Genomic DNA, 44,189 nt, shown 5'->3' with positions numbered 1-44,189 from the left:
GTATCTCCGATGGCCCTGGTGGGCCTGAGGGCCCTGGTGGGGCTGCGGGCCCTGGGGGCCCCGAGGACGAATGCACCAGCCTGGTCAGCGAGGTCATCACCATCACCAGGTAATGACGAGCCCGGAAGCCTTCCAGCGCCGCGCACGCCTGGAAGGCTTCCGGTGCTGGTCAGCCAGCTGTTGCCGGTACCGCGGATCGCCCAACCCATCAATGATCACCGCGTCTGATCGACGGCTCCTCGGAGCATATTGCTACCAAGGAGTCTTTCCCCGTAGAAGTTTTGGCTGTGACCATCAAGCCCTGACCGGTCCCATACCGGGCGGGGCTTTTTGGTGCCGGGTCCCCTGAGCTGGATGTCGAAGACCTGGTGGGAGACCAGACAACCGAGGCATAGGGGTGTCAGCCCAACAAAACAACGGATGAGCCCTCCCGGGCAACAAAAAACCGCCGGACCAGGTCTTTCGTCCTGTGTTCCAGCGGTTCGTTGTGGAGCTAAGGGGATTCGAACCCCTGACCCCCTGCATGCCATGCAGGTGCGCTACCAGCTGCGCCATAGCCCCGTACTTTGTAGCTTCCCGGGGTCTTCACCCCGCCGAAGCAACTTGATCAGTGTAGTAAATTCTGGGAGCTTCGCCAAATCGGCCGCCCGGTGCCCTCAGCCTTCCAGTGGCTCCACCGGCAGCGAGCCCAGACCGACGTTGTGCTCGGTCAGTTGCCAGGAGAAGAGAGCCTCTGCCCTGCCCACCACCTCGTGCACTTCCGACCAGTGGCAGTTCGAGAGGCCGGCGAGGGCACCCCAGCGCTGCGGCGGCAATCCCATGAGGGCCGCCAGGGCCGCCCTGATCGACCCACCGTGGCTGACGACCACGAGGGTCTCCGATGGCTCGATGCGGGCGACGGCGTCGGTCACGGCCGCGAGCATGCGCTCGCCGACCTCGAGCCGGTTCTCGGCACCGCCCGCCCGCACCTCGGGGTCTCCCCCGCGCCAGGCCGCGTTGTCGTCGGCGAACTTCTCGTCGATGTCGGCGAAGGACAGGCCCTGCCACGCACCCGCATCCGTCTCACGGAGCCGTGCGTCGAAGGACACCTCGACGCCGCTGAGGTCACCCAGCGCCGCCGCGGTGTCGGCGGCACGGCGCAGGTCGGAGGAGACGATCATCGACGGCTGCCTCGTGGCCAGCACCTCCGCCGCCCGCCGCGCCTGCTCGCGACCCGTCTCATCGAGGTCGATGTCCTCCTGGCCCTGGAACAGCCCGGAGCGGTTCCACTCCGTGCGGCCGTGGCGCCAGAAGATGATGCGGCGGGCAGCGGGGTCGGCGTGGGGGTACCGCGTCACTCCGCGACGTCGTCGGACGCGGCGGTCCGAGGTGAGGTCTGCAGCGCGCCCTCGAGCTGGAGGTCCACGGACGGGCAGTCCTTCCAGAGTCGATCGAGGGCGTAGAAGACCCGGTCTTCCTCGTGCTGGACGTGGACGATCACTTCGGCGTAGTCGAGGAGGACCCAGCGGCCCTCACTGCGACCTTCGCGCCGCACGGGCTTCAGGCCCTGCTTCGACAGTTCCTCCTCGATGCCGTCGACGATCGCATTGACCTGCCGCTCGCTCGGCGCGGACGCGATCACGAAGATGTCCGTGATGGCGAGGCGGTCACTGACGTCGATGGCAACGATGTCCTGGGCGATCTTGTCCACTGCGGCGTGCGCCGCTGTGCGGGCAATTCCAATGGACTGTTCGGTAGCGCTCACTGATCTCCTTGTGTGGTGCCAGCATTTTCACCCATTGAGGGAGCTGACTGTCATTATTATCCCGGTTGCGAGCGCGGCTGCGCCCACACCGAGCAGCGAATACTGCATATAGCGCAGGCGGCGGAGCCGTCCCAGCCCAGCCGTCATGGCGTCGAGCGGTTCCAGGCCGAACGCATCCCGTGCCCCCAGCGGCGTGCCCTCGCTCTCGGGCGAATCCTGCTGGGCCTGCGGCAGGACGATCGGTATGAGCGAGGTCGACGGCGCCCGCAGCACGGCATACATCGCACCCGGAGGCTTGACGAACTCCGGCGGCGCGACGATCGACAGGTTGTCCGGTGCAGCCGGGTCGTGCGGCGCGGGCTTCCGATGCTGCTTTGACGCGTCCTGTGTCACTTCCTGTGTACGGCGTACGCGGGAGGTGAGGGCAGCAGCCCGCTCGGCCAGCGCCTTCTGCTGCGCCAGCACTGTCGGATCCACCGGAAAGGCACTCGGCGTGCCGTCGGCCTGCCCTCCTGCCTCCCCCACGAGCGCCTTGCGTGCCGCCAGGGCCTCTTCGATGCTCATGTCATCGGCAGCACCACCGTTCGTCGCGGCTATCGCACCCGCGTTCGTCGCGGCTATCGCACCCGCGGCTGGCACTGCTGTAGCGCCCGCGGCTGGCACTGCTGTGGCACCTGCGGGTGGCACCGTAGCCGCTCCGACGGCCGCCAGCTGCGTCGTCAGCTGGCGCCGGCGGTCCCTCCGCCCGCCGGGCAGTGGCTCGCCGAGCGAGCCGGGCGCCGGTGCGGCCGCCCGGCCCTGGGGCTGCTGCAACCGCAACTGGCGGCGGGTAGGGGTCTCCACGCGGACCGCCCCTTCGACCGAACCCGATCCGTCCCGGTCGCCGTGGTCCGAAGGCGCGGGGGTCCGTGCGTTGTCGTCTGCCTTGCCCATTGCTGATTCACCCAGTTGGTTGTTGTACGGAGCTTGGGTTCCCCCCGTGCTCCCCTTCCGTCGACAGGACTTTCCCGTCCTCGACGCGCGAGGACAGGTCGTCCTCCAGCCGCACCCGGTACAGCCGGTGCTTGGCGATGTACTGGACGACCCCGTCCGGTACGAGGTACCAGACGGGCTTGCCCTCGCCGACGCGACGCCGGCAGTCGGTGCTGGAGATGGCCATCGCCGGTACCTCCAGCAGACTGACGTCCCGCCCGCGGCCGTTCAGTTCGTGGCCCGGCCGCGTCACCCCGATGAAGTGCGCCAGGGACCAGAGCTCCTCCGCGTTCTTCCATGTCAGGATCTGCGCCATGGCGTCCGCTCCCGTGATGAAGAACAGCTGGGCGTCGGGCCGCTGCATCTTCAGGTCGCGCAGGGTGTCGATCGTGAACGTGGGGCCCGGGCGCTCGATGTCCACGCGGCTGACCGTGAAGCTCGGGTTCGACGCCGTCGCGATGACGGTCATCAGGTACCGGTGCTCGGCTGCCGTGACGTCCTTGTCCGCCTTCTGCCAGGGCTGGCCCGTCGGGACGAAGACGACCTCGTCGAGATCGAACACCGATGCGACCTCACTCGCGGCCACGAGGTGGCCGTGGTGGATGGGGTCGAAGGTACCGCCCATGACCCCGAGGCGCCAGGGCGACCCGTCACGGTGCCGCAGGCCACCCATCACGTCCCGCTCGATCCTGTCCGCCACCGGGACTGCTAGTGTCGGTTCGCTTCGCCGTGGTCGTGGTTGTTGGCGTGCTGCTTGTGCGGGTCGATGTGCTCTTCGACGGCCTCGTGGCGGTTGCGCACGTTGGAGAACGACAGGGTCACGATCATGAGCAGGAGCAGGGCCCCCATGGCGATGAGCGCGTACGCGATGGCCGGCATGGGCAGCTCGGTGTGTTCCAGGGCTTCGTTCGCCAGGAGCGTGCTGCCGAGGGAGTAGAGCATCGTGGTTCCTCTGTCAGGTCAGGTTCCGCCGGTCCGTCTCGGCCCGGCGCGGGTATTTCTTCCAATGGTACGCGTAAAGGGACGCGCGCTTCCCAGCCTGCCGGCCGGGGTCAGCGGCGGATCTGCCCCTCACCCTGCACGATCCATTTGGTCGTCGTGAGCTCCGCCAACCCCATCGGTCCCCGCGCGTGCATCTTCTGCGTCGAGATCCCGACCTCGGCACCGAGTCCGAGTTCACCGCCGTCGACGAACCGGGTGGAGGCGTTCACCAGGACGGCGGCGGAGTCGACCCCGGCCACGAACTCCTCCGACGACGCCAGGCTGTTCGTGATGATGGCCTCGCTGTGGCCGGTGCTCCACCGGCGGATGTGGCGAAGCGCCTCGTCGACGCTGTCGACGGTCCGCACCGCGAGGTCGAGCTGCATGTACTCACGACCCCAGTCGTCGTCGGTGGCGGGCAGCGCGTCCGCGCCCTCGGGCAGGAGGGCGCGCGACCGGTCGTCGACGTGGAGTGTCACACCGGCCCTCACGAGCGCCTCGAGGACGCCGGGAGCAGCCTGGGAGTCGGCATGGACGAGGAGTGTCTCCACCGTGTTGCAGACGCTCGGCCGCTGGGTCTTCGCGTTGAGGAGGATGTCGATGGCCATGTCCTCGTCGGCGCTCTCGTCGAGGAGGATGTGCACGTTCCCCTCCCCCGTCTCGATCACGGGAACCCGTGCGGTGGTCACGACGGACTGGATGAGGTCACGCCCGCCGCGCGGGATCAGGACGTCGATCCGCCCACGGGCCGCCATGAGTACCTGGGCGCCCTCCCGGCCGAACTCGTCGATGGTGAGGACGGCGTCGTCGGGCAGCCCGTGGGCGTCCAGCGTGTCACGGATGATGCCCACCAGGGCGGCGTTGGTGGCGGCTGCCGCACTGCCGCCCCGGAGGATGACGGCGTTGCCGCTCTTGAGTGCGAGGCCGGCGATGTCGACCGTGACGTTCGGGCGCGCCTCGTAGATCGCCGCGACGACGCCGAGCGGCACACGGACCTGCCGCATCCGGAGTCCGTTGGGGAGGGTCTCGGCACGCACGGCGGTGCCGACGGGATCAGGGAGCGCGGCCAGTTGCGCGAGTGCTTCCGCGAGCCGGTCGACGCGCTCCGAGTCGAGGCTCAGGCGGTCCAGCAGGTAGTCGGAGGTCCCGGCCGCGCGGCCGCGTTCGACGTCGGTCCGGTTGGCGGCGAGGACGACGTCGCGCCGTGCGACCAGTGCGTCGGCGATGGCGAGGAGCAGGCGGTCCTTGCGGGCGCGGTTGGCCCTGCCGAGGACGCGGGACGCTGCACGCGCCCTGTCCGTGATCGCGTGGACGGCCTCCGTGAGCTGCTCCGGGGACAACGGCGGAGCGGCGTCGTCCCGGGCAGCGGTCGTCTCGGTGGTCGTCTCAGCCTTCAGGTCGGTCATCCCAGTATTCTAGCGAGAAGCAGGGCGCCGGGTCTCAGGCGCCGTCCTTTCATGACGCTGCGGCGGCCTGCAGTACCACGAGGTCGTTCACATGCACCACCGAGCGCTCGTACTCGGCCCCGAGTTCCTCCGCGAGGTCATGCGTGGAGCGTCCGAGCATCCGGGGGAGCTCCGCGGAACTGTAGTTGACGAGGCCTCGTGCCACGACGGTTCCGTCACCGCTCACGAGCTGCACCGGATCTCCCGCCTCGAACACGCCCGACAGTCCGACGACTCCCGCCGGCAGCAGGGAACGCCGCCGCTCCCCCACGGCGTGCACGGCGCCGTCGTCGAGCACGAGGGTACCGAGGACCCGGGCGAGGTGCGCCAGCCAGAGCAGGCGGATGGGCTGCCGCTTGCCCGTCGCAGTGAACCAGGTGCCGACATCCTCCCCGCGCAGCGCCGCAGCGGCGTTCGCGGTCGACGTGACGAGGGCCGGGATTCCGGAGGACGCCGCGATGGTGGCGGCCTCGACCTTCGTGACCATGCCGCCCGTGCCGACACCCGCCTTGCCCGCCCGCCCGATGGTGACCCCTTCGAGGTCCGCGGGTGAGGTGACGAGCGGTATCCGGCTCGCACCCGCGCTCGGCGGTCCGTCGTAGAGGGCGTCGACGTCGGACAGGAGCACGAGCGCCTCCGCCTTGACGAGGTGGGCGACGAGGGCGGCGAGCCGGTCGTTGTCGCCGAAGCGGATCTCGTGGCTGGCGACGGTGTCGTTCTCGTTCACGATGGGCACGACGCCGAAGTTCAGGAGCCGTTCCATCGCGCGGTGGGCGTTCGCGTAGTGGGACCGCCGGACGAGGTCCTCCGCGGTGAGCAGGATCTGACTCACGGTGACGCCGTGGGCGGCGAAGGCCTGGGAGTACTGGGCCATGAGCAGGCCCTGTCCCACGCTCGCGGCGGCCTGCTGCGTGGACAGCTGTGCAGGCCGCCGTGCGAGGCCCAGCGGAGCGAGCCCTGCGGCGATCGCCCCCGAGGACACCAGGATCACCTCGGTCCCGGCCATCCGCCGCTCCGCGAGGACATCGGCGAGGCCGACGAGAGCCTCACTCGAGATCCCCCCGGAGACCGACGTCAGCGACGAGGAGCCGACCTTGACGACGATCCTTCCCGCGGCGGCCAGGCCGGCACGGGACGCCAGCGGATGCTGCGACTGTTCCTGGGCCACGCGCGCCTAGTCCTGAGACTCGGCGTCTGCTTCCTGCCGGGCAGGAGCAGTCTGCTTGCGGTTCTGCACGGACTCCGTCCAGATGCCGGCCTTGCGGTCGGCCTCGAGGTCGGCCCGGGCCGCGGCCTTCGCGTCCTTGCGCTCCTGGTACTCCTCGCGCTTCTGCTCGCGCGTGGGCCGGACGTACTCCGCCAGGCGCAGGTCGGAGCCTCGCGGCCCGGCGAGCAGCTCCGCGCCGCCCATCATCGTCGGCTCCCAGTCGAACACGACGCCGTCGCCCTCGCCGATCACGACGGTGTCGCCCGGCTTGGCGCCGACCTTGAAGAGTTCCTCCTCGACGCCGACCTTGGCCAGGCGGTCCGCGAGGTACCCGACGGCCTCGTCGTTCGTGAAGTCGGTCTGCTTGACCCAGCGCTCCGGCTTCTCGCCGAGCACGCGGAAGAGGGGCAGGGCGTCCTTCTCCTCGAGGCGGATCCGGAACGGTGCGGCGTTGACGCCGCGCGGGCGCAGCACCGGCGGAGCGACTTTCGGGGGTGCGCTGGCGACGGCCTTGCGCGCGTTCTCGACAATCTCCGCCATCGCGAAGCCCAGCTGGCGCAGTCCCTCGTGGCTGGAGGCGGACACCTCGAACACCCGGTAGCCGCGCGCTTCGAGTTCGGGACGGACAAACTCCGCCATGTCCCGTCCGTCCGGCACGTCCACCTTGTTGAGGGCGACGAGGCGGGGGCGCTCGTTCAGGGGGACGACGTCGCCGTCGGGCCCGGCGTAGCTCATGTCGACCGAGTACTTCTCGAGCTCACCCTCGATGATGCCGAGGTCCTTCAGCGGATCGCGGTCCGTCTCGAGTGCAGCACAGTCCAGCACGTGCACGAGGGCGGCGCAGCGCTCCACGTGGCGCAGGAAGTGGTGGCCGAGGCCCTTGCCCTCGCTCGCGCCCTCGATGAGGCCCGGAACGTCGGCGATGGTGAAGCGCGTGGCACCCGCCTCGACGACGCCCAGGTTCGGCACGAGGGTGGTGAACGGATAGTCGGCGATCTTCGGGCGGGCAGCCGACATCGCGGCGATGAGGCTGGACTTGCCGGCGGAGGGGAAGCCCACGAGGGCGATGTCCGCGATGGACTTGAGTTCGAGCACGACATCCCGCTCGTCGCCCGGGATGCCGAGCAGGGCGAAGCCCGGGGCCTTGCGCTTCTGGGAGGACAGCGCGGCGTTGCCGAGGCCGCCCTGGCCGCCGGCGGCCGCGACGAACTCGGTTCCCTCGCCGACGAGGTCCGCGAGGACCTCGCCGTCCTTCGTCTTGACGACGGTGCCGTCCGGGACGGGAAGGATCAGGGTCTCCCCGCTCTTGCCGCCGCGCCAGTCACCCATGCCGTTGCCGCCGTTCGTGGCGTGCCGGTGGGGGGCGTGGTGGTAGTCAAGGAGGGTGGTGGTCTGGTGGTCGACGCGGAGGATGACGTCGCCTCCGTCGCCACCGTTGCCGCCGTCGGGCCCGCCGAGGGGCTTGAACTTCTCGCGGTGGACGGAGACGCAGCCATGGCCACCGGTGCCTCCGGATACGTGCAGGACTACGCGGTCAACGAAGCTCGCCACGTTGGTCTCCTTCTACAAATGCTTCACTGTGCCGAGTCTAACCGGCTTAAAAGAAGGTGGGGCGAGCCGTAGAGGCTCACCCCACCCGAATGCTTGTGCATCGTGTGCAGGCAGATTTACTCTGCTGCCGCACCTACGATGTTGACGACCTTGCGTCCGCGACGGGTGCCGAATTCAACGGCTCCTGCCTCGAGTGCGAACAGGGTGTCGTCGCCGCCGCGGCCGACATTGGCGCCCGGGTGGAAGTGGGTGCCGCGCTGGCGGACGATGATCTCGCCGGCCTTGACGACCTGGCCGCCGAAGCGCTTGACGCCGAGGAACTGTGCGTTCGAGTCGCGGCCGTTGCGAGTGGAGCTTGCGCCCTTCTTATGTGCCATGAGTTATGCCTGCCTTCGCTGAAGTGTCTACGTGACCGATCGGTAGCCCGGAAGGACTACGCGATGCCTGTGATTTTGACGCGGGTCAGTTCCGAACGGTGACCCTGGCGCTTCTTGTAGCCGGTCTTGTTCTTGAACTTCTGGATGACAATCTTCGGTCCACGAAGATTCTCGACGATCTCGGCAGTGACGGTGACCTTCGCGAGGTCCTCCGCTGCGGAGGTGATCTTGGCGCCGTCTACCAGAAGGAGGGCGGGAAGCTTGAACGTGCTTCCTGCCTGACCGGTGACGCGGTCAAGGGTAACGAGGTCTCCTACAGAAACCTTTTCTTGGCGGCCGCCTGCGCGGACAATCGCGTACACCACTTGGGAACTCACTTCTCTCGACAATCTTGACTTCTGATGAAAAAACCTGGGTGCGCCTCGGCAGCAAACCTGGAGGTTGCTCTTCGTGCCGGAAATCCCGCACCGTTGCCGCCGGACATGCCGGTTAACAGGCGAGTGCACCGAGGGTCAAGATTACGCCAGGACAGCATCTTCCTGCAAATCAGCGGGCTCGTGCCGCCCAGTGCCGGGGCCGTGGACGCGCGGAGCGTCGAAGAAGTCCCGCTCATACGTGGCGGACCACCTGAACGCCGCGAGCATCGCGTTCCTCTCCGCGGCCGAGGCACGCCGGTGCGCATCGTCCGCGATCTGCTGCGCCCGCGCCGTGGCGGCGGCGAAGCCAGGATCGGCGTAGGTGGCGATCCAGTCCGCATAGGGGTGGGAGCCGGACGGGACACCACTGTCCACCTTCTCCTGCACGTAGTCCCCGACGGCGGCGTAGAGCCAGAAGCACGGCAGCGCGGCGGCCACGAGTTCCGCGTACGAGCCGCGTCCGGCGGCCGCCGCGAGGTGGTCGCAGTACGCCCGCGTGACGGGGCCCGCCGCACCCTCCCCGAAGCGCTCCCCGGCTTCCCTCGCCAGCCAGGTGCGGTGCAGCTCCGCTTCGGTCTGCAGGCAGGACGTCGCCGCCGACAGCCAGAACAGCTGCTCGTCCTCCGAAGGAGCCAAAGCGGCGGCGCGGGCGAGCACGCCGGAGTACTCGCGGAGGTGGAGCGCGTCCTGCTGCAGGTAGTAGGCGAAATCGTGAGCGGGCAGGCTCCCCTCCGTCATGCCGGTGACAAAGGGGAGCGCGAGGATCTCCTCCCGGACCGCCGTGGTGTCCCGCCAGGCCAGGTCGGTGAAGCGCTGGTGCATGCGCGGGTCCACCGCGGAGTGGAAGTGGTGCACGGGTCCGCTGCCTGCTCCCACGTCCAGCAGGTCCGCGGCTTCGAGCGCCCCCTCGAGCCAGAATTTCGCTTCGCGGACGGCTGTGGGCCAGTCGGCGGTGGCGGCGTACCGGCTGGCGATCGCCGAGGACAGCGAGCAGCCCGTGCCGTGCGTGTTCACCGTCGCCACGCGCCGCCCGTCGAGGACCAGCGCGTCCTCGGGACGTCCCGGCGGGGAGATGAGGGCGTCGGGACACCGCTCCCCCGGCAGGTGCCCGCCCTTCACCAGGACACGCGTGCCGAGGTCTCCCGCAAGGACCCGGCCCTGGGCGAGTGCCTCCGACCAGGAGGTCGCCGGGTCGGCTCCGACGAGGACGGCGAGTTCCGCGATGTTGGGGGTGACGAGCGACGTGCGACGGGCGACGTCGATGACGGCGCGTACGGCGTCGTCGTCGAGCAGCCGGGCTCCGCTCGTGGCCACCATGACCGGGTCGAGCACCACGGCGGGCGGACGGACGTCGTCGAGCCATCGGGCGACGCAGTGCGCGATGTCGGCGGAGCCGAGCATCCCGATCTTCACGGCGCTGATGGTCACGTCCTCGGCGACGGCGTCGAGCTGCTGCCGGAGGAACCCGACAGGAGGGGTGTGCACACCGGTGACGCCGCGGGTGTTCTGCGCCGTCAGGGCGGTCACGACGGCCATCGCGTAGCCGCCGTTGGCGCTGATGCTCTTGATGTCCGCCTGGATCCCGGCCCCGCCGCTCGGGTCCGAGCCGGCGATGCTGAGGATATTGGGAATTCCGGACGTGGGTGTGGGAACCGCAGTATGCATGGGTGACATCCCTCCGCTAGGCCTCGGGCGCAAGCGCCCGCTAGATCAGGTTCGACGGGTTTGATCTCAGCCCTGCATCCGGCAGGGCACCCCGTGTCGCGGTCAAGCCTATCGCAGCCGACAGGTCCGGGCAGCGGATCGTTCGCGGGAACGCGGAAGGCCGGAGTCCGCTGGGACTCCGGCCTTCCGCGTTCCGGACGGACCGGTCGCCTGGCTGCTACAGCTCCGAGGCGGGTACCCCTACGCCGAAGATGAGCGGCTCGGACGCCGAAGCCTCCGGCCTCCGTACGGGCGCCTGGGCCCTGGCGACATGCCGTGTGCCGGAGGGCTGCGCGGCGGACTCGGCAGTCTGCGTCTCGATCGTGGTGTCCGCGGCGCCCTGTGCGCTGCGGGCGACGCGACGGCGCGGGCGGGTGCGCCGGGCCGGTGCCTCCGCGACGGGGACTCCGGCGCGGACGGGTGCCTCCGGCGCGCTGTCTGCGCTGCCACCCTCACTGCCTCCGTCAGTGCCGGCCTCACTTCCGGCCTCACTTCCGGCCTCACTTCCGGCCTCACTTCCGGCCTCACTGCCGTTCCGGGGTGCCTGCGATCCGTCGGCTCCCCCGGCTGCAGCATCGTCGCCCGCGGGCCTCCTGTTGAAGGCCTCGCTCAGGCTGTCGAGCGTCAGGCGGGTGACCGGCGCCTCAGGGCTCTCCTGGGCGGCCGGGCGGCGGTTGTCCGCGCGGGGCAACGTCACCGTCTCACCGTTGATCGTCAGGACCGCCTCCGTCACCTGGATGTCGGCGTCCGCGGCCGGGTGCTCCTCCTCGTGATGATGCGTGGCGGCAGCGATGCTCGCGAGGGCTGCCCGAGCGGCCTCCGCCTTCGCTGCGCGGTCAGGGCTATCCATCACAGGAGCCACCGGCTGGACCACGTTCTCGTCCTGCTGCTGGCCGCGGCCCCGGTTCCGCTTGCGCTCGCTCCGGGACACCCTGTCCTGGCGGACCGGCTGCTGGGTATCCGGCACGGCGGTGTGGCTGCGGTGCTCCACGGGCTCCATGTGGGTGACGACGCCGCGGCCCGCACAGTGCTCGCAGTCCTCTCCGAAGACCTCGAGCAGGCCCGTGCCCATGCGCTTGCGGGTCATCTGGACGAGCCCCAGCGAGGTCACCTCGGCGACCTGGTGCTTGGTCCTGTCACGGCCGAGGCATTCCACGAGACGGCGCAGCACGAGGTCGCGGTTCGCCTCGAGCACCATGTCGATGAAGTCGATCACGATGATCCCGCCGATGTCGCGGAGCCGCAGCTGGCGCACGACCTCCTCGGCCGCCTCGAGGTTGTTCTTCGTGACGGTCTCCTCGAGGTTGCCGCCGCTGCCGGTGAACTTGCCCGTGTTGACGTCGACCACGGTCATGGCCTCGGTCCTGTCGATCACGAGCGAGCCGCCCGACGGCAGGAACACCTTGCGCTCCAGGGCCTTCGAGATCTGCTCGTCGATGCGCGAGGCGGCGAAGATGTCCTCGTCGCCCGTCCACTTCTCGAGCCTGCCGACGAGGTCCGGTGCCACGTACATGACGTAGGCCTCGATGGTGTCCCAGGCCTCCTCGCCCGATACGACGAGCTTCGAGAAGTCCTCGTTGAACACGTCACGCACCACCTTGATGGTGAGATCGGGCTCGCCGTACAGCAGCTCCGGTGCAAGCGTCTTCGTGGAGCCGGCCTTGCGCTCGATCTCCTCCCACTGGGCTCGCAGGCGGTTGATGTCGTGCGTCAGCTCTTCCTCGCTGGCGCCTTCGGCCGCGGTCCGGACGATCACGCCGGCGTTCTCCGGGAGCCGGTCCTTGAGGATGCGCTTGAGGCGGTTGCGCTCGACGTCGGGCAGTTTGCGTGAGATGCCGGTCATGGAGCCGCCCGGGACGTACACGAGGTAGCGGCCGGGCAGGGAGATCTGGCTGGTGAGCCGTGCACCCTTGTGGCCCACGGGATCCTTGGTGACCTGGACCAGGACGGGATCGCCGGACTTCAGTGCGAGTTCGATGCGGCGCGGCTGGCCGTCCAGGCCGGCGGCGTCCCAGTTGACCTCGCCCGCGTAGAGGACGGCGTTGCGGCCGCGTCCGATGTCGACGAAGGCGGCTTCCATGCTCGGCAGCACGTTCTGGACCTTGCCGATGTACACGTTGCCGATCAGCGAGTCCTGCTGCGTCCTGGAGACGAAGTGCTCGGCCAGGATGCCGTCCTCGAGCACGCCGATCTGGATCCTGTCGTCGCGCTGTCGCACGATCATCTGGCGGTCCACGGATTCGCGGCGTGCGAGGAACTCGGCCTCGGTGATGACCTGGCGGCGACGGCCCGTGTCGCGGGATTCACGACGGCGCTGCTTCTTGGCCTCGAGTCGCGTGGACCCGCGGACGCTGGTCACGCGGTCGGAGACGGGCTCGCTGGCCTGCCGGGGAGCCCGGACGCGCGTGACGGTGTTGGGCGGATCGTCGTCCTCGCCGCCGGTCAGCTCGAGGTCCTGGTCGCCACGGCGACGACGACGGCGACGGCGCGAGGTGACGCCTGGGCCCTCCTCCGGCCCGGTGGAGCGGTCCTCGGAGTCCTCCGACCCGGCGTCGTCCGTGCCGGCCTCGGCCGGGGCGGCGTCGCTCCGGGTACGGTTCCGGCTGCGGCGGCTGCGGCGGCCGCGGCGGCCGGACTCCTCGGATTCCTCCTCCTCGCTGTCCTCCTCGCTCGGCGGGGTGACCTTGACGGACGGAACGGTGACGGTGCTGAGGTCCGGGGCGTGGAACAGGAGGGACAGCGGTGATTCGGGGATGGCGAAGGGGTCGAAGCGGTTCTCAGCCGGCTCGTCCTCCTGCGCCGAGTCCTCCTGCGCCGAGTCCTCGGGGGCGGCGCCGGGCGATTCCTGGGGCTCCCTGGCGGCAGCCGACGTGGAACCCGCGGCGGGGATCGTCGCTGCTCCGGCGTCCGCTGCTTCCGCGTCGTCCGCCTGCACGGGTTCGTCGACCTGCACGGGCTCGGAGGCCCGGCGGCTGCGGGTCCTGGTCGTACGGCGTGCGCGGGCCGGCTTCTCCTCGGTCGACGTGTCGGCCTCGGTGCCGGCCGCTGTGCCGGCCGCACTGCCGTCCGCTGGTACTGCGAGGGATTCGACGGGGGCCGTCCCGGACACCGCCTCGTCAGCAACGGGGGCGGGAACGGGGACAGGCGCATCGGTGGCGGTGATGTCCGCGGGGGCGGGCTGCTCCACCGGGCGGGCGGGGCCCGCTTCGGCCGTCGCGGCACGACGGCGGGTACGGGGCGCGCGGGCGAATGCGGCCGGCCCGGCGTCGGACACGGCCGGCGCACCGGCTGTGCCGTCCGTCGGCAGGTCGTCGGAACCGGAGGAGGTGGGAGCCTCGGTGACGGTCTCGTCGGTGATGACGACCGGCTTACGGACCCGGGTGGCTCTCTTGCGGACGGGCTCGGCGGCCGCTGCCGCCTCGGGGGACGGCTCCGGCGCCTTGGGTGGCGCTCCGGCCGGTGCGCTGGCGGTACGGCGCTTCCTCGGCGCCTTCACCGGTGCGGCCTGCTCCTGGGCGTCCTGCCCGGCAGCTGCTGCTTCCGGTACGTTCTGTTCGTTCCCCAGCTGTTCTGACTGATCCATAGGTGCCTGCTCCAAGCCCCTGCGGCACCGGCCACATTCCAGCGCCCTCCAGGGCGGTATGTCGGACCGCCGCGGGCCCTTCGCCCGGCGGCTGACCGGAAGTCGTTGTCATGTCGTCCGGGGTCACACCGTCATTGGGGTGCGGAATCACTCGGAGACCAGTGGCGCTTTTCCAACTCAACCGCCCTTGTCGACGGTGGGTCCCGCCAGCGGATTCCGCCTACTTCCGCCGACGGGGCGGACTCGGTAGGACGGAAGCATCGCTCTCGGAACGGAAGCCTGTCACTGGACCGGCGTGGGAATGTGGTTCCCCCGCCAGCCTTCGCCATTGTCTCACACCACCCTTCGAAAGGGGCTCCCGACCCGCGCCGAACCCGCCCGGTGAAGCCCCCTGGGCCGCCTAGACCCGGGCGCCTCCGCCGGGGACGGAGGCTCTGGATCAGGGCTCGGGACCAGGCTCCGGGACCAGGCCTCGGGACGGCGGCTCGGACTAGAGCTTCGGGAGCTGACCGGTCGCGGGCGCTTGGTCGCCGGCGAGGGGCCGTGCGACGGGCACTTTCGTTCCGAGGACCTGCGCAACGACGTCGTGCGTGATCTTCTGGGCGGTCAAGCCGACTCGCTCGAGGACCTGGCTGCGTGAGCCGTGGTCGAGGAACTCGACGGGGAGACCCACCTCGTTGAGGGCGGTGTCGACGCCCGCCGAACGCATCTCCTGCCGGATCCTCGAGCCGACGCCACCGGCGCGCACGCCGTCCTCGATGACGATCACGATGCGGTGCTCGGAGGCCAGGTCGATCACCGAACGGCGGACCGGCAGGAGCCAGCGGGGATCGATGACCGTGGAGCTGATGCCCTGCGCGCCGAGCCGGTTGGACACGTCGAGTGCCAGCTCGCTCATGGCGCCCACGCTGACGATCAGGACGTCGTTGGTGCGTGAGCCGGCGGGCCTTCGCGAGAGGACGTCGACCCCGTCCCGGAGTCGCTCGACGGCTTCGACCTCGGCCCCGACGGAGCCCTTGGAGTAGCGCACGACGCTCGGCGCGTCCGAGATCGCGACGGCTTCCCGCAGTTCCTCCCGCAGCCGGGTGGCGTCGCGCGGGGCAGCGAGGTGCAGCCCCGGGACGGCCTGCAGCATCGCGAGGTCCCACATGCCGTGGTGGCTCGCGCCGTCGGGACCGGTGACCCCCGACCGGTCGAGGACGATCGTCACGCCGGCCTTGTGCAGGGCGACGTCCATCAGGAGCTGGTCGAACGCCCGGTTCAGGAAGGTCGCGTAGAGGGCGATGACGGGGTGCAGCCCGCCGTACGCCATGCCGGCGGCGCTCGTGACGGCGTGCTGCTCGGCGATGCCGACGTCGAACACGCGCTCCGGGTGCCGTGCGGCGAAGCGGTGCAGCCCGACGGGGATCAGCATGGCCCCGGTGATGCCGACGATGTCCGGGCGCTCGTCCGCGATGTCCGCGATCTCGTTGGCGAACACGGAGGTCCAGGACTGCTGGCCCGCGGCGTCCACCGGCTCACCCGTCTCCGGGTCGATGATGCCGACCGCGTGGAACTGGTCGGCCTCGTGTGCACGGGCGGGCGCGTAGCCGTGGCCCTTCTCCGTGATCGCGTGCACGATGACGGGGCCCTCGTAGTTCTTGGCGAGGTGAAGCGCCTGTTCGACGGCGGACTGGTCGTGGCCGTCCACGGGTCCGACGTACTTCATGCCGAGGTCCTCGAAGAGGCCCTGGGGGGCCCACCAGTCCTTGATGCCCTTCTTCATGGCATGGAGGCTCTTGTAGCTGAACTCGCCCACGGGGCCGCCGGTCTGCATGCGCTGCTTGAACCAGTCCAGGGTGCCCTCGTAGACGCGGTGGGTGCGCACGGAGTCGAGGGTCGGACGCAGTGAGGCGAGGTAGTCGGCGACGCCGCCGATGGTCGGGGCATACGAGCGGCCGTTGTCGTTGACGACGATCACGACCCTGCGACGCTTGTCCGCGGCGATGTTGTTCAGCGCTTCCCAGGCCATGCCGCCGGTGAGCGCGCCGTCTCCTACCAGGACGACGGTGTAGCGGTCACCTTCGCCGCCCAGCACGCGGGCCCGGGAGATGCCGTCCGCCCAGGAGAGCGAGGACGAGGCGTGGGAGCTCTCGACGACGTCGTGCACGGACTCCGCCCGCGACGGGTAGCCGGACAGCCCGCCCTGCTGGCGCAGCGTGCTGAAGTCCTGCCGTCCGGTGACGAGCTTGTGCACGTAGGACTGGTGGCCGGTGTCGAAGATGATGCTGTCGCGCGGCGAGTCGAAGACGCGGTGGATGCCGAGGGTCAGCTCGACCACCCCGAGATTGGGGCCCAGGTGCCCGCCGGTGCGCGAGACGTTGCTGACCAAAAAGGCGCGGATCTCCTTCGCGAGTGCTGTCAGCTGCGCATGGCTGAGTTTGCTCAGGTCCTGTGGGCCGTGGATCGTCTCCAAGAGTCCCATCGGCGCCTCCTCGGTTCGTTCGGTGTGGCGGGTCATCGCCGTCGATCTCGTTAACTCTAACGTCGGGGATTCGGAGCGGTGCCATCGACAGCTTGCTTCCGCCGGGTTCGAACCCGCTGCGTGCTCAGGCCGGAGGCGGCAGGATCCGCGCGAAGGACTCCATGTGGTGCGTGTGCGGGTACAGATCGAAGACGCGCAGCGCGTCGAGCGACCACCCGGCGCCGAGGAAGTAGCCGAGGTCGCGCGCGAACGACGCCGGATCGCAGGACACGTAGCCGACGGCGCGGGGACGGGCCTGCACGATCTGCCGTACGACCTTCCTGCCTGCTCCGGCCCGCGGCGGATCGAGCAGGACGGCGTCGAGCGGTTCGGTCCATCGGCCGAGCACGGCATCCACCCTGCCCTGCACGATGGACACGTGGTCCTGCCCATGGAGGTTGCGCCGGGCGTCCCGGCTCGTCCCGGGTGAACCCTCCACCGACAGCACCGCGCCGTCCGGTCCGACGGCGCGTGCGAGCGGCACGGTGAACAGGCCCGCTCCGGCGTAGAGGTCGGCGATGCGCTCCCCCGCCGCGGGCTGCACCCCGTCAAGCACTGCCGTGACGAGGGCCTCCGGCGCGCCCCGGTGGATCTGCCAGAAGCCGGCTCCGGTCACGCGGTAGTCGATGCCGAGGACGCTCTCCTGGAGCCACGTCCGGCCCTTCAGCCGCTGGATCTGACCGGACTCCGCATCGAGCACGCCCACCGAGGCGCCGCCGATGGAGGACGCGACGGACGCGACGCGGCGCGGCGACGTGCCGGCGGCCGGAACGAGCAGCACGAGGGGCTCTCCCCCGCCCGAGGGCACGGCGACGTCGACCCGCTCGATGCCGGTGAGCTCCAGCGTCCACAGTCGGAGATCGTTGATCGCCGCGACGGCCAGGGGCATGTCCCGGACCGGGACGACCGCGTGCGAGCGGTGCAGGTGCATCGCGAGGCGCCCGGCGGCGTCGACGGCAAAGGCAGCCCGGGTACGCCAGCCCAGCCCGTCCACCGCCTCACCGGGCGCCGCTTCGACGGTCACCGTCCGGTCGGTCCTGGCCAGGCGGGACAGCTGCTCCTCGAAGATCTGCGCCTTGAGCCTGCGCTGCTCCGCAAGGTCGATGTGGCCGAACTCGGCCCCACCCACCGCCGAGCGGCCCCTGGCTGCAGCCTTCAGGGCGTCGGCGACGGGCCACGGGTGGGCCACGCGGTGCGGCGAGGCCCGGAGCACCTCGACGGCGTCGGCCCGCCAGAAGCTCGCGTCGTCGTCCGTCTCGGTGAAGCGCACCCGGACCACCTCACCCGGCAGTGCATGCCGGACGAAGACCACACGCCCCTCGTGCCGGGCGACGAAGTGTCCGCCGTGTGCCGGCCGTTCGATGGTCAGCTCGGCCGTGCTGCCGGGGCCGGGTGCTGCAGGCTCCTCCACCCCTGCGGTCGAGGGGGCGGCGGCTGGTACGGCGTCGGTCATGGGTGTCTTCCTACTTCAGGTCCTGGTAGATCTGGGCCGCGTCGGAGGACGCGAGCTGCCATGGCACGCTGGCGACCATCACCCCGGGCACGAAGTGGAGGCGTGTCTTGATGCGGAGGGCGGTCTGGTTGTGGACCAGTTGCTCCCACCATTTTCCCACCACGTACTCGGGGATGTAGACCACGATGAGATCCCGTGGAGCGTCCCTGCGGATCATCCGGATGTATTCGAGGATCGGGGTGATCGTGTCGCGGTAGGGAGAGGCGAGGACGGTGATCGGCACCGGGATCTCGTGCTTCTCCCAGTCGGCGAGCGTCCGGCGGGTCTGCTCGGGGTCGACGTCCACCGTGATGGCGTCCAGGCGCGACGGGCGCGAGGCGCGCGCGAAGGCCAGTGCCCTCAGGACCGGCTTGCGGACGTGTGAGACGAGGATCACGGCGTGCACGCGTGAGGGGAGGGCACGCAGCCGGACGGCGTCATCGATCGCGAGTTCCTCGTCCACGGCGTCGTAGTGCTTCTTGATGCTGCGCATGACGGCGAACAGGATCGCCATCGCGAGCACCGCGATCCAGGCGCCGTGCCCGAACTTCGTGACGAGGATGACGGCGAGGACCGCGGCGGTGAGCCCGAAGCCGAGCGTGTTGATGGCCCGGGACTTGCGGACCTTCCAGCGGTCCTGCTTGCCCACCGTGCTGTGGAGGACCCGGCTCCAGTGCAGGATCAGTCCGAGCTGGCCGCCGGTGAAGGACACGAAGACCCCCACGATGTACAGCTGCACGAGCGCGGTGACGTCCGCGCGGAACACGAGGATGAGCACGACGGCGCCGAGGCCGAGGGCGAGGATCCCGTTGCTGAAGGTCAGCCGGTCCCCCCGGGTGCGGAGCTGGCGCGGCAGGTAGCCGTCGGTCGCGAGGATGGAGGCGAGCACCGGGAAGCCGTTGAAGGCGGCGTGACCGGCGAGCATCAGCACGAGCGCCGTCGCCACGACGACGAGGTAGAAGGCGGGAGATCCGGCGTCGAAGACGGTCCTCGCCAGCTGGCTGACCACGGGCGCCTGGATGTAGTCGTCGGGAACGGGGCGACCGTCGAGCAGCAGCTGCGCGGCGGGGTCCTGCACCACGTGCACGCGGGTCGCGTTCGCGAGGTAGAGAACGCCTGCGAGCATGGCCGAGGAGACGACGCCGAGGATCAGGAGCGTCGTCGCGGCGTTCCGGCCCTGCGGAGCCTCGAAACGCGGGACATTGGACACCGGCCCCTCCAGGCCGGTCAGCGCCGCGGCTCCTGCCGAGAACGCCCGGAGGATGAGGAGTGCGCCGGCCAGACCCACCAGCCCGGCATCGAGTGCCGCATCCGGGACGATCTCGAACTGCGCGCTCGGCGCCGGCGCGAGCGTCCCCGAGAGGGCCTGGACCGTCCCGGTGGCACACAGGGCGAGGATCCCGGCGAGGAAGGCATAGGTGACGACGGCGCGGGCACGGACGCCGCGCGTGATGCCGCGCAGGTTCAGCAGGACGAGCACCGCGACACCCACGACGGCGAGGGCGATGCGCAGGTCCTCCAGTGCCGGGGCGAGCGAGACGAGGTACTGCGCCGCGGCGGAGACCGAGACGGCCACGGTGAGGAGGTAGTCGATCATGAGCGCGGAGGCGACGGTGGTGCCTGCGATCGGGCCGATGTTCCGCTTGGCGATCTCGTAGTCGCCGCCGCCCGATGGGTACGCGCGCACGGCCTGACGGTAGGAGGCGACGACGACGAGGAGCACGGCGATGACGGCGAGTCCCACCCAGGGCGAGATGGCGACGGACGCCACTCCCGCCAGGGCGAGGGTCAGCAGGATCTCGTCCGGGGCGTAGGCCACCGAGGAGAGCGCGCTCGCGGAGAGGACGGGCAGGGCGAGGCGCTTCGGCAGGCTCCTGTTCCTCAGCCTGTCGCTGGCGAAGGGCTTGCCCACCAGCACCCGCTTGACGGCCTCGAGAAAAGTCAGCACAGCCCTCAGACTAGCGCGTCCGCGCGTCCCGCCAGCCACTAGGCTTGATGCTGGTACGGCTCGGGACAGCAGGATCTACAGCAGGATCTACAGCAGGAATCAGGGGTGCCCTCGGTGGCTCATTTTGTGATCATGGGATGCGGCAGGGTGGGGGTCAGCCTCGCGCACACGCTCGACGATTCCGGCCACTCGGTGGCGATCATCGACCAGGACGACCGCGCCTTCCGCCGCCTGCGTTCCTCCTTCGGCGGACGCAAGGTCACCGGTGTGGGCTTCGACCGCGAGACGCTCAAGTACGCGGAGATCGGGAACGCCTACGCCTTCGCCGCCGTCTCGAGCGGGGACAACTCCAATATCCTTGCGACCCGCGTCGCTCGTGAGACCTTCCACGTGCCCCACGTCGTCGCCCGCATCTACGACCCGGGACGCGCCGAGATCTACCAGCGACTCGGCATCCCCACCGTCGCAGCCGTGCGCTGGAGCGCCGACCAGGTGCTGCGCAGGATCCTGCCCGAGCAGGCCATCAACGGCGACTTCCGCGAGACCTCCGGACGGCTCATCCTCGGCGAACTGGCCCTGAGCGATGCGTGGCTCGGCAGGTCCCTCAGGAGCATCGAGGCCGCGAGCGGCGTCCGGATCGCGTACATCACCCGCTTCGGTGAAGGCATCCTGCCGACGGCGGAGACGAGCTACCAGCAGGGGGATATCCTGCACGCCATGATGAAGACGACGGCGACCGACGAGATCGGGCGCATCCTCGCCGCCGCACCGAAAGAGGAAGTCCAATGAGGGTTGTCATCGCCGGCGCCGGGAGCGTGGGCTCCTCCATTGCGCGGGAACTGCTCGGCAACAAGCACGAGATCCTGCTCATCGACGAGAAGCCGGAGGTCATCGGTCGCAGCGGGCTCAAGGGAGCCAAGTGGCTGATCGGCGATGCGTGCGAACTGACGACGCTCAAGGACGCGCGCCTGGACGAGGCCGACGTCGTGGTGTCGGCGACGGGCGACGACAAGGTGAACCTCGTGGTCTCGCTGCTCGCCAAGAGCGAGTTCGGCGTGGGCCGCACCGTCGGTCGCGTGAACAATCCGAAGAACGACTGGATGTTCGACGACTCCTGGGGCGTGGACGTCGCCGTCAACACGCCGCGGCTCATGACGGCCCTCGTGGAGGAAGCCGTGGAGATCGGCGACCTGGTGCGCCTGCTGACGCTGCAGACCGGGGTCTCCTCGATCGTCGAGTTCACCGTGCCCCAGGATTCACCGCTGGTCGGCGGGACGATCGGGGCGATCCGCCTGCCCGAGGACTGCGCGGTGGTGGCCGTGCTCCGGGACGACTCCCCCATCACGCCGAGTCCCGACGACGTCGTCGAAGGCGGCGACGAGATGTTCTTCCTCGCAGCGATCGCGGCCGAGGACGAACTGCGGGTCGCGCTGTCGGCCCGCAACGACGGCACCGAGAGCTAGGAGCCGGAGGCCGGGGAGACGGGCGGGCGCGAGACGACCCACGCGAGCCACATACCGAGCGCGTAGAGCGGCAATCCCATCGCGACGCGCGTCGAGCCGAGGGCCGCGACGTTCTCCATGAGGTAGAGGGGCACCTGCACCACGAGTCGCAGGGCCAGCACCGAGACGATGATCCAGGTGGCGATCGAGTACGCGCGGACGCGGGCGGCGTCCCTGCGCCATTCGATGCCCTCGTTCCGGAGGAAGCCGAAGAGCAGCCCAGCGAAGGGCCAGCGGAGGGCCACCGATGCGGCCATCGCGATGATGTAGCCGCCGTTGATGAAGAACCCGGGGAGGAAGAAGTCCTCCGCGTTGCCCGTCCGCAGCGCGACGAAGGCGCAGAAGGCGACCCCCACGAGCCCGGCGAGGGCCTGGGTGACCGGCGTCCGGGAGACGAGCCGGACGACGGTGAAGACTGCGGACACTGCCAGCGCCGCCACGAGCGACACCGGAAGGTTCGTGGTGATGGTGAAGAGGATCGTGAAGACGAGCCCGGGCGCGATGCTCTCCGCCAGCCCCTGCACGCCGCCGATCGAGGACAGGACGTCGATCTGGCCGGCGTCGTTGCGCCGCACACCGGACTTCGCGGCGTACTGCGTCGCCAGTTCCGCCGCCGTCGGGGCCGCCTTGCCGGCGGCCGGGCCGTCGACGGCGTCGTCCTCGGGCCCGGGGCGGGCGCCGGGGTCGTTCGCCGGATGGCTCATGTCGGGTTCCTCATTAGTACTCCTCGGGACGGCCGATGATCTCGTAGCGGGGGTTGTAGACGGTGGGCGTGCCATCGACCCGGCTCAGCATGCCCTCGAACCGCAGGGAGACCCCGGCTTCGATACCGGGCACGCGGCGCTGGCCCATCCAGACGATGCGCACGTTCTCCTTCGCACCGTTCCAGTCGATCCTCACGAGGGCGGTGAACGACGGCGAGGACGTCACAGGCGCGATGGTGATCCTGTCGATGACGCCGCCTGCCTTGATCCTGCCCCGCTCGGGCAGGGCGGCCGGCAGTCCGGCAGGCGCCGCGGGTACGGGCCGGCCCGCTGGCCCCGAGGGGTCGGCGGAATCTGGTGCGTACTGCCGGGCGGGCATGACGGACTAGCGGGTCTCGGTGATCTCGGGACCGCGCTCCAGCGGGTTCAGGTCCGGACGGATGGGAGCGGGAGCGGAGGGCGTGCCTGCGGTCGCGTCCTTCGGCAACCGGAGCTGCAGCAGTTCCCGCGGCGGGAGGGGGTGGTCGCCGCGGACGACGACGACGCTGCGGAAGAGCTTCTCGACGGCCACCGCAGCCCCCTGCTCCAGGGCGGCCGGGCCACCGAAGACGCCGCGGAGGAACCACCGCGGACCGTTGACCCCCACGAAGCGGGCCACGCGGACCCCTGCCTGACCGTCGGGCGTCTGTGCGGGCAGCTTGGCGAGGAGTTCGGTGCCGAGGCGGCCCGGGCGCTCCTCGACCGTTCCACCCTGCGATCCCACGGAGGCGCCGATCTGCTCCCTGATCTCGTCCCAGAGCCCTTCGGTCTTCGGCGCAGCGAAAGCCTGGAGCTGCAGCGTGGAGCCGCCGAGGTCCAGGGTCACCGCGATGACCCGCTTGCTGCGTTCCTCGACCTCGAGGCGCAGCTGGAGACCCTCGGCAGCGTGGATGCGGAGGGCTCCGAGGTCGATGTAGCCGGTGTCGGTGTCCTTCTCCGACACGTCGAACGGCCCCAGTGCGGCCCGGTCGTAGTCGGCGGTGGACACGTGGCCGGCAGGCACGGCCTGCGCCCGTCCGGCGCTGGCCGCTGCAGGACCACCGCCCACCGCATCGGCGGAAGCCGGCGTCTCCGGGGATTCAGTCTCCGGGGATTCAGCCTCCGAAGATTCAGTCTCCGAGGATTCAGTCTCCGGGGATTGCGTCTCCGGGGATTCGACGGCGACGTCGACCGGGGCTGCCGGTTCCTCCGGTTCCTGCTGCACCGACGCGTCGGCGTCGTCCTGCTTCTTCTTCCTGAGGCGCCCAAAAGCCATGTCGGGTCCCTTTCCTTCTGGCGTATCCGAGGTGTCTGACAATTCTGCGATCCCTGAAGGGGAAAGTCGTGTGGCGCCGTGCAGCGCCGGGCGGGTCAGCCGCCGGCAGCAGTGGCCGCGGGCGTGGCCTTGATCGGGCCGAACCCGCCGGTCGAGCCGAACCCGCCCGTACCCCGTACGCTCTCGGGCAGGTCGTCCACCACGGCGAATGCGGCGCGCTCCACGCGCTGGATGACCAGCTGCGCGATCCTGTCGCCCCGCGCGAACGTGACGGCCTCGTGCCGGTCCGTGTTGAGGAGGCATACCTTGATCTCGCCCCGGTAGCCGGCGTCGACGGTACCCGGCGCATTGACGATCGTCACGCCGTGGCGCGCTGCGAGCCCGGACCGCGGATGGACGAGGCCCACATAGCCGTGCGGAAGGGCCATCGCCACTCCCGTAGGGACGAGTGCCCGTTCGCCGGGCTCGAGGACGAGGTCGACGGCGGTCCGCAGGTCCGCACCGGCGTCACCCTCGGTGACGTAGGCGGGTGGCTCGAGACCGTCGTCGAGCATCAAGATCTGGACCGGGAGGTCCTGCTGTGTACCCATTGACCGCATCTCCCACGCAAGCTATCCGGTTACCAGCCCCCCACTTTAGCGCCTTTGCCCGAGCCCTACCTGACAGTCCCGCCCGGCCTCGACCGGCCCCCTCCGGCCTCCTCCGGGATGAGACGGTCCGCAAATGGTGGAATGCTGGTTCCATGTCCAGCGCTGCAGGGGAAGCCCCCCAGAACACACCCGACCAGGCCGTCCTGTACGAGGAGCGCCTCTGGCCGTCGTTCTGGGTCTGGCTCATCGCGGCGGGATTCTCCTCCGCTGTGATCGTGATGTTCGCGCCGATCTCGATGGCCGTCGGATACGGGGCCGCCGCCGTCGTCGCGGTGATCGTCTTCACGCTGCTGGTCCTGTCCACGCCGCGCATCGCGGTGACCGCGACAACCCTGACCGTGGGCCGCGCGACGATCGAACGGATGTACCTGGGGTCCGTCGAATGGTTCACCGGCGAGGATGCCACGCACCAGCGCGGCCCCGGCCTGAACGGCCTCGCCTACCTCTGCATCCGGGGCTGGATCTCACCCGTGGTCCGCGTCGAGGTCACGGACCCCGAAGACCGCACGCCGTACTGGCTGGTCTCCTCACGGCACCCGGAACGGCTCGCGGCAGCACTCGCGGCCTGACGCCTCCTGGGCGGGGGCACCCGAGCACCGGATCGGGCGGCACCCGGCGTGTCAGCCCTCGCAGTCCACGCAGTACAGCTGCCCGCCCCTGTCGAGGGCGATCTGCGAGCGGTGGCGTACGAGGAAGCACGAGGCGCAGGTGAACTCGTCGGCCTGGGCCGCCAGGATCTCCACCGAGATCTCCTCGCTGGAGAGATCCGCCCCCGGCAGGTCGAACGAGTCGGCTGCTGCCAGTTCGTCCTCGTCGATCAGTGCCGTCCGGAGGACCGGAAGGTGCCCCTTGAACTCGTCGACCTGGGTGTCGCCCTCGTCACCCGCCGTCGTGCGCGGCGCGTCGTAGTCTGTCGCCATACCTGTTCTCTTCCACTCCCTAATCTCCGGCCATCTATTCGGCCACATGTGCGGGCATCCCGCAAGCTGCCTCCACGGCTCCCATAACGCCGGGAGTCCGGAATTTGTGCCCGCTGCCGTGGCGACGGCCGCCACACCTTCCCTCGTAGTAGGAATGGTTGCCATTCAGTGGCAGAGTTTCACCTAGGAATCATTGTCGGCTGGAGGAATAGATGCAGGAGTTACGCCTGGTGGGTGTGGATGGCGAGCATCTGCTGTTGAGCGGCGAGCAGGGCACGTCCTACCGGCTGCCCATCGACGACGAACTGCGGGCAGCGAGCACCCCGGCCGGCCCGGAAGTGCCGGCCCCCGCAATCCCGGAGGAGCCTCGCCGGAAACCTCCGAAACCTCCGGTCCACCTGACGCCCCGGGATATCCAGGCACGCATCCGTTCCGGTGCGACGGCGGACCAGGTCGCCGCCGAATCCGGTCTCGACCTGGCGCACGTGCAGCGCTACGAGGGACCCGTCCGCGCCGAGCGCGACTACGTGGCCTACCTCGCGCAGCGCGTCGAGGTGGCGTCGCCGCTGCCGAGCCACGACGGCTACCGATCCGCCTTCGGTGACAGCCCCGCACTGCTCGGGGACATGGTCGCGTTCCGGGTGCAGAGCTACGGGGTGGATCTCGGGTCCCTCGAGTGGGACTCGTGGCGCCGCCCTGACGGCTCGTGGCACGTCGAGGCGTCCTTCGACCTGCCGGAGGGCTCCAAGGTCGATCTGGGCGAGCAGCCGCCCGCCCAGTGGACCTACAACCCGACCCGCAAGACGGTCACCAACGGCAACCGGTGGGCGCAGGTGCTCAGCGAACTCGAGCCGCTCGACACCCCCCTGCCGTCCCGCCGGCTCAGCGCGGTGGCCGACCGCGTCTTCGATTTCGAGGCGGAGAAGGCGGACGAGGCGCCGGACGGGACTCCTGCCGACCAGGACGGCCTGCTGGACGTCCTCCGGTCGCGGCGCGGGCAGCGCATCGGCGCCGACGAAAAAGGCGACGACGCCCTTGCGGCGCTGTTGTCGCGGGGCGGCATCCCTGCCGCGCATCCCCGGGACGAGGAGACCGCGGGCCAGGACGGATCGGAGGACCAGGACGGCCCGGTCCAGGGCCTGGCGCTCGCCCCTTCGTCGGCAGCCGGCAGGGACGATGGGGACGACGGCGGTAACGACGACGACAGCGACGGCGGGGCCGACGCTGGAGCCGATGGTGACGTACTCGAGGGCGCGGCCGCTGATTCGGCGCACCACGACGACGGCATGCCGAGGCTCTACGACGGCGTCAGCACGGATACGCGCGAGATCAGCATCTTCGCGCAGCCCACCCGCAGGCTGCAGCCCCCCGCGGTAGCGCGGCAAGGAGCCGACGGAGTGGCCGGCGGCGGGGTGTCCGGCGGCGGGAGCCGCCCAGCGGGCAGGAACTCCGGCAAGGACACGGGCGGCGGTTCCAGCAGGGACACGGGCGGCGATGCGGGCACCCAGTCCGGCAAGGGCGCAGAGGCCAGCCCGGAACGCCGCGTCAAGCCGAAGCGGTCCAGCGTCCCGAGCTGGGACGACATCGTCTTCGGTCGCAAGGGCGAGTAGCGGGCGGCAGACCCGTCCGTCAGCCGGCAGAAGTGCCCTGGCGGACGCCGGCCACCTGACGCCGGCGCCACCCTATGTCCGTGCAACCGGACGACCGGCACTACGTGACAACCGAGCCACCTGGTGGGTGCCACCAAGATGAGCGGACGTCAGGAGCGCGCGCCGGGCTCCGCACCCTGCAGCTGGTTTCCCCTGGTCCCGAGCTGCCCGGCCGGACTCTCGTCGAAGGGCAGTGGCGCCTCGTTGGAGAACAGCGACGGCGACGTCCGTGACGTCTGCCGACGCATGTGGTGCCGGCGGCAGAGGGTCTCGTAGCCGACGGTCGGTGCCGGGCCCGCGCCCGCCTGATGTTCGATCGTCGGCCCGGCGTTGATGTCGAGGGACTGGTCGAGGGGCTGGTCGACATCCCCCACGACCATCTGGTCGCCCTCGACCACCATGACGCCGTCGACCGTGCGTGCGTTGTGCGTGGCGCGCTTGCCGCACCAGCACAGCGCCTCGACCTGCAGGACCTGGACGCGGTCCGCGAGCTCGATCAGCCGCTGCGAACCGGGGAAGAGGCGCGTGCGGAAATCCGACGTGATGCCGAAGCTGAAGACATCGATGTCCATCTCGTCGACGACGCGCGCGAGCTGGTCGATCTGGTCCACCGTGTAGAACTGGGCCTCGTCGCAGATCACGTAGTCGATCCGCGCTCCCATGGTCTGCCGCAGGGTCAGCTCGACCCAGAAGTCGGTCTCCGGGAAGACCTCGACCGCGGGCACCTGCAGGCCGAGGCGGCTCGAGATCATCGATTCGCCCGCGCGGTCATGGGAACTGAACAGCACTCCCCGCCGTCCGCGTGCCTTGTGGTTGTGGTCCATCTGGAGCGCGAGCGTCGATTTCCCGCAGTCCATGGTGCCCGAGAAGAACAACAGCTCAGCCACGGCCGGCCCCCTTGCTACTCCCCCGGCGCGAACCGCCGCCGGCGGGTTTCCTCAGTGTCAACAGCGGGATGTCGCGCTCCGCCCGCGTGAGGGAGCCGTGCTGCCCCACCATCTCGAACGCGGCGGGCTGCACGCGCCGCCCGTCGATGAGGGCGATGCCCTCGCGTGCCAGGACGAGGAGGTCCCCGATGCGCGGCACCACGGAGTCCGCCACGGCGCCGAAGTACCCCCCTGCGATCGCCTCGTCCCGGGTCAGGACCCACGCGCGGGACCCGAAAGCCTCGTGCCAGCGCAGTGCCAGCGTGTCGCGCTCGCTGCCGGTGAGCGCCGGATCGAGGTAGAGGTGGAGCATGCGGGCTTCGCCGCCCGTGTGGGCCACACCCTCGACGAGCTCCGGACGCTCGGAATAGTCGATGCGCTGGGACGGCGGGACGTCCACCATTCCATGATCGGCCGTGAGGAGCAGCAGCGTGTCGGGCGGTACCCGGCGGGCGAGGAGCTTCAGCGCAGCGTCCAGGTCCTCCAGCGTCCGCAGCCACTCCCGGGAGTCGACGCCGTGCCGGTGGCCCGCCTTGTCCAGGTCGTTGAGGTAGAAGTACATGAGCGTGCTCGGCGCCTTCGCCAGGTGTTCCGCGGCCGCGTCGATCCGTGCGTGGATGGTGTCGGCACCGACGAACGTCCCGCCCCGCAGTGCCGCCTGCGTCATGGGTGAGTCGGCGAAACGGGACTGGCTGACCGTCACGACCGGCAGGTGGGCCGACACGCGTTCGAAGACGGTGGCGTGGGGTTGCCACGCCCGGGGATCGACGCCGTCGTCCCAGCCCCCGAGCATGTTGACCACCCTCCCCTGCGCGGGGTCGAGCACGTCGTACCCCACCAGTCCGTGCTGCCCCGGCGGCAGGCCCGTGCCCAGGCTGGCGAGCGACGCCGCCGTGGTGGACGGGAACGCGGAGGAGAGCACGCGCGCGGAGTCCAGGCTCTCGCGCAGGAAGGGCGCATGGGCGGCGTACTTCCTGAGCAGCGCCATGCCGAGACCGTCCACCATGATGACGGCGATCCGCTTCGAGGAGGGCATCGCGAGCGCGTTGGAAAAACCGTCGACGCCGAGTGCCGCGGCGGCACTGGTCATGACCTCGGCCAAAGTGGAGGCGCCGTAGGCAGGAGGCGAGGGCAGGGGCTCTCGATGCGGGAGAGGCATCAACCGCTACCGCTGATGGGCCCGGTTGAACCGCCCGCCGAACCCGGGCTGGCGCCGCACGGCGTCGGGCGCCGCGATGTACCCGCCGGCGACGGGGCTCGCCGTGTTGACCTTCCGCAGCGCGCGCGCGAACCCCTTGGCGTTCTGTACCGCCTGGACGCCGTCGGCTTCGGCGCTGACGCGCAGGACGATGTCCTCCTGCGCGACCGTCCCCGTGAACCCGTGGTCGGCGTCGCACTGGGGGTCGCCGCAGCTGGCAGGACCGATGTCGAGGCGCTGCCCGCCCGACCAGGCGATGGCGAGCGTCATCTCGCGGACCTGGTCGCTGGGCTTGTAGTCCTGCGGCTGTGCGTACAGGTAGCTGAGCACGACCGAGCGGATCTGGCTGACGGGAACGGACTCGGTCGAGACCTGCGCCATGACCTGCTCCCCCGCGTCGTCGAGCTGCTGGTCGTCCACGTGCGTGATGACCAGCATGTCCTCGGTGAGGACGAGCACGGTGATGTGCCGGTGCACCTCGGTGCGCTCGAAGTGCGTCTCCAGGTGGGCGACGTGGGACAGCGGCTCACGCCCGTCGAGGGCGTCGTGGACGACGTCGGCGACGAGCCGTGGGTAGAAGCCTGCCCGCTCGAGCGATGCATCGAGGTCACGCCACGGGGCGGAAAGCGATGGGGTCATGTCCCCAGTTTCCCCCACCGGGCCGTGTTGTGCCTAACCCGCGGGCGTCAGTCGCGCATAGCGCGGCGTGCGCTGTCGGTGCGCCGCTGGGGGTTGCCGACGTCGATCGCGGCGCTCAGTACCGAGAGGCCCGACGTCGCGACGAGGACCGGGTTGAGATCGAGCAGGGCAATCTCCGGGTGGTTGTCCTTCATCAGGGCGACGCGCGCCACGAGGTCCTCGATCGCGGCGACGTCGGCGGGCGGCAGTCCCTGGTAACCGAAGAGCTTGCGGGAGGCCCGGGGCGCCCGGACGAGGTCCGCGATGTCCCCCGTGCTGAGCGGGGGCACGGCGTGGGCCCAGTCGTCGAGCAGGTTGACGGCGTCGCCGGCGAGACCGAAGGACACCACCGGACCCATGAGCGGATCCTCGATGGCGCGGAGGCTGCACGCCTGGCCGGAGGGCGCCATCGACTGCACCTCCATGCCGAAACTGCCGAAGGGCGCGAGGGCCTTCTCCATCTGGGTGATGGTGCGCCGCAGGGACTCGGCGTCGTCGATGGCCAGCCGAACCCCTCCGAGGTCGAGTCGATGCCTGAGGTGCTCGTCCATCGTCTTGAGTGCCACCGGCCAGCCGAGGCGGTCCGCTGCCTCCACCGCTTCGTCGGCGGAGGCGAACCGCGCCGACGGCAGCAGCCCGATGCCGTAGGCACCCAGGAGGGCTGCGCACTCGTCCGGGGAGAGGCGCGTGAGTTCGACGTCGGCGACCCGGGCCCGGACGCCGGTCAGGACGCGCGTGGCCTCGTCGACGTCGACGCCGTCCGGGTCGAGGAACTCGCCGTGGTCTCGGGAGCGCCACAGTGAGTACCGCACAACGGCGCCGAGCGCGGCCAGCGCAGCTCCGGGGCTGGGGAAGCACGGCAGTCCGCGCTGCAGGGGCAGCGGAGCGGCCTCCACCGCAGCGGCGGCGCCGGGACCCTGCGCGGGCGCGGATCCTGCGCCGGCCCCCTCGAGGGGTACCCGGACCGGATCGGCTCCGCCGTCCGCGGCCCAGTCCGCAGGTACCCGCAAGGCCGACGGCGGCGCCGCGACCAGCCCGTCGAGCTGCAGGCGCACGTCGAGGATGCCGGTGAAGGAGGCGATGACCGGTTTTCCGGCGTCCTCGGCGCACTGCTGCAGCCGGGCCGCGACGGCCTCCGCGGTGAGGCCACGGGCTGGGAGCGTGGTGACGATCGCCGCATGGACGGACTCGTCGCGCAGGGCGTCGCCCACCGCCGAGGCCAGGGCGGGCAGCGCGACGGACTGCCCGGTGTCGAGCTGCAGCCCGGCCTCCAGCCGTGCGACCGTCATCCCCTGCGACACGACGCCGTCCGCGACCACCTTGCCGAGTGCCGACGAGTTGCTGAAGACGGCCACGCCGGATCCCCGGGGCAGCGGCTGGCTCGCGACGATCTGCGCGATGTCCATCAGCTGTTCCGTCGTCTCGACCCGCATGACGCCGGACTGCCGCAGCATCGAGTCGAGAGCACCCGCCGGGGCCTGGGAGGTCCGCACGGCGTGTCCCGGCGGAAGCTGCAGCCCCGTGACGTCCGATTTCGCCACGATGACGGGCTTGGTCCTCGCGAGTCGGCGGGCGATGCGGGAGAACTTCCTCGGGTTGCCGATCGACTCGAAGTACAGGCCCACGGCGCGCGTGCTCGGATCGTCCTCCCAGAACTGCATGGCGTCGTTGCCGGACACGTCGGCGCGGTTCCCCGCGGAGATCACCGAGGACACCCCGAGCCCCCGCCGCCGCGCGCTGGCGTACAGGAGTACGCCGAGGCCCGCGGACTGGCTGAACAGCGACAGCGCGCCGCGCTGCGGGAGGTCAGGGGCCATCGAGGCGTTGAGCCGGACCTCGGGGTCGGTGTTGACGAGCCCCAGGGAAGCCGGGCCGACCACCCGCATGCCGTGCGCCCTGGCCTTGTGCACGAGGGCACGCTGGCGGGTGAGCCCCTCGTCGTCCTCCGCATAACCGGCCGTGGCCACGAGGAGGCCACGGACCCCGGCGCGGGCACACTCGTCCACGACGGCGTCCACCTGCTCGTGCGGCACGGCGATGACCGCCAGGTCCACGGGCTCCGGCACCTCGGCGACCGTGGCGTGGGAGACCAGGCCGTGCAGCTCGAAGGCCTCGGGATTGACCGCGTAGACCCTTCCGGTGAACCCGCCGTCGATCACGTGTTCGAGCAGGGCATACCCGACAGTGCCCTCCTCGCGGCTCGCGCCGATCACCGCGATCGACGACGGCGTCAGGAGTTCGGCCATACTCCGCGCCTCGGCGCGGTGCTCGCGGGCCTCCATGACGCCCTGCGACTTCCGGGTGGGGTCGATGTCGAAGCTCAGCACGACGACGCCGTCGTCGAAATGCCGCTGTACCTCGTACCCCGCTTCGGCGAACACGGTGATCATCTTGCGGTTCTCGGGGAGGACCTCCGCGGCGAAGCGCCGGATGCCGTTCTCCCGGGCGGCGGCCGCGAGGTGCTCGAGGAGGATGGAACCGACCCCGCGACCCTGGTGGTAGTCCGAGACGTTGAAGGCCACCTCCGCCTCCAGCGGGTCGTCGAGGCGGTCGTAGCGCCCGATGCCGATGATGTCGGCGCCGCGGGTGATGACGAAGGCGACGCGGTCCCGGTGGTCCACCTCGGTGAAGCGCTTGAGCTCCTTGTCGCTCAGCGACGCCTTGTAGGTGAAGAACCGGAGGTAGATCGAATTCCTGGACTGCCGCACGTGGAACGCCTGCACCGCGTCCGCGTCGGACGGCGAGATGGGCCGCAGGTGCGCCGTCCCGCCGTCGCGCAGGACGACATCAGCTTCCCAATATTCCGGGTATTGTCCGTCCGCCACCATAGACTCAGGGTAGTCGGCATCCCCCGGACGTGGGCCGGACCGCTGCCGGACCCGCCCCGCGGACCACGGATGCCTGCCGACCACCGATTTCGCACACCCGAGTTGTTGAGGAACCGCCACGCATATGGCCAGGCGCCAGAGCTCCGCTCCGCCGGAGGATTTCACCGAGAAGATCATCGACATCGATGTCGAAGCCGAGATGGAGGAGTCCTTCCTGGAGTACGCGTACTCCGTGATCTACTCGCGTGCACTGCCCGACGCACGCGACGGACTGAAACCCGTCCAGCGCCGCATCCTGTACATGATGACGGACATGGGCCTGCGCCCCGACCGCGGCCATGTGAAGTCGGCGCGCGTCGTCGGCGAGGTCATGGGCAAGCTGCACCCGCACGGGGACAGCGCCATCTACGACGCCATGGTGCGCATGGCCCAGAACTTCTCGCTGCGGCTCCCCCTGATCGACGGGCACGGCAACTTCGGTTCGCTCGACGACGGACCGGCAGCCGCACGCTACACGGAGGCCCGCCTGGCCGCGGCCGCCCTGACGATGACGAACCACCTCGACGAGGACGTCGTCGACTTCGTCCCGAACTACGACAACCAGCTCACGCAGCCGGAAGTGCTGCCGGCCGCCTTCCCGAACCTGCTCGTCAACGGTGCCAGCGGGATCGCCGTCGGCATGGCGACGAACATGGCCCCGCACAACCTGGGCGAGGTCGTCGCCGCCGCGCGGCATCTGATCGCGAACCCCGATGCGTCGCTCGAGGACCTGATGCGCTTCGTCCCCGGGCCGGACCTTCCCAGCGGCGGCAAGATCGTGGGGCTCGAGGGCGTCCGTGATGCCTACGCCACGGGCCGCGGTTCCTTCAAGACGCGCGCCACCGTGACGGTCGAGCAGCTGTCGGCGCGGCGCACGGGGCTCGTGGTCACCGAACTTCCCTACACCGTGGGGCCCGAGAAGGTCATCGAGCGGATCAAGGACGCCGTCACCTCCAAGAAGCTGCAGGGCATCTCCGACATCGTCGACCTGACCGACCGCACGCACGGCCTGCGGCTCGTGATCGAGCTGAAGAACGGCTTCAACCCCAACGCGGTCCTCGCGCAGCTGTACCGCTTCACGCCGATGGAGGACTCCTTCGGCATCAACAACGTGGCCCTCGTCGGCGGACAGCCCCGGACCCTCGGGCTCGTGGAACTGCTGCAGGTCTACATCACCCACCGGATCCTGGTGGTGCGCCGCCGCACGTCCTTCCGGCTGCAGCGCAAGCGGGACCGCCTGCACCTCGTGGAGGGCCTGCTCATCGCGATCGTCGACATCGACGAGGTCATCCAGATCATCCGGTCCTCGGACGAGGCGTCCGCGGCACGCGAGCGCCTGATGTCCATCTACGACCTGTCCGAGATCCAGGCCAACTACATCCTCGAACTGAGGCTGCGCCAGCTCACCAGGTACTCGCGGATCGAGCTGGAGAAGGAGCAGGAGCAGCTCCGTCTCGACATCGCGGAGCTCGAGGCGATCCTCGGATCCGAGGAGCGACTCCGCACCCTCGTGTCCGACGAGCTCGCCGAGTTGTCCGAGCAGTTCGCCACGCCCCGGCGCACGGTGCTGCTCGAGTCGGAGGCCGCGGCGCCGCTCAAGGGCTCCGTCCTCCCCGCTCCGGCCGGCAAGGGCGCCAAGGCGCTCGTGCCGCTCGAGATCGCCGACGACCCCTGCTGGGTGCTGCTCTCGGCATCCGGACAGCTGGCGCGCACCTCGGACCGCCAGCCGTTCGGCGACGGGCAGCGCATCAAGCACGACGCGTTCCGCTCCGTGCTGCCCTCGACGGCGCGGGGCGAGGTGGGGGCCGTGACGTCCGCTGGCCGGATGATCCGCCTCCAGGTGATGGACATGCCCGCCCTCCCGCCCACCGCCGGTGTGCCGAACCTCGCGGGCGGGGTGCCGTCGTCGGAGTTCATCACGCTCGAACGCGGCGAATCCCTCGTGGGGCTGGCGCCGCTCAGCGGCGTGGTCGCGGTGGGGACCGCGCAGGGCGTGGTCAAGCGCGTCCAGCCGGACTATCCCCTGAACCGGGACGACTGGGAGGTCATCTCGCTCAAGCCGAAGGACTCGGTGGTGGGCATCGCCTCCGCTGCGGACGAGGACGACCTCGTCTTCATCACGCGCCTCGCACAGCTGCTGCGCTTCCCGGCGTCGGCGGTACGGCCCCAGGGCCGCACGGCGGGTGGCATGGCCGGTATCAAGCTCGCCGCCGGGGATGCCGTGCTGCACTTCGGTGCCGTCGCACGGAACGACGAGCAGGGCGTGGTGGTGACGGTGGCCGCAGCGGGAGACGCACTCCCCGGTACGACGGCGGGATCGGCGAAGGTCACGGAATTCTCCGAGTACCCGGTGAAGGGACGCGCCACGGCCGGTGTGCGGGCGCACCGCTTCCTCCGTGGCGAGGAGGCACTCTCGCTGGCCTGGGCCGGTCACGGTCCCGCGCGTGCTGCCTCCGCGAACGGGGTCGCCCGGGCGTTGCCGACGGAGCACGGTCGGCGCGACGGCTCCGGCGTTGCGCTGACGCAGCAGATCGACGCCGTCGGGCCCAGCCTCCTCGGTCTCATCGAGGCGTCGCGCCCGTCGGTTCCCGCAGCGGGCGGACCGCTGCCCGATGCACAGGCCGTCGGGGCGCCGTCGGGCCGGGCGCGGGCGCAGGGCGCCGGGAACGACGGCGCGCAGGGCACACTGCCCTAGGCCTACCGCGCTCAGCGGGCATAGCGGTTCGGGGTGGATCGGGTTCCGGGTCGAGCGCGAGGCCGATCCTGCGGTCCGGCCGGCACTGCCGCGGTGTGAGAGATCCGGTTACAGTCGCGCCTGCGGCAGGGTGAGGATCTCGGCTCCCTCGTCGGTGATGGCGATGGTGTGCTCGCTGTGTGCCGACCGGCTGCCTGTCGCGCTGCGCAGCGTCCACCCGTCGGCGTCGGTGACGAGTTTCGCCGTGTCCGCCATGATCCACGGCTCCAGTGCGAGCAGCAGCCCGGGGCGGAGGATGTAGCCCCGTCCGGGACGTCCGGTGTTGGGGATGTGCGGGTCCTGGTGCATCGTCGATCCGATGCCGTGGCCCCCGAAGGCGGTGTTGATCGGATACCCCGCCTCGCTGAGGACCGCGCCGATGGCGGAGGACAGGTCGCCGATGCGGGCTCCGGGTCGTGCAGCGGCGATTCCTGCGGCCAGCGCCCGTTCGGTCGCGCCGATCATCGCCATGCTCTCAGGGGGCTGCGATGCGCCGACCACGAAGCTGATGGCGGAGTCCGCAGCGATCCCGCGGAGCGAGACGGCGAGGTCGAGCGTCAGCAGGTCGCCGTCGGCGAGCGCGTAGTCGTGCGGCAGGCCATGGAGCACCGCGTCGTTCACGGACGTGCAGATGTAGTGGCCGAACGGCCCACGTCCGAAGGACGGCTCGTAGTCGACGTAGCAGGACTGCGCTCCGGCCTCCACGATCAGGGTCCCGGCCCACGCATCGATGTCCAGGAGGTTCGTCCCCACCGTGATGCGGTTCTTCAGGGTCTGCAGGATGTCGGCGACCAGGGCGCCGGCATCCCGGGCCCGGGCCAGCTCGGAGGAGTTCAGGATCTCGATCATGTGCGGCGCCCTTCGTACGCGACCAATAACTATACCGGCCATATTATCCCGGTACTAGAATCGGAGCCATGGTCAGATTGCCGCTCACTCCGGACGAGGTCGAGCGCGGACAGCGCCTCGGTGCCCTGCTGCGCCGAGCCCGCGGAGAGCGCTCGATGCTCGGCACCGCGCTCGACGCCCAGGTCTCACCGGAGACCCTTCGGAAGATCGAGTCGGGGCGTGTGGCGACACCGGCCTTCCCGACCATCGCTGCGATCGCGGAGGTGCTCGGCCTCTCCCTCGATGCGGTGTGGGCGGAGATCAATCAGCCCCGACGGGATGCCGAACCGGCCGTGTCGGACCCCGGCGCACCCGAGCGGTTGGCGTCGTAGGTCCCGCTCCAGCGGCTGGGGCAGCCCGCGAGCGGGAGGTCTCCAGCTGCGGGATCAGTCCGTCAGCCGGAGGTCTCCAGCGGCGGGATCAGCCCGTCAGCGGAAGGTCGAAGACGATGGAACGCTGGGTGGGCTCGTAGCCCATCCGCTCGTAGAGCCCGAGGGCACCGGAAGGATTCTCCGTGTCGACGCCGAGCCCCGCGTTGTCCATGCCCGCGGCCCGGTAGCGCCTCATCGCCTCGGCGAGGAGGGCCGGTGCGAGTCCGCGGCCGCGCCAGGCTCGCCGCACACCCAGCAGGTCCGTGTACCCCTCGGAGTGGCCGAGCAGCTCCTTCGAGTGCGGGTCGTAGCTGGCCAGCTGGTACGCCGCCACCTCGCCCTTCGCCGGGTCGACGAGTGCAAGGCTCCAGTCCGGCCGGAACTCGGGATGGCTGACGGTGAACTGCCATGACTCCTGGTCGCGGGGCTCGCTGCCCCAGTGGTCCTGGAAGGCATCGTTGTGCGCGAGCCGGACGAGTTCGGCGATGTTCCGGCCGGCGCCGTCCGCGAAGCTCACGAGCTCCAGTTCCGCAGGGAACGGCAGGTCGGGGATCGGCTGGTCGAGCGGCCTCGTCATCTCGGTGAAGTACCGGACGATCGTGCTCCCGCTCGCCCGGAGCAGTGCCAGGTGCGAGCTGTTGCGTTCCTCGACGTAGTTCCGGAAGACGCCCGTCGCCTGGCCCGTCTCCCGCAGGCGCATCACGGCACGCCACGCCTGCCAGGCGAGGACGGACCGGCCGAAGCCACGGCCCCGCCACGCCGGGTCGACACCGCCGGCACCGTGCACGAGTGAGGACCCGGGGTTCATGGAGAGCCGCCCGAAGGCGCGTGGCATGCCGTCGCCGTCGAAGCCGGCGATGGTGTCACGACGGGGGTCGTTCTTCGACGCCCTCAGGGCCTGCTCGAGGTCGGCTCGCTGCTCCACCCAGTCCGGCTCGTCCGCTGCGGCGATGCGCCGGATCAGTGCCAGCCAGGGTTCGATGTCCGCGTAGCCCAGGGGCCGCCACTGCAGGATGTCGGGAAGGGCCGGCGCCGCGGGCGGCTGCGTGCCGGCAGCGGCGTCCTGTCCGGGGGTCTCGCGCGTACTCATGACGCCAGCGTAGGGCAGGGCGGCCGCAGGAACGTGAACCCGTCCGCGGGTCGGACGGCGTCCCGCTCAGGGCCGGTGCAGTGCGTCGATCGGCAGGGACGCGGAAACTCGGGCACCCAGCGCCACCACCTCGTCGCACAGAGCCGCCTCGTTCCGGTCGTGGGTGACGAGGAGGACCGCCGTGTCGGGGAGTCCGCTCCGGAGGTCGGCCAGCAGCGCGCGGGCGCCGTCGGCATCGAGGTGGGCCGTCGGCTCGTCGAGGAGGACGACGCCGGACCGGGTCAGCAGGGCCCGAGCCACCGCGAGCCGCTGGCGCTGGCCGCCGGAGAGACGCGAGCCACCCGCTCCCGCCTGCGCGTCCAGCCCCTCCGCGAGGCCCTCCACCATGTCCGCCAGTCCGACGGCGCGGATCGCCGCGTGGAGCTCCTCGTCCGTCGCAGGGTCACCGGACGGGCGCGCGAGCTGCAGGTTCGAGCGCAGGCTGGAATTGAAGAGATGGCTCTCCTGGGGGCACCAGGCGATGCGCGGCGCCTCGCCAGGGGTGGCAGGCTGCCCGTTCACGACGAGCCGGCCACTCTCGAGCGGAAGGAACCCCAGCAGGGCCCCGATCAGGGTCGACTTGCCACTGCCCGAGGGCCCGGTGAGTCCGGTCCAGCGTCCCGGGCGGAGCTCGAGACCGATGTCGCTCACCACGGGGCGGCCCGGCTCGTAGCCGACGCAGGCGTCCTCGAGGGAGACGCTCCGCACGGGCGGGGCGGTGTTCCCCGCGCCGCTCGTACGGGCCGCCTGGCCGACCGCGCGCCCATCGTCGGACGCGCCGAGCCAGGGCGTGATGCGACGCGCCACGGCTGACAGCGGACCCCAGTGCTGGACAGCCGACGTCCCGGCGACGAACGGTTCGATCAGGGCGAGCTGCATCAGCACCAGCACGGCCGTGAGATCGGCAGGCAGGCCTGTGGCACCGAGAAGGATCCCGAGCGAGGCGGCGCAGCAGACAGCGACGATGACCGCGGTCGAGGCACCGGCGGCGGCCGCCGAACGGCGGAAAGCCGCTGCGGCGCGGCCGTCAAGGCGCCGCGTCGCGTCGAGGGCGGCACGGTGGGCGCCGTTCACCCTCAGGTCCGGCGCTGCCCTCAGCAGGCTGGTGACCCGTTCGAGTGCCTCCGCGCGCACCTGCACGCCGGCAGCCCCGGCGGCCTGTTCACGCACCACGGCGAGAGCCGGCGCAAGCACGAGCGCACCGCCGACGGACACGAGCTGCCATCCGAGGGACGCGGGGTGCAGCACGGCGGTGGTGACCAGTGCAGCCACTCCCGTGAGGACGGCCGTGACGACCGGCAGGACGGTGCGCGACGACAGGTCGCGCAGTTCGTCGACATCACCGACGAGCCGCTCGATCCCCCCGGACCCGCGGGCGATCGTGCGCCAGGAGCGGCCGGCCTGGAGGAGTCCGGTCCAGAGCCGCAGCCGGGTGTCGTCGGCCCGGGAGAACACCGCTCGATGCAGCCAGAGGCGCTCCTCGTACCGCAGGAGGGAACGCCCGATGCCGAAGAAGCGCACCCCGACGATGGCGGTGAGGAGGTACAGGATCGGCGGCTGCTCGGCGGCCCGGACGATCAGCCACCCGCTCAATGCGGTGAGCGCGACGGCGAACACCGAGGCACCGAGGCCCAGGGCGGCGGCCGCGAGGAATCGCCCGTCCCAGGGCCGGACGAGGGCCAGCACCTCCCTGACCGAGCGGAACCATGATGTCGTCTCGCGGGACCGCGGCGCGGGCTGCTCGGGCCCCACCGGCCGTCCCGCGACGATGGACGGGGAATCCTGCGGGGCAGGACGGCCCGGGGTCGCCTGTCCGGCGGAATCCTTCCCGAGGCGGATCCCGGCCGATGCCACGGCCGCTGTCCCGTCGTCGTGCGCGATCAGGAGGACGGTCAGGCCGGGGCGGCGGGACCGGATGGCCTCGCGGATGGCACGGGATGCCTCTGCGTCCACGTGCGCCGTCGGCTCGTCCAGCAGCAGGAGCCGGACCGACGGGTCCTGGGCGCCGAGCAGTGCGCGTGCGACGGCGACCCGCCGCAACTCGCCGGGGCTCAGCTCCGCGCTGCGCCGCACTGCGAGGCCCGCACCGCCGACGGCGGCCAGGTGTTCCTCGATGGCAGGGGAATCGGCGGGCAGCCCGCCGTACAGGGCGAGCTCCTCGCGGACCGTCCCCATCAGGAGTTGCGGGTGCTGCGGGACCCAGGCGATGCCGCCGTCCAGCCCGGTGACGTTCCCCTCCAGACGAAGCCCCGCCGGGGCGGCCGCTCCCCCGGCGAGCGCGCGCACGAGGGTGGACTTGCCAGAACCGCTCGGGCCACGGAGAGCGGTGACGGAGCCGGGTTCGAGAACGAAGGAGACGTCCTCGAAGACGGGCGCGAGCACGCCGTCGTAGCGGGCAGACAGCCGCTCGACGCGGATGCTGCCCGGACCGGCCGGGAGCTGTTCTGCCGGGGGCGTCGCTGCCGGACGGGCAGGGGCATCGATCACGGCGCGGACCCGGGCGCCGGCCTCCTCGCCGTCCTCGCTGGCGTGGTGGGCGGCGCCGACGTCGCGCAGGGGCCCGTAGCACTCGGGAGCCAGGATCAGCGCGACGAGGGCCGTCTCCAGGCCGAGGTCCCCGTGGATGAGCCGCACGCCCGCGAACACCGCGACGACGGCGACCGAGATCGTACTGATGAGTTCGAGCGCGAGCGAGGAGAGGAAGACCGTGCGGAGCGTCGTCATCGTGCGGGACGTGTAGGTGCCGGCGATGTCGCGCAGGGCGCGCGTCTGCTCGGCGGCGCGGCCGAGTCCCACGAGGACGGGCAGGCCCTTCGCGAGTTCGAGCAGGTGGTCGGACAGGCGCCCCAGGGCGGCTGCGGCCTCCTGGGTGCGTTCCAGGGTGTGGAGGCCGATCAGTGCCATGAAGACGGGCACGAGCGGCACCGTGAGGACGATGATGAGGGCACTGACCCAGTCGGCTGCTAGGATCCGCGCACCGACGAGGAGCGGGACCACGGCGCAGGTGATGAGCGCAGGCAGGTACTGCGTGTAGTACTTGTCGAGGCCGTCGATCCCCCGGGTGAGGAGCACGGCGAGGGAACCCTGCCCGCTGCCGGCCGGCGCTGCCTGCGTGGCACCGCCGTCGTCGAGCACGCGGAGTAGGGCGGCCTCACGCATCCGCTCCTTGACTCCGAGCGCGAGGCGGGCGGCGGTGGCGTCCTGCCCCCATGCCGCGAGGGTCCGCAGCGCGGCACCGAGGACTCCCTGCAGCAGGACGGCGCGGACGTCGAGGGATCCGGCGGCCACGGACGCGATCCCGAGTGCGAGGGCCTGGGCCAGGAGCACCAGCCCCGCGGCCCGGGCGGCGGCGAGGACTCCGAGAAGGTAGACCGCCGACGCCGAACCAGCGGCTCCCGCCGGCCCCCCGGCCCTCAGCACGGCCATCGGCGACACCCGGCGAGCCTCCTGCCGGGTGTCGTGTCCGGCCTCGTGTCCGGCCTCCTGTCCGGCGTCGTGTCCGCTGGTTCCGGCGATTGCTCCGTTCCTCCCGGCGACGGCGGGGGCAGGGCTCGGGTGGTCGGGCATGGGCGTCCTGGTGGCTCCGCTCACAGGGCTGCAACGGCGTGCGCCGCGGGAATGCTGGCCTCGGAGACACGCTGCCGGAAGACCCAGTACGTCCAGGCCTGGTAGGCGAGGACCAGCGGGACTCCGAAGCATGCCACCACGCTCATCAGGCCGAGCGTGTAGGGCGAGGAGGATGCGTTCTGCACCGTCAGGTCGAACGCCGGGTCGAGGGTCGAGGGCAGGACCACGGGGAACACCGCGCCGAAGATCGAGCCCACGAGCGCGAGCATCCCGACTCCCAGGGCGGCGAACGCGAGCCCGTCGCGGCCCGCGACGGAGGAGCGGTAGGCGGCAGCGAGGGCTCCGACGGCGAGCACGACGACGAGCCAGGTCACCACCGACCCGGTGTCGAGCTGGACGAGGAGCGCCCACCCCAGGAACGGGATCATCGCGAACGGCAGCAGGCGGCGGAACAGGCGGTCCGCCTGCACCCGTACTCCCCCGTCGGTCTTGAGCGCGACGAAGGCCGCAGCATGGACGAGGCAGAAGAGGACGACGCCGGCCGCTCCGAGGAGCGCGGAGCCGGTGGCCCAGGCGAAGGCCCCGCCCACCCGGTTGCCGTCGGCGTCGAGCGGCAGTCCCGTCGTCGTCAGCGCGAGGGCCGCGCCGATGCCTGCGGCAGCCGTGAAGGAGCCGAGGGCGATCGCCCAGTCCCAGCGGTCGCGCCAGGCGTCGCTGTCCCGCTTGCCACGGTATTCGAAGGCTACGGCCCGGAAGATCAGGCCGAGCAGCACGAGCAGGAAGGGCAGGTAGAGCGCCGACAGGAGGGAGGCGTACCAGTGCGGGAATGCCGCGAACATCGCACCGATGGCCGTCACGAGCCACACCTCGTTGCCGTCCCACACGGGGCCGACGGTGTTGAGGAGGACGCGGCGCTGGGTGTCGTTGCGGGCCATCAGCTTCATCAGCATCCCCACTCCGAGGTCGAAGCCCTCGAGGAAGAGGTAGCCGGCCCACAGCACGGCGATCAGGACGAACCAGACGGTAGGCAGTGCCTCGGTCATCGGAGAACCTTCCAGGCGTTCGGGGACGTCGGGGATACGGGAGCAGGAACGGTTGCAACGGCCCGGCCGGCGGCCGGGTCAGTACGCGAAGGCCAGCACATCGCCGTCGTCCTTCCTGTCGGGGTGCGACGCGTCGTGCGGGGCGGCGGCGTGCGCCAGCTCGGGCATGGCCGACGCCGTGCCGCCGCGCACGTAGGTGAAGAGGAGCCGGACCTCGACCACGAGGAGGACCGCGTACACGGCCGTCAGCACGACGAGTGAGGCGACGAGTTCGGCCAGCGAGACGCCGGGTGAGACGGCCGCAGCGGTGAACATGAAGACGCTGTCGATACCGGAGGGATCCGGGTTGGGCGCGACGACGAACGGCTGCCGTCCCATCTCGGTGAAGATCCAGCCTGCGGAGTTAGCGCCGAAGGGAGCGAGGATGCCGAACACCGCGAGCCTCATGAGCCACCGGGACTCCGGGACGGTCCCCCGGCGGAGGACCCAGAGGGCTGCGGCTGCAGCCGCTGCTGCGATCGCGCCGAAACCGATCATGATGCGGAAGCCCCAGTAGGTCACCTCCATGACGGGCAGGTAGTCGATCGCGGTGCCCGCGCGCTCGCCGTACATCGGGTCGTCCGGGAGCGTGGTGCCGTACTTCTCCTGGTACTCCGGCAGGAGGGTGTTGACGCCCTTGACCTCGGTGGTGAAGTCGCCGTTGGCGAGGAAGGAGAGCACACCGGGAACCTCGATGACCGCGGTGATGTCGTCGCAGCTCTGCGCACCGAGATTGCCGACGGACAGGATCGAGAAACCCGTGCCGTCGTGGCAGGCCGCTTCCGCGGCTGCCATCTTCATGGGCTGCTGGTCGAACATGAGCTTGCCCTGCAGGTCGCCCGTGATCCCGGTGCCCGCGAAGGCGATCATGGCGACGACCGCGCCGGCCCGGGCCGATCGGAGCCATACCTTGTGGTCCACCGCACCCCGGGCACCAGCCGGGTCGCCGACGACGAAGGTACCGTCCTCGCCGAAGGTGTCGAGACCGTCGCGGCGCCGCTTCCACAGGTGGTACCAGCTGATGCCGAGAAGGAAGGCCCCGGCGACCGCAAGGGCACCGAAGACGGTGTGCGGGAAGGCGACGAGGGCCGTGTTGTTGGTGAAGACCGCCCACGCATCCACCATCACCGGCCGGCCGTCGACCATCTCGACGCCCACGGGGTGCTGCATCCAGGAGTTGGCCACGAGGATGAAGTAGGCGGAGAGGACCGAGGCCAGGACGGCGGCCCAGAGGCACAGCAGGTGGACGAGCCGGGGCAACCGGCCCCACCCGAAGATCCAGAGGCCGAGGAAGGTTGACTCGACGAAGAAGGCGAGCAGCGCCTCCATGGCCAGGGGCGCCCCGAAGACGTCGCCCACGAAGCGGCTGTACTCGCTCCACGCCATACCGAACTGGAACTCCTGCACCAGTCCCGTGGCCACGCCCATGATGAAGTTGATGAGGAAGAGCTTGCCCCAGAACTTCGTCATGCGGAGGTAGTGCTCCTTGCCGGTGCGGTGCCACAGAGTCTGCATTCCGGCGACGAGGAGCCCCAGCCCGATGGTCAGGGGGACCATGAGGAAGTGGTAGACAGTGGTGATTCCGAATTGCCACCGGGCAATTTCCAAGGCTTCCATCGGGCCCTTTCAGCAGCGCCGGGCTTCGGCGACGGCGGACTTCTACGTGTCGTAGAAGAAGTTCTTCTACACATCGTAGAACAAATTCACCCTCATTTCTACGTGGAGTAGAAATGTTGCCCGCGACGTTGTACTTTGGATGTACCACGCTTCTAGCTCCCGGTGGGGAGCGGATCCAGGTCCGTGGCGGACCGGGATCGCGTTTTGATTGAAGGAAGAACATGGCAACGCTCGGAGACCTCGAACGCACAGTGATGGACCTGCTGTGGGCTGCGCCGGAGGCATTGACAGCAAATGAACTGCGCGACGCCATCGCCGAGGCGCCGACGGGAGAAGTAGGACGGGAACTCGCCGTCACCACGGTACTCACGGTGCTGTCACGCCTGGAGAAGAAGGGCCTCGTGGAGCGGGAGCGCGACAGCCGCCCGCACCGGTACAGGTCCGTCACGAGCCGCGAGGACCATACGGCCGAGCTCATGCACGAGGTACT

36 protein-coding genes and 1 tRNA gene (1 of these 37 only partly in view) are annotated in these 44,189 nt (G+C 70.4%); 7 read left to right on the top strand and 30 right to left on the bottom strand.

Going from position 1 to position 44,189, the window contains the following annotated elements; all coding sequences use genetic code 11:
• Positions 1–488: 488 nt before the first annotated feature.
• The 16 genes from ACX80H_RS16090 to ACX80H_RS16015 form a co-directional block, all read right to left on the bottom strand.
• Positions 489–561: transfer RNA gene (locus tag ACX80H_RS16090), tRNA-Ala, on the bottom strand.
• A gap of 95 nt (positions 562–656) precedes the next feature.
• Positions 657–1,337, bottom strand: a complete 681-nt coding sequence (locus ACX80H_RS16085) for a histidine phosphatase family protein (RefSeq protein ID WP_459314407.1) — start codon at positions 1,335–1,337, stop codon at positions 657–659.
• Positions 1,334–1,744, bottom strand: coding sequence for a ribosome silencing factor (rsfS, locus tag ACX80H_RS16080; RefSeq protein ID WP_087073567.1), 411 nt, complete (start codon positions 1,742–1,744; stop codon positions 1,334–1,336). Before rsfS ends, ACX80H_RS16085 begins: the two co-directional genes overlap by 4 nt.
• A 27-nt stretch (positions 1,745–1,771) precedes the next feature.
• Positions 1,772–2,677, bottom strand: coding sequence for a hypothetical protein (locus tag ACX80H_RS16075; protein ID WP_459314406.1), 906 nt, complete (start codon positions 2,675–2,677; stop codon positions 1,772–1,774).
• Positions 2,678–2,684: 7 nt separating this feature from the next.
• Complete coding sequence (nadD, locus tag ACX80H_RS16070) at positions 2,685–3,341, bottom strand: nicotinate-nucleotide adenylyltransferase (RefSeq protein ID WP_459314417.1); 657 nt, start codon at positions 3,339–3,341, stop codon at positions 2,685–2,687.
• An 83-nt stretch (positions 3,342–3,424) separates the two neighbouring features.
• Positions 3,425–3,658, bottom strand: coding sequence for a hypothetical protein (locus ACX80H_RS16065; RefSeq protein WP_459314404.1), 234 nt, complete (start codon positions 3,656–3,658; stop codon positions 3,425–3,427).
• 110 nt (positions 3,659–3,768) lie between these two features.
• Positions 3,769–5,103 (bottom strand): glutamate-5-semialdehyde dehydrogenase, encoded by a 1,335-nt coding sequence (locus tag ACX80H_RS16060; RefSeq protein ID WP_459314403.1) that lies wholly within the window; start codon positions 5,101–5,103, stop codon positions 3,769–3,771.
• Positions 5,104–5,152: 49 nt separating this feature from the next.
• A complete protein-coding gene (gene proB / locus ACX80H_RS16055; protein WP_459314402.1) occupies positions 5,153–6,310 on the bottom strand; it encodes a glutamate 5-kinase in 1,158 nt (385 codons plus the stop codon).
• A 6-nt stretch (positions 6,311–6,316) separates the two neighbouring features.
• Complete coding sequence (obgE, locus tag ACX80H_RS16050) at positions 6,317–7,900, bottom strand: GTPase ObgE (RefSeq protein WP_459314401.1); 1,584 nt, start codon at positions 7,898–7,900, stop codon at positions 6,317–6,319.
• 116 nt (positions 7,901–8,016) lie between these two features.
• Positions 8,017–8,277 (bottom strand): 50S ribosomal protein L27, encoded by a 261-nt coding sequence (gene rpmA / locus ACX80H_RS16045; RefSeq protein WP_087073579.1) that lies wholly within the window; start codon positions 8,275–8,277, stop codon positions 8,017–8,019.
• Positions 8,278–8,333: 56 nt separating this feature from the next.
• Positions 8,334–8,642 (bottom strand): 50S ribosomal protein L21, encoded by a 309-nt coding sequence (rplU, locus tag ACX80H_RS16040; protein ID WP_087073581.1) that lies wholly within the window; start codon positions 8,640–8,642, stop codon positions 8,334–8,336.
• Between the two features lie 153 nt (positions 8,643–8,795).
• Complete coding sequence (gene thiD, locus ACX80H_RS16035; RefSeq protein WP_459314400.1) at positions 8,796–10,358, bottom strand: bifunctional hydroxymethylpyrimidine kinase/phosphomethylpyrimidine kinase; 1,563 nt, start codon at positions 10,356–10,358, stop codon at positions 8,796–8,798.
• 217 nt (positions 10,359–10,575) lie between these two features.
• Complete coding sequence (locus ACX80H_RS16030) at positions 10,576–13,980, bottom strand: Rne/Rng family ribonuclease (RefSeq protein WP_459314399.1); 3,405 nt, start codon at positions 13,978–13,980, stop codon at positions 10,576–10,578.
• A gap of 490 nt (positions 13,981–14,470) precedes the next feature.
• On the bottom strand, positions 14,471–16,444 hold the full coding sequence (dxs, locus tag ACX80H_RS16025) for a 1-deoxy-D-xylulose-5-phosphate synthase (protein WP_459314398.1): 1,974 nt from the start codon (positions 16,442–16,444) through the stop codon (positions 14,471–14,473).
• A gap of 124 nt (positions 16,445–16,568) precedes the next feature.
• Positions 16,569–17,936, bottom strand: a complete 1,368-nt coding sequence (locus tag ACX80H_RS16020; protein ID WP_459314397.1) for a class I SAM-dependent RNA methyltransferase — start codon at positions 17,934–17,936, stop codon at positions 16,569–16,571.
• A 10-nt stretch (positions 17,937–17,946) separates the two neighbouring features.
• A complete protein-coding gene (locus tag ACX80H_RS16015) occupies positions 17,947–19,923 on the bottom strand; it encodes an APC family permease (RefSeq protein ID WP_459314396.1) in 1,977 nt (658 codons plus the stop codon).
• 114 nt (positions 19,924–20,037) lie between these two features.
• Between ACX80H_RS16015 and ACX80H_RS16010 the strand changes: the two genes are divergently transcribed.
• Positions 20,038–20,712, top strand: coding sequence for a potassium channel family protein (locus ACX80H_RS16010; RefSeq protein WP_459314395.1), 675 nt, complete (start codon positions 20,038–20,040; stop codon positions 20,710–20,712).
• On the top strand, positions 20,709–21,386 hold the full coding sequence (locus ACX80H_RS16005) for a potassium channel family protein (protein ID WP_459314394.1): 678 nt from the start codon (positions 20,709–20,711) through the stop codon (positions 21,384–21,386). The genes ACX80H_RS16010 and ACX80H_RS16005 overlap by 4 nt, the downstream gene beginning before the upstream one ends.
• On the opposite strand, the gene ACX80H_RS16000 is transcribed toward ACX80H_RS16005, so the two are convergent.
• The 4 genes from ACX80H_RS16000 to dut form a co-directional block, all read right to left on the bottom strand.
• Positions 21,383–22,129, bottom strand: a complete 747-nt coding sequence (locus ACX80H_RS16000) for a DUF3159 domain-containing protein (protein WP_459314393.1) — start codon at positions 22,127–22,129, stop codon at positions 21,383–21,385. The genes ACX80H_RS16005 and ACX80H_RS16000 overlap by 4 nt on opposite strands.
• A gap of 13 nt (positions 22,130–22,142) precedes the next feature.
• The gene (locus ACX80H_RS15995; protein ID WP_459314392.1) at positions 22,143–22,508 is read right to left on the bottom strand and encodes a single stranded DNA-binding domain-containing protein; all 366 of its coding nucleotides are present in this window, start codon (positions 22,506–22,508) and stop codon (positions 22,143–22,145) included.
• A 6-nt stretch (positions 22,509–22,514) separates the two neighbouring features.
• Complete coding sequence (locus ACX80H_RS15990) at positions 22,515–23,423, bottom strand: DUF3710 domain-containing protein (protein ID WP_459314391.1); 909 nt, start codon at positions 23,421–23,423, stop codon at positions 22,515–22,517.
• A 95-nt stretch (positions 23,424–23,518) separates the two neighbouring features.
• Positions 23,519–24,022 carry a dUTP diphosphatase gene (dut, locus tag ACX80H_RS15985; RefSeq protein WP_459314390.1) on the bottom strand — a complete coding sequence of 168 codons (504 nt, stop codon included), beginning with the start codon at positions 24,020–24,022 and terminating at the stop codon, positions 23,519–23,521.
• 143 nt (positions 24,023–24,165) lie between these two features.
• On the opposite strand from dut, the gene ACX80H_RS15980 reads away from it, so the two are divergent.
• Positions 24,166–24,642 (top strand): DUF3093 domain-containing protein, encoded by a 477-nt coding sequence (locus tag ACX80H_RS15980; protein ID WP_459314389.1) that lies wholly within the window; start codon positions 24,166–24,168, stop codon positions 24,640–24,642.
• A 51-nt stretch (positions 24,643–24,693) separates the two neighbouring features.
• Here the strand turns inward: ACX80H_RS15980 and ACX80H_RS15975 are convergent, their stop codons facing one another.
• Complete coding sequence (locus ACX80H_RS15975) at positions 24,694–24,993, bottom strand: DUF4193 domain-containing protein (RefSeq protein ID WP_459314388.1); 300 nt, start codon at positions 24,991–24,993, stop codon at positions 24,694–24,696.
• Between the two features lie 212 nt (positions 24,994–25,205).
• On the opposite strand from ACX80H_RS15975, the gene sepH reads away from it, so the two are divergent.
• Positions 25,206–26,603, top strand: a complete 1,398-nt coding sequence (gene sepH, locus ACX80H_RS15970) for a septation protein SepH (RefSeq protein ID WP_459314387.1) — start codon at positions 25,206–25,208, stop codon at positions 26,601–26,603.
• A gap of 149 nt (positions 26,604–26,752) precedes the next feature.
• Here the strand turns inward: sepH and ACX80H_RS15965 are convergent, their stop codons facing one another.
• The 4 genes from ACX80H_RS15965 to ACX80H_RS15950 all read right to left on the bottom strand — a co-directional run bounded on the left by ACX80H_RS15965 (position 26,753) and on the right by ACX80H_RS15950 (position 32,272).
• Positions 26,753–27,529, bottom strand: a complete 777-nt coding sequence (locus tag ACX80H_RS15965) for a thymidine kinase (RefSeq protein ID WP_459314386.1) — start codon at positions 27,527–27,529, stop codon at positions 26,753–26,755.
• Positions 27,522–28,658, bottom strand: a complete 1,137-nt coding sequence (locus ACX80H_RS15960) for an alkaline phosphatase family protein (RefSeq protein ID WP_459314385.1) — start codon at positions 28,656–28,658, stop codon at positions 27,522–27,524. Before ACX80H_RS15960 ends, ACX80H_RS15965 begins: the two co-directional genes overlap by 8 nt.
• 75 nt (positions 28,659–28,733) lie before the next feature.
• Positions 28,734–29,405, bottom strand: a complete 672-nt coding sequence (locus ACX80H_RS15955) for a DUF5998 family protein (protein ID WP_301228376.1) — start codon at positions 29,403–29,405, stop codon at positions 28,734–28,736.
• A 47-nt stretch (positions 29,406–29,452) separates the two neighbouring features.
• A complete protein-coding gene (locus ACX80H_RS15950) occupies positions 29,453–32,272 on the bottom strand; it encodes a bifunctional acetate--CoA ligase family protein/GNAT family N-acetyltransferase (protein ID WP_459314384.1) in 2,820 nt (939 codons plus the stop codon).
• A gap of 124 nt (positions 32,273–32,396) precedes the next feature.
• On the opposite strand from ACX80H_RS15950, the gene ACX80H_RS15945 reads away from it, so the two are divergent.
• On the top strand, positions 32,397–35,006 hold the full coding sequence (locus tag ACX80H_RS15945; protein WP_459314383.1) for a DNA gyrase/topoisomerase IV subunit A: 2,610 nt from the start codon (positions 32,397–32,399) through the stop codon (positions 35,004–35,006).
• A 108-nt stretch (positions 35,007–35,114) separates the two neighbouring features.
• Here ACX80H_RS15945 and map read toward each other — a convergent pair whose 3' ends face one another.
• Positions 35,115–35,894, bottom strand: coding sequence for a type I methionyl aminopeptidase (map, locus tag ACX80H_RS15940; protein ID WP_459314382.1), 780 nt, complete (start codon positions 35,892–35,894; stop codon positions 35,115–35,117).
• Between the two features lie 68 nt (positions 35,895–35,962).
• On the opposite strand from map, the gene ACX80H_RS15935 reads away from it, so the two are divergent.
• Positions 35,963–36,265: a helix-turn-helix domain-containing protein gene (locus ACX80H_RS15935; protein ID WP_459314381.1), complete on the top strand. Its 303-nt coding sequence runs from the start codon at positions 35,963–35,965 to the stop codon at positions 36,263–36,265.
• 88 nt (positions 36,266–36,353) lie between these two features.
• Here the strand turns inward: ACX80H_RS15935 and ACX80H_RS15930 are convergent, their stop codons facing one another.
• The 4 genes from ACX80H_RS15930 to ACX80H_RS15915 form a co-directional block, all read right to left on the bottom strand.
• Positions 36,354–37,394 (bottom strand): GNAT family N-acetyltransferase, encoded by a 1,041-nt coding sequence (locus ACX80H_RS15930; protein WP_459314380.1) that lies wholly within the window; start codon positions 37,392–37,394, stop codon positions 36,354–36,356.
• 66 nt (positions 37,395–37,460) lie between these two features.
• Entirely contained in the window at positions 37,461–41,000 is a 3,540-nt protein-coding gene (cydD, locus tag ACX80H_RS15925) for a thiol reductant ABC exporter subunit CydD (protein ID WP_459314379.1), read from the bottom strand.
• Between the two features lie 20 nt (positions 41,001–41,020).
• Positions 41,021–42,043: a cytochrome d ubiquinol oxidase subunit II gene (gene cydB, locus ACX80H_RS15920; RefSeq protein WP_459314378.1), complete on the bottom strand. Its 1,023-nt coding sequence runs from the start codon at positions 42,041–42,043 to the stop codon at positions 41,021–41,023.
• 78 nt (positions 42,044–42,121) lie between these two features.
• Positions 42,122–43,699: a cytochrome ubiquinol oxidase subunit I gene (locus tag ACX80H_RS15915; protein ID WP_459314377.1), complete on the bottom strand. Its 1,578-nt coding sequence runs from the start codon at positions 43,697–43,699 to the stop codon at positions 42,122–42,124.
• Between the two features lie 221 nt (positions 43,700–43,920).
• Between ACX80H_RS15915 and ACX80H_RS15910 the strand changes: the two genes are divergently transcribed.
• Positions 43,921–44,189, top strand: partial view of a BlaI/MecI/CopY family transcriptional regulator gene (locus tag ACX80H_RS15910; RefSeq protein WP_459314376.1) — the 5' portion only. Its footprint extends 100 nt past the window's final position; the window shows 269 of its 369 coding nt (coding positions 1–269); it begins with the start codon at positions 43,921–43,923; the stop codon falls past the right edge of the window.

This window comes from Arthrobacter pasteuri, assembly GCF_054510955.1.
Note: the sequence above shows the minus strand (reverse complement) of the source record. Positions and strands in the feature narration are given on the sequence as shown.

Coding starts and splice junctions, on each gene's coding strand:
- ACX80H_RS16075 (WP_459314406.1), bottom strand. CDS start 2,677: ATGGGCAAGGCAGACGACAACGCACGGACCCCCGCGCCTTCGGACCAC.
- nadD (WP_459314417.1), bottom strand. CDS start 3,341: ATGGGCGGTACCTTCGACCCCATCCACCACGGCCACCTCGTGGCCGCG.
- ACX80H_RS16065 (WP_459314404.1), bottom strand. CDS start 3,658: ATGCTCTACTCCCTCGGCAGCACGCTCCTGGCGAACGAAGCCCTGGAA.
- ACX80H_RS16060 (WP_459314403.1), bottom strand. CDS start 5,103: ATGACCGACCTGAAGGCTGAGACGACCACCGAGACGACCGCTGCCCGG.
- rpmA (WP_087073579.1), bottom strand. CDS start 8,277: ATGGCACATAAGAAGGGCGCAAGCTCCACTCGCAACGGCCGCGACTCG.
- thiD (WP_459314400.1), bottom strand. CDS start 10,358: ATGCATACTGCGGTTCCCACACCCACGTCCGGAATTCCCAATATCCTC.
- ACX80H_RS16030 (WP_459314399.1), bottom strand. CDS start 13,980: ATGGATCAGTCAGAACAGCTGGGGAACGAACAGAACGTACCGGAAGCA.
- dxs (WP_459314398.1), bottom strand. CDS start 16,444: ATGGGACTCTTGGAGACGATCCACGGCCCACAGGACCTGAGCAAACTC.
- ACX80H_RS16020 (WP_459314397.1), bottom strand. CDS start 17,936: ATGACCGACGCCGTACCAGCCGCCGCCCCCTCGACCGCAGGGGTGGAG.
- ACX80H_RS16005 (WP_459314394.1), top strand. CDS start 20,709: ATGAGGGTTGTCATCGCCGGCGCCGGGAGCGTGGGCTCCTCCATTGCG.
- ACX80H_RS16000 (WP_459314393.1), bottom strand. CDS start 22,129: ATGAGCCATCCGGCGAACGACCCCGGCGCCCGCCCCGGGCCCGAGGAC.
- ACX80H_RS15995 (WP_459314392.1), bottom strand. CDS start 22,508: ATGCCCGCCCGGCAGTACGCACCAGATTCCGCCGACCCCTCGGGGCCA.
- ACX80H_RS15990 (WP_459314391.1), bottom strand. CDS start 23,423: ATGGCTTTTGGGCGCCTCAGGAAGAAGAAGCAGGACGACGCCGACGCG.
- dut (WP_459314390.1), bottom strand. CDS start 24,022: ATGCGGTCAATGGGTACACAGCAGGACCTCCCGGTCCAGATCTTGATG.
- ACX80H_RS15980 (WP_459314389.1), top strand. CDS start 24,166: ATGTCCAGCGCTGCAGGGGAAGCCCCCCAGAACACACCCGACCAGGCC.
- ACX80H_RS15975 (WP_459314388.1), bottom strand. CDS start 24,993: ATGGCGACAGACTACGACGCGCCGCGCACGACGGCGGGTGACGAGGGC.
- sepH (WP_459314387.1), top strand. CDS start 25,206: ATGCAGGAGTTACGCCTGGTGGGTGTGGATGGCGAGCATCTGCTGTTG.
- ACX80H_RS15960 (WP_459314385.1), bottom strand. CDS start 28,658: ATGACCAGTGCCGCCGCGGCACTCGGCGTCGACGGTTTTTCCAACGCG.
- ACX80H_RS15955 (WP_301228376.1), bottom strand. CDS start 29,405: ATGACCCCATCGCTTTCCGCCCCGTGGCGTGACCTCGATGCATCGCTC.
- ACX80H_RS15950 (WP_459314384.1), bottom strand. CDS start 32,272: ATGGTGGCGGACGGACAATACCCGGAATATTGGGAAGCTGATGTCGTC.
- ACX80H_RS15945 (WP_459314383.1), top strand. CDS start 32,397: ATGGCCAGGCGCCAGAGCTCCGCTCCGCCGGAGGATTTCACCGAGAAG.
- map (WP_459314382.1), bottom strand. CDS start 35,894: ATGATCGAGATCCTGAACTCCTCCGAGCTGGCCCGGGCCCGGGATGCC.
- ACX80H_RS15935 (WP_459314381.1), top strand. CDS start 35,963: ATGGTCAGATTGCCGCTCACTCCGGACGAGGTCGAGCGCGGACAGCGC.
- ACX80H_RS15930 (WP_459314380.1), bottom strand. CDS start 37,394: ATGAGTACGCGCGAGACCCCCGGACAGGACGCCGCTGCCGGCACGCAG.
- cydD (WP_459314379.1), bottom strand. CDS start 41,000: ATGCCCGACCACCCGAGCCCTGCCCCCGCCGTCGCCGGGAGGAACGGA.
- cydB (WP_459314378.1), bottom strand. CDS start 42,043: ATGACCGAGGCACTGCCTACCGTCTGGTTCGTCCTGATCGCCGTGCTG.
- ACX80H_RS15915 (WP_459314377.1), bottom strand. CDS start 43,699: ATGGAAGCCTTGGAAATTGCCCGGTGGCAATTCGGAATCACCACTGTC.